The sequence below is a fragment of the Pseudomonas sp. TWRC1-2 genome, from assembly GCF_049896685.1.
Taxonomy (GTDB): Bacteria; Pseudomonadota; Gammaproteobacteria; order Pseudomonadales; family Pseudomonadaceae; genus Aquipseudomonas.
This window is the reverse complement of the sequence record NZ_JAFCUU010000004.1, coordinates 561,226-606,289: the sequence shown is the minus strand read 5'-3', so window position 1 is coordinate 606,289 and position 45,064 is coordinate 561,226. Positions and strand designations below refer to the sequence as shown.

40 protein-coding genes (1 of these 40 cut by a window edge) are annotated in these 45,064 nt (G+C 60.9%); 22 read left to right on the top strand and 18 right to left on the bottom strand.

Features of this window, described 5'->3' with window-relative positions; genetic code table 11:
• Positions 1-232: 232 nt before the first annotated feature.
• The 3 genes from ACP7B3_RS15415 to ACP7B3_RS15405 form a co-directional block, all read right to left on the bottom strand.
• Positions 233-1,708, bottom strand: coding sequence for an inorganic phosphate transporter (locus tag ACP7B3_RS15415; RefSeq protein WP_200623568.1), 1,476 nt, complete (start codon positions 1,706-1,708; stop codon positions 233-235).
• Positions 1,709-2,030: 322 nt separating this feature from the next.
• The gene (locus ACP7B3_RS15410) at positions 2,031-2,231 is read right to left on the bottom strand and encodes a hypothetical protein (RefSeq protein ID WP_057701255.1); all 201 of its coding nucleotides are present in this window, start codon (positions 2,229-2,231) and stop codon (positions 2,031-2,033) included.
• A 292-nt stretch (positions 2,232-2,523) separates the two neighbouring features.
• A complete protein-coding gene (locus ACP7B3_RS15405; protein WP_404487265.1) occupies positions 2,524-2,811 on the bottom strand; it encodes a hypothetical protein in 288 nt (95 codons plus the stop codon).
• Here ACP7B3_RS15405 and pcaR point away from each other — a divergent pair.
• From pcaR to pcaC, 11 genes are all read left to right on the top strand, one after another.
• Complete coding sequence (gene pcaR / locus ACP7B3_RS15400) at positions 2,800-3,642, top strand: pca regulon transcriptional regulator PcaR (protein ID WP_145162733.1); 843 nt, start codon at positions 2,800-2,802, stop codon at positions 3,640-3,642. The genes ACP7B3_RS15405 and pcaR overlap by 12 nt on opposite strands.
• 145 nt (positions 3,643-3,787) lie before the next feature.
• The gene (locus tag ACP7B3_RS15395; protein WP_426179504.1) at positions 3,788-5,128 is read left to right on the top strand and encodes an MFS transporter; all 1,341 of its coding nucleotides are present in this window, start codon (positions 3,788-3,790) and stop codon (positions 5,126-5,128) included.
• 300 nt (positions 5,129-5,428) lie between these two features.
• Positions 5,429-6,286 carry a CoA transferase subunit A gene (locus tag ACP7B3_RS15390; protein ID WP_145162739.1) on the top strand — a complete coding sequence of 286 codons (858 nt, stop codon included), beginning with the start codon at positions 5,429-5,431 and terminating at the stop codon, positions 6,284-6,286.
• Positions 6,283-7,065, top strand: a complete 783-nt coding sequence (locus ACP7B3_RS15385; RefSeq protein ID WP_242194199.1) for a CoA-transferase subunit beta — start codon at positions 6,283-6,285, stop codon at positions 7,063-7,065. The genes ACP7B3_RS15390 and ACP7B3_RS15385 overlap by 4 nt, the downstream gene beginning before the upstream one ends.
• Positions 7,062-8,264, top strand: coding sequence for a 3-oxoadipyl-CoA thiolase (gene pcaF, locus ACP7B3_RS15380; RefSeq protein WP_242195045.1), 1,203 nt, complete (start codon positions 7,062-7,064; stop codon positions 8,262-8,264). Before ACP7B3_RS15385 ends, pcaF begins: the two co-directional genes overlap by 4 nt.
• 17 nt (positions 8,265-8,281) lie before the next feature.
• On the top strand, positions 8,282-8,986 hold the full coding sequence (gene pcaH / locus ACP7B3_RS15375; RefSeq protein WP_145162748.1) for a protocatechuate 3,4-dioxygenase subunit beta: 705 nt from the start codon (positions 8,282-8,284) through the stop codon (positions 8,984-8,986).
• 1 nt (position 8,987) lies between these two features.
• Positions 8,988-9,554 (top strand): protocatechuate 3,4-dioxygenase subunit alpha, encoded by a 567-nt coding sequence (gene pcaG / locus ACP7B3_RS15370; protein WP_145162751.1) that lies wholly within the window; start codon positions 8,988-8,990, stop codon positions 9,552-9,554.
• A 185-nt stretch (positions 9,555-9,739) separates the two neighbouring features.
• Positions 9,740-11,035 carry an MFS family transporter gene (locus tag ACP7B3_RS15365; RefSeq protein WP_145162753.1) on the top strand — a complete coding sequence of 432 codons (1,296 nt, stop codon included), beginning with the start codon at positions 9,740-9,742 and terminating at the stop codon, positions 11,033-11,035.
• Between the two features lie 9 nt (positions 11,036-11,044).
• Positions 11,045-12,409 carry a 3-carboxy-cis,cis-muconate cycloisomerase gene (locus ACP7B3_RS15360; protein WP_426179501.1) on the top strand — a complete coding sequence of 455 codons (1,365 nt, stop codon included), beginning with the start codon at positions 11,045-11,047 and terminating at the stop codon, positions 12,407-12,409.
• Between the two features lie 10 nt (positions 12,410-12,419).
• Positions 12,420-13,211 carry a 3-oxoadipate enol-lactonase gene (pcaD, locus tag ACP7B3_RS15355; RefSeq protein WP_426179499.1) on the top strand — a complete coding sequence of 264 codons (792 nt, stop codon included), beginning with the start codon at positions 12,420-12,422 and terminating at the stop codon, positions 13,209-13,211.
• Between the two features lie 72 nt (positions 13,212-13,283).
• Positions 13,284-13,679, top strand: coding sequence for a 4-carboxymuconolactone decarboxylase (gene pcaC, locus ACP7B3_RS15350; protein ID WP_242194196.1), 396 nt, complete (start codon positions 13,284-13,286; stop codon positions 13,677-13,679).
• Between the two features lie 114 nt (positions 13,680-13,793).
• On the opposite strand, the gene ACP7B3_RS15345 is transcribed toward pcaC, so the two are convergent.
• The 7 genes from ACP7B3_RS15345 to ACP7B3_RS15315 form a co-directional block, all read right to left on the bottom strand.
• The gene (locus ACP7B3_RS15345; RefSeq protein ID WP_242194194.1) at positions 13,794-14,678 is read right to left on the bottom strand and encodes a polysaccharide deacetylase family protein; all 885 of its coding nucleotides are present in this window, start codon (positions 14,676-14,678) and stop codon (positions 13,794-13,796) included.
• Positions 14,679-15,012: 334 nt separating this feature from the next.
• On the bottom strand, positions 15,013-16,263 hold the full coding sequence (locus ACP7B3_RS15340) for an OprD family porin (RefSeq protein WP_242194192.1): 1,251 nt from the start codon (positions 16,261-16,263) through the stop codon (positions 15,013-15,015).
• A gap of 152 nt (positions 16,264-16,415) precedes the next feature.
• Positions 16,416-18,035, bottom strand: coding sequence for a J domain-containing protein (locus ACP7B3_RS15335; RefSeq protein ID WP_426179496.1), 1,620 nt, complete (start codon positions 18,033-18,035; stop codon positions 16,416-16,418).
• Between the two features lie 11 nt (positions 18,036-18,046).
• Complete coding sequence (locus ACP7B3_RS15330; RefSeq protein WP_242194187.1) at positions 18,047-19,744, bottom strand: molecular chaperone HscC; 1,698 nt, start codon at positions 19,742-19,744, stop codon at positions 18,047-18,049.
• A gap of 314 nt (positions 19,745-20,058) precedes the next feature.
• Positions 20,059-21,516: an AdeC/AdeK/OprM family multidrug efflux complex outer membrane factor gene (adeC, locus tag ACP7B3_RS15325; protein ID WP_426179494.1), complete on the bottom strand. Its 1,458-nt coding sequence runs from the start codon at positions 21,514-21,516 to the stop codon at positions 20,059-20,061.
• Positions 21,513-24,677: an efflux RND transporter permease subunit gene (locus ACP7B3_RS15320; RefSeq protein ID WP_262209278.1), complete on the bottom strand. Its 3,165-nt coding sequence runs from the start codon at positions 24,675-24,677 to the stop codon at positions 21,513-21,515. The genes adeC and ACP7B3_RS15320 overlap by 4 nt, the downstream gene beginning before the upstream one ends.
• A 3-nt stretch (positions 24,678-24,680) precedes the next feature.
• Positions 24,681-25,829, bottom strand: a complete 1,149-nt coding sequence (locus ACP7B3_RS15315) for an efflux RND transporter periplasmic adaptor subunit (RefSeq protein WP_119738874.1) — start codon at positions 25,827-25,829, stop codon at positions 24,681-24,683.
• Positions 25,830-26,115: 286 nt separating this feature from the next.
• On the opposite strand from ACP7B3_RS15315, the gene ACP7B3_RS15310 reads away from it, so the two are divergent.
• Positions 26,116-26,748 carry a TetR family transcriptional regulator gene (locus tag ACP7B3_RS15310; protein WP_426179492.1) on the top strand — a complete coding sequence of 211 codons (633 nt, stop codon included), beginning with the start codon at positions 26,116-26,118 and terminating at the stop codon, positions 26,746-26,748.
• A gap of 385 nt (positions 26,749-27,133) precedes the next feature.
• On the opposite strand, the gene ACP7B3_RS15305 is transcribed toward ACP7B3_RS15310, so the two are convergent.
• The 3 genes from ACP7B3_RS15305 to ACP7B3_RS15295 are packed head-to-tail and all read right to left on the bottom strand — an operon-like array spanning position 27,134 to position 29,728.
• Entirely contained in the window at positions 27,134-28,189 is a 1,056-nt protein-coding gene (locus ACP7B3_RS15305; RefSeq protein ID WP_145162774.1) for an alkene reductase, read from the bottom strand.
• Positions 28,190-28,220: 31 nt separating this feature from the next.
• Positions 28,221-29,387 carry an MFS transporter gene (locus tag ACP7B3_RS15300; protein ID WP_262209281.1) on the bottom strand — a complete coding sequence of 389 codons (1,167 nt, stop codon included), beginning with the start codon at positions 29,385-29,387 and terminating at the stop codon, positions 28,221-28,223.
• 14 nt (positions 29,388-29,401) lie between these two features.
• A complete protein-coding gene (locus ACP7B3_RS15295) occupies positions 29,402-29,728 on the bottom strand; it encodes an ArsR/SmtB family transcription factor (protein WP_145162776.1) in 327 nt (108 codons plus the stop codon).
• Between the two features lie 154 nt (positions 29,729-29,882).
• On the opposite strand from ACP7B3_RS15295, the gene ACP7B3_RS15290 reads away from it, so the two are divergent.
• Positions 29,883-30,467: an ACP phosphodiesterase gene (locus ACP7B3_RS15290; RefSeq protein ID WP_426179489.1), complete on the top strand. Its 585-nt coding sequence runs from the start codon at positions 29,883-29,885 to the stop codon at positions 30,465-30,467.
• Positions 30,468-30,575: 108 nt separating this feature from the next.
• Here ACP7B3_RS15290 and ACP7B3_RS15285 read toward each other — a convergent pair whose 3' ends face one another.
• Positions 30,576-31,367 (bottom strand): lysophospholipid acyltransferase family protein, encoded by a 792-nt coding sequence (locus tag ACP7B3_RS15285; RefSeq protein ID WP_426179487.1) that lies wholly within the window; start codon positions 31,365-31,367, stop codon positions 30,576-30,578.
• A complete protein-coding gene (gene olsB, locus ACP7B3_RS15280) occupies positions 31,367-32,122 on the bottom strand; it encodes an L-ornithine N(alpha)-acyltransferase (RefSeq protein ID WP_119738887.1) in 756 nt (251 codons plus the stop codon). The genes ACP7B3_RS15285 and olsB overlap by 1 nt, the downstream gene beginning before the upstream one ends.
• Before the next feature lie 185 nt (positions 32,123-32,307).
• Here olsB and ACP7B3_RS15275 point away from each other — a divergent pair, with 185 nt between their 5' ends.
• Together ACP7B3_RS15275 and ACP7B3_RS15270 are read left to right on the top strand one after the other, a co-directional pair.
• Positions 32,308-33,381 (top strand): serine hydrolase domain-containing protein, encoded by a 1,074-nt coding sequence (locus tag ACP7B3_RS15275; RefSeq protein ID WP_426179485.1) that lies wholly within the window; start codon positions 32,308-32,310, stop codon positions 33,379-33,381.
• A complete protein-coding gene (locus tag ACP7B3_RS15270; RefSeq protein WP_177016196.1) occupies positions 33,378-33,692 on the top strand; it encodes an amidase in 315 nt (104 codons plus the stop codon). The genes ACP7B3_RS15275 and ACP7B3_RS15270 overlap by 4 nt, the downstream gene beginning before the upstream one ends.
• Before the next feature lie 310 nt (positions 33,693-34,002).
• Here ACP7B3_RS15270 and ACP7B3_RS15265 read toward each other — a convergent pair whose 3' ends face one another.
• Positions 34,003-34,296 carry a DUF3077 domain-containing protein gene (locus ACP7B3_RS15265; RefSeq protein WP_145162787.1) on the bottom strand — a complete coding sequence of 98 codons (294 nt, stop codon included), beginning with the start codon at positions 34,294-34,296 and terminating at the stop codon, positions 34,003-34,005.
• Between the two features lie 448 nt (positions 34,297-34,744).
• On the opposite strand from ACP7B3_RS15265, the gene ACP7B3_RS15260 reads away from it, so the two are divergent.
• Positions 34,745-35,071 carry a Cki family colicin immunity protein gene (locus ACP7B3_RS15260; RefSeq protein ID WP_426179482.1) on the top strand — a complete coding sequence of 109 codons (327 nt, stop codon included), beginning with the start codon at positions 34,745-34,747 and terminating at the stop codon, positions 35,069-35,071.
• A gap of 11 nt (positions 35,072-35,082) precedes the next feature.
• Here ACP7B3_RS15260 and ACP7B3_RS15255 read toward each other — a convergent pair whose 3' ends face one another.
• Complete coding sequence (locus ACP7B3_RS15255; protein WP_426179480.1) at positions 35,083-36,264, bottom strand: colicin-like pore-forming protein; 1,182 nt, start codon at positions 36,262-36,264, stop codon at positions 35,083-35,085.
• 710 nt (positions 36,265-36,974) lie between these two features.
• Between ACP7B3_RS15255 and ACP7B3_RS15250 the strand changes: the two genes are divergently transcribed.
• From ACP7B3_RS15250 to ACP7B3_RS15225, 6 genes are all read left to right on the top strand, one after another.
• Positions 36,975-38,150 (top strand): M20 aminoacylase family protein, encoded by a 1,176-nt coding sequence (locus ACP7B3_RS15250; protein ID WP_404487273.1) that lies wholly within the window; start codon positions 36,975-36,977, stop codon positions 38,148-38,150.
• 59 nt (positions 38,151-38,209) lie between these two features.
• Positions 38,210-39,520 carry a citrate-proton symporter gene (locus tag ACP7B3_RS15245; protein ID WP_426179478.1) on the top strand — a complete coding sequence of 437 codons (1,311 nt, stop codon included), beginning with the start codon at positions 38,210-38,212 and terminating at the stop codon, positions 39,518-39,520.
• Complete coding sequence (locus tag ACP7B3_RS15240) at positions 39,517-40,959, top strand: amidase (protein ID WP_426179476.1); 1,443 nt, start codon at positions 39,517-39,519, stop codon at positions 40,957-40,959. The genes ACP7B3_RS15245 and ACP7B3_RS15240 overlap by 4 nt, the downstream gene beginning before the upstream one ends.
• Positions 40,960-41,023: 64 nt before the next feature.
• Positions 41,024-41,794, top strand: coding sequence for an IclR family transcriptional regulator (locus tag ACP7B3_RS15235; protein WP_145162799.1), 771 nt, complete (start codon positions 41,024-41,026; stop codon positions 41,792-41,794).
• Positions 41,795-41,970: 176 nt separating this feature from the next.
• Positions 41,971-42,552 (top strand): YceI family protein, encoded by a 582-nt coding sequence (locus ACP7B3_RS15230; protein WP_242194161.1) that lies wholly within the window; start codon positions 41,971-41,973, stop codon positions 42,550-42,552.
• Position 42,553: 1 nt separating this feature from the next.
• On the top strand, positions 42,554-43,711 hold the full coding sequence (locus tag ACP7B3_RS15225) for a phospholipase D-like domain-containing protein (RefSeq protein ID WP_426179473.1): 1,158 nt from the start codon (positions 42,554-42,556) through the stop codon (positions 43,709-43,711).
• Positions 43,712-43,732: 21 nt separating this feature from the next.
• Here the strand turns inward: ACP7B3_RS15225 and ACP7B3_RS15220 are convergent, their stop codons facing one another.
• Positions 43,733-45,064, bottom strand: the 3' end of a protein-coding gene (locus tag ACP7B3_RS15220) for a S8 family serine peptidase (RefSeq protein WP_426179471.1). It continues 1,710 nt past the right edge of the window; the window shows 1,332 of its 3,042 coding nt (coding positions 1,711-3,042); its start codon lies beyond the right edge, outside the window — the gene reads right to left on this strand; the stop codon is at positions 43,733-43,735.

Below are 45,064 nucleotides of genomic sequence, written 5' to 3'. Positions count from 1 at the left end.
CTCCAAAGCCTGCGTGAGGGCACACCGAAGCGTGAGCGAGGTGCCGAGTGGTGGGGCAAGAGCCTTTTGGTTACTTTTGGGCTCTTTTCAAAAGTGACCCGCCGTAAGGGCGGAACCCATTGCAGCCATCACCGCAGCAACGGATATACACACTAAACCCCAGCCCAAAAAAAAGGCGCGACCCCCATCAGAGATCGCGCCTTCTTTATATCAGCCGCAGCCTAGCAGCCTATCAACTACCCAACGCCTTGGACGCCAACCAGAACAACCCGGCCGACAAACCCACCGTCGCCGGCAAGGTCAACACCCAAGCCATCAGAATGGTCTTCACCGTACCACCCTGCAGGCCGCTTTTATTGGCGACCATGGTCCCGGCAACACCGGACGACAACACGTGAGTAGTCGAAACCGGCAGGCTAAAGATGTTGGCCAGGCCAATCATGCTCGCCGTGGTGATCTGCGCCGACATGCCCTGGGCATACGTCATGCCCTGCTTGCCGATCTTCTCACCGATGGTCAGCACCACACGCTTCCAACCCACCATAGTGCCCAGGCCCAAGGCCAGTGCCACCGCCAGGATCACCCAGAACGGCGCGTACTCGGTCGTGGCCGTCAGGTCTTTACGCAGCTTGTCCAGGTCGGACTTCTCACGCGCATCCAGGCCCGGCAGCTTGCCGACTTTCTTCGCGGTGTCGTCCAGGCACAGCAGGTAGCGGCGCACTTCGATACGGTGCTCGGAGGTCAGCGAGTGGTAGTCCGAGACACCCTTCAAGGTGTCCATCAGCGCGCTGATGGTGGGCTCGGTCTGCTGCGGGTTGCACTGGAACTTGCCCGGCAGGTCATCCTTCACACTTTTGCCCAACGCCAGGAACTCGCCGAGGGTGGCGTTGTTACGCTGGTAGAACTGGCTCAAGTGCACGGTGGCGTCACGGGTGCGCTCGATCTGGTAGGTGGTGCTGCCCAGGTCGAGTACGAACTGCGCCGGTACGATACCGATCAGCACCAGCATGATCAGGCCGATACCTTTCTGACCATCGTTGGAGCCGTGTACGAAGCTTACGGCCATCGCGGAAATCACCAGCACCAGGCGGTTCCAGAACGGCGGGTGTTTCTTGTCGTCAAGCTTGCGGCGCTGGTCCGGGGTCTTGTGCATCTTCGACAGCGGGCGCCACCATTTCAGGCCGAGCAGCACCAGGGCTGCGACCAGGAAACCGGCCATCGGCGAGAACACCAGAGACGCGCCGATATCGATCGCTTTCTGCCAGTTCACACCGTCAGCCAGCGGGATATCGTTGATCAGGGCATTGGCCAGGCCGACACCCAGGATCGAGCCGATCAGGGTGTGGGAACTGGAGGCCGGAATACCGAAGTACCAGGTGCCCAGGTTCCAGGTGATCGCCGCTGCCAGCAAGGAGAAGACCATAGCCAGACCATGGCCGGTGTTCACATTGATCAGCAACTCCACCGGCAGCAAATGCACGATGGCGTACGCGACACCGACACCACCGAGCAACACGCCGAGGAAGTTGAACACCCCGGAGAAGAACACGGCCAGGTGCGGCGGCATGGCTTTGGTATAGATGACTGTGGCCACCGCGTTAGCGGTGTCATGAAAGCCATTGATGAACTCGAAGGCGAGGACAAAGGCCAGGGCGAGCAACAGGCTCACTAGAACCCACGCATCCAGTCCGCTGAATAAATCGATCATGAAGGTTTTCTGACCCGGTCGTAAGGGGGCGCGATTATGCCAGAAAACCTCAGTAATCGATGCACTAGCTGCTCATCGGTAACAATCTTCATTGAAAAAAAACCGGGCAGAGGTGCGCATCCCAGGGTTTTCGGGGCTTTGGCAAGTCTTTGATTTATAAAGCTGGGGGGCGAAAACGCGGGTTTTTTTGACCGAATTGTCACATTTGAAACATTTGTACGAAATTTCGTTCAAGGCTGTAGGAGCCTGATTAAATCAGGTTGCCCGCCGCTGGCAATGCGCCAGCGGCGGTGGCAAAACCTTGAAGCTCAAATCCAAGTGCTTATGGCTCTTCGGTTTTGAGTTCCTGTTCAATCTTTTGGATTTCCTGGGCAAATGCCTGATCGAGCAAACTGGCTCGTTTGCGCCAGGGCTTGCGCTCGGGCTCAGGCTGGGCGGCGTAAGTGGTGATTTCCCCGCCGTAAACGTCCTTGTAACGTTGCTCCTGGCGCTCAAGTTCCGCGCGCAGTTCGTCTTTCGTCACAGTGTTACCTAAATGAGTTGAGTGTATTGAATGTGCAGCGCCGCGCTTGAAAGTCGTCCTCGGGCTGTTTCAAGTTGAACAGGCGAACTGTTCAAGTTTGAAAGAAGCACAAGGGGCAAACGTTTAAGCGGATACGTGTGACCGGCGATGCTCGAACGCTGCAAAGCCTGGCGAGCTCCAATCCCGATTATTATTACCGGGCCGACCTCTGCACAGGTTGCATTATAGCGACGTATTTGAATAACACTATCGTCGTGAAGTTAAAAAGCGTCAACGTTGCGTGAGGGTTTTGTTACATACAGGTGTCAGTCTTTTCGAAAAAAACGTGTCGACCTTCTGCACTTTTATAAATGGCGGATGGTTGCTCAAACTTAAGCGATCCCTTCGGCACATCCGTGAAGTGTGCTGGTTCGTTGAGCGCCATTGCGCGGCCGGAAAATTGCGATAATCGCATGATCGTCCGATAATCGCCCAAAGTTACTGACCCCGCCTTGTGCATTCTGGCCAGCGCGGCTTGTAATAGCGGCCAACCCTCCCAGCGGTTGAAAATAAGAGAAAGGACCCTGAAATGAACGATCAATTGCGCAACTCCTTCGCGTCAGTGGCGCCGCCGATCGTGGCGTCCCCGGCCAAGCGCATCCAGGCGTTTACCGGTGATCCGGACTTCATGACTTCCCTGGCCCGTGGCCTGGCCGTGGTGCAAGCCTTCCAGGAGCGCAAGCGCCACCTGACCATCGCCCAGATCAGCCACCGCACCGAAATCCCCCGCGCCGCCGTGCGCCGTTGCCTGCACACGTTGATCAAGCTCGGCTACGCCACCACCGACGGGCGTACCTATTCACTGTTGCCCAAAGTCCTGACCCTGGGGCACGCCTATTTATCCTCTACGCCGCTGGCAGTGTCGGCCCAGCCTTATCTCGATCGCATGAGCGAGCAACTGCATGAAGCCTGCAACATGGCGACGCTGGAGGGCGACGACATCCTTTATATCGCCCGTTCCGCCACCACCCAGCGCCTGATTTCCGTGGACTTGTCGGTGGGCGGGCGCTTGCCGGCCTATTGCACGTCCATGGGCCGCATCCTGCTCGCGGCACTCGACGATGCTTCGCTGCAGGACTACCTCGACCACGCCGACCTGCAAACCAAGACCAGCCGCACCTTGACCACGCCCGACGCCTTGTTCGAATGCCTGCAGCAAGTACGCCAGCAGGGCTGGTGCATTGTCGACCAGGAGTTGGAGCAGGGCCTGCGTTCCATCGCCGTGCCGGTGTACGACGCGTCCGGCCAAGTGCTGGCCGCGCTCAACGTGAGTACCCACGCCGGTCGGGTCAGCCGCAGCGAGCTGGAGCAGCGTTTCCTCCCCAGCATGCTCAGCGCCAGCCGTGAGCTGAGTGCGCAACTGTTTGCCTAAGTGTTCGATGACCGCACAGATCCCGGCTTGATCAATTGACGGTGTTTCCCCTGGCTTATTAATGTGCGGCAGCGCTGTCAGCGCCGCCCAATAATAATGACGACCTCAGGTCGTTCGCCCGCCCATCGGTGTGGAAATAACAATAATGAATCAGCCCTCTGTCGGTACTAACCTGGACGTGCATTCCTTTATCAATGCCCAGCCGTTGTCACGCTATCAATGGCGCGTGGTGATCCTGTGCTTCCTGATTGTCTTCCTCGACGGGCTCGACACCGCCGCCATGGGCTTTATCGCGCCCGCACTCTCGCAGGACTGGGGCATCGACCGCGCCAGCCTCGGCCCGGTAATGAGCGCCGCGCTGATCGGCATGGTGTTCGGCGCGCTGGGCTCCGGCCCTTTGGCCGACCGCTTCGGGCGCAAAGTGGTGTTGGTGAGTGCGGTGCTGGTGTTTGGCGCGTTCAGCCTGGCCTCGGCCTACAGCACAAACGTTGATCAGTTGCTGGTGTTGCGTTTCCTCACCGGGTTGGGCCTGGGCGCGGGGATGCCGAATGCCACCACGCTGCTCTCCGAGTACACGCCCGAGCGTCACAAGTCGTTGCTGGTCACCAGCATGTTCTGTGGGTTCAACCTGGGCATGGCCGGTGGCGGATTTATCTCGGCCAAGTTGATTCCAGCGTTCGGCTGGCACAGCTTGCTGATGATTGGCGGCATCCTGCCGTTGATCCTGGCGGTGGTGCTGTTGCTGTGGTTGCCGGAATCGGCGCGCTACCTCGTGGTGCGCAATCGCGGCACCGACAAGGTGCGCAAAACCTTGTCACCCATCGAGCCCAACCTCGTCGCCCACGCCACCAGCTTCAGCGTGCCCGAACAAAAAACCGTCAAGGCGCGCAACGTGTTCGCGGTGATCTTCTCTGGCACTTACAGCGCCGGCACCTTGTTGCTGTGGCTCACCTACTTTATGGGCCTGGTGATCGTGTACCTGCTGACCAGTTGGCTGCCGACCCTGATGCGCGACAGCGGCGCCAGCATGGAACAGGCGGCGTTTATCGGCGCGCTCTTCCAGTTTGGTGGCGTGTTGAGTGCGGTCGGCGTGGGCTGGGCGATGGACCGGTTCAATCCGCACAAGGTCATCGGCACTTTCTACCTGCTGGCCGGGGTGTTCGCCTACGCGGTGGGGCAGAGCCTGGGCAATATCACGTTGCTGGCCACCTTGGTGCTGGTTGCCGGGATGTGCGTCAACGGTGCGCAATCGGCGATGCCGTCACTGGCCGCACGCTTCTACCCGACCCAAGGCCGCGCTACCGGCGTGTCGTGGATGCTCGGCATCGGCCGCTTCGGCGCGATCCTCGGTGCGTGGATGGGCGCAACCTTGCTGGGGTTGGGCTGGAACTTCGAGCAGGTGCTGACGGCGCTGGTGATTCCGGCGGCATTGGCCACGGCGGCCGTGCTGATCAAGGGCATGGTCAGCCATGCGGACGCGACCTGAGGTCTGACACGATTTTGTAGCAGCCACGAGGCGATGTGGGAGCTGGCTTGCCTGCGATGCAGACGACTCGGTCCAGCAGGCAAATCGAGCTGATGCAATCGCAGGCAAGCCAGCTCCCACATTGACAGTTGGGCAGCTGAACTGGCTGCTTTACACGAAGATTAGCTAGACAACAATCCGTTCGATAATCGAACGCTGAGTCGATTATCGGATTGTTCGACCCCTTTGCCCGGCTTAATCTTCAGGCACTTGGGCGCCACCTCAGCGCCTTTTTCGATCAACACCGGGAGCCCGAACCCCATGGCTGAAATCCTTGCGCTGCGCGACGCGGTGAAGCAATTCGTGAATGACGGCGATACCGTCGCACTGGAAGGCTTCACCCACCTGATCCCTACGGCAGCAGGTCATGAAATCATTCGTCAGGGCAAGAAAGACCTGACGCTGGTGCGTATGACGCCTGACTTGATCTACGACCAGTTGATCGGTGCTGGCTGCGTCCGCAAGTTGATTTTCTCCTGGGGCGGCAACCCCGGCGTAGGCTCCCTGCATCGCCTGCGCGACGCGGTCGAGAAGCAATGGCCGCAACCGCTGGAGATCGAAGAACACAGCCACGCCGACCTGGCCAATGCCTACGTCGCCGGTGCATCCGGCCTGCCGTTTGCGGTGCTGCGCGCCTACGCCGGTTCTGACTTGCCCAAGGTCAACCCGCTGATCAAAACCGTGACCTGCCCGTTCACCGGCGAAGTGCTGGCGGCGGTGCCGTCGGTTCGCCCGGACGTCACCGTGATCCATGCACAGAAGGCTGACCGCAAGGGCAACGTGTTGCTCTGGGGCATTCTCGGTGTGCAGAAAGAAGCGGCCCTGGCGGCTAAGCGCTGCATCGTCACCGTCGAAGAGATCGTGGACGACCTGAATGCACCGATGAACAGCTGCGTGCTGCCGACCTGGGCGCTGACAGCGGTGTGTCACGTACCGGGTGGCGCGCATCCGTCCTACGCCCACGGCTACAACGAGCGTGATAACCGCTTCTATCAGGCGTGGGACCCGATCGCTCGCGACCGTGGGACCTTTACCGCCTGGATCGACGAATACATCCACGGCACTGCCGACTTCCGTGAATTCCAGGCCAAGCTGGCCGCCGCGCAGGAGGCCAAGTGATGGCTTACTCGACCAACGAAATGATGACCGTCGCCGCCGCGCGTCGCCTCAAGAACGGCTCGGTGTGCTTCGTCGGCATCGGCTTGCCTTCCAAGGCTGCCAACCTGGCGCGCCTGACCTCGTCGCCCGACGTGGTGCTGATCTACGAGTCGGGCCCGATTGGCGCCAAGCCCAGCGTCTTGCCGCTGTCCATCGGCGACGGCGAACTGGCTGAAACCGCTGACACCGTGGTGCCGACCGGCGAGATTTTCCGCTACTGGCTGCAAGGCGGGCGCATCGACGTCGGTTTTCTCGGCGCGGCCCAGGTCGACCGATTCGGCAATATCAACACCACCGTGGTCGGCGATTACCACCAGCCCAAAGTGCGCCTGCCGGGTGCTGGTGGCGCGCCGGAGATTGCCGGCTCGGCCAAGAGCGTGCTGATCATCCTCAAGCAGTCGGCGCGGTCGTTTGTCGACAAGCTGGACTTCATCACCTCCGTCGGCCACGGCGAAGGCGGCGATTCACGCAAACGCCTGGGTCTGCCAGGCGCCGGCCCTGTAGGGATTATTACCGACCTGTGCATCATGGAGCCGGAAGAGGGCAGCCATGAATTTGTGGTCACCGCGCTGCACCCCGGCGTCACCCGCGAACAAGTGGTCGCGGCCACCGGTTGGGCGATTCGGTTTGCCGATCAGGTGAGCACCACCGACGCACCGACGGACATCGAACTGAAGGCCCTGCGTGATCTCGAAGCCCGCACTGCCGCCGCCCATGGCCAAGCGCCAGGAGAAGCCTGATGCGTGACGTGTTTATCTGTGATGCCATTCGCACGCCCATCGGCCGCTTTGGCGGTGGTTTGTCCACGGTGCGTGCCGATGACTTGGCGGCCTTGCCGATCAAGGCGCTGATCGAGCGCAACCCTCAGGTTGAGTGGGCGGCGGTGGATGAAGTGTTCCTCGGTTGTGCCAACCAGGCCGGCGAGGACAATCGCAACGTCGCGCGCATGGCCCTGCTGTTGGCGGGCCTGCCGGAGAGCATTCCCGGCGTGACCCTCAACCGTTTGTGCGCCTCGGGCATGGACGCGATTGGCACGGCATTCCGTGCCATCGCCAGCGGCGAAATGGAGCTGGCGATTGCCGGCGGCGTTGAGTCGATGTCCCGTGCACCCTTCGTGATGGGCAAGGCTGATGCGGCGTTTTCACGCAACATGAAGCTTGAAGACACCACCATCGGCTGGCGTTTTATCAACCCGTTGATGAAGGCCCAGTACGGTGTGGACGCGATGCCGCAGACCGCCGATAACGTCGCCGACGACTACAACGTGTCCCGCGCCGATCAGGACGCTTTTGCCCTGCGCAGCCAGCAACGTACCGCCGCTGCACAAGCCGCCGGGTTTTTCGCTGAAGAAATCGTGCCGGTGCGCGTCGCGCATAAAAAGGGCGAGACCGTGGTCGAGCAGGATGAGCATCCACGGGACACAACCCTGGAAGCCCTGGCCAAACTCAAGCCAGTCAATGGCCCGGACAAGACCGTCACCGCCGGCAACGCCTCGGGTGTGAATGACGGTGCAGCGGCGCTGATTCTGGCCTCGGCCGAGGCCGTGAAAAAACATGGCCTCACCGCCCGCGCCCGTGTGTTGGGCATGGCCAGTGCCGGTGTCGCACCGCGTGTGATGGGCATCGGCCCAGTGCCGGCGGTGCGCAAACTGGTGGAGCGCCTGGGCCTTGCGGTCACCGACTTTGATGTCATCGAGCTCAACGAAGCCTTCGCCAGCCAAGGCCTGGCGGTGTTGCGTGAGTTGGGCATCGCCGACGACGCCCCGCAGGTGAACCCGAACGGCGGCGCCATCGCCCTCGGCCACCCGCTGGGCATGAGCGGCGCGCGGTTGGTGTTGACGGCGTTGCACCAGTTGGAAAAAACCGGCGGCCGCAAAGGCCTGGCCACTATGTGTGTGGGCGTCGGCCAAGGTTTGGCCCTGGCGATTGAACGCGTTTAATAAGAGAGGATGGCTCCATGAGTGACAAGCCCGGATACCGGCGCCCGCAAGCGGGCACTCAACCCGATTACCTGCACCCGGCCTACCAGTCGACGAACTTGCGTTCGCCGTCTCAGCCGTTGGTGTTTCTGCCGCATTCCTTGTCAGAGATCACAGGCCCCAGCATCGGCGCCGAACGCGTCAATGAGAAGGACAACGACCTGACTGCCCAGCACGAGGGTGAACCTCAGGGCGAGCGCATCATCATTCATGGCCGCGTGCTGGATGAAAACGGCCTGCCGGTGCCGGGCATTCTGGTGGAGATCTGGCAAGCCAACGCCGCCGGTCGCTACAACCACAAGCGCGACCTGCATGACGCGCCACTGGACCCGAACTTCACCGGCACCGGCCGCACCGTCACCGACGCGGATGGCTGGTACCAGTTCCAGACCATCAAGCCCGGCGCCTACCCGTGGGGCAACCACCACAACGCGTGGCGCCCGGCGCATATCCACTTTTCGCTGTTTGGCCCCAGCGTGCTGACGCGGCTGGTCACGCAGATGTACTTCCCCGGCGACCCATTGCTGGAGTACGACCCGATCTACAACTGCGTGCCGGACACCTCGGCCAAGCAGCGCTTGATCGCCAGCTTCGACCTGGAAAAAACCATTCCTTCCTATGCCCTCGGCTACCGCTGGGACATCGTCCTGCGCGGCCGCGACGCCACGCCGATGGAGAAATGAGATGAGCCTTTACGCAACCACGTCCCACACCGTCGGGCCGTATTACCACATTGGCCTGACCTGGCTGAACCGCGAAGACCTGACCGTGCCGGCCACCCTTGGCGAACGCGTGGCGATCAGCGGGCAAGTGGTGGACGGCAACGGTGATGTCGTCAACGACGCCATGCTTGAAGTCTGGCAAGCCAATGCTGCGGGCAAATACGATCACCCGGAAGATGACCAGGCCAAAGCCGTCGATCCCAACTTCGAAGGCTTTGGCCGAGTGCCGGTGGATGCCGAAGGGCGTTTTCGCTTTACCACGATCAAGCCGGGCAGCGTGCCAGGGCTTGCGGGTACGACCCAGGCGCCGCACCTGGTGGTGCTGGTGTTTGCGCGTGGGCTGGTGAAGCACTTGCTGACAAGGATTTATTTTGACGGTGAAGCGTTGAATGGCGATGACCCGTTGCTGGCGTGTGTGCCGGCTGAGCGTCGCGGCACCTTGATTGCCAAAGCGGATGCGGGCGGCGTGCATCAGTGGAATGTGATTTTGCAGGGCACAGATAAGGAAACGGTGTTCTTCGATTACTGAGGTGGCTTAAAACCTGTCGCAGGCAAGCCTGCTCCCACATTTAAAGGTGTCCCAATCAAAATGTGCGAGCGGGCTTGCCCGCGATGAGACCCTTCGAGGCGACAAGTATCCAAAAGTCTGCTTGCGGAACATGGTTGTTGCAAAGTATGTCTAGGCTATAACCGTTCCCACTGAGTGAAAAACACATGACAACAAAAACGATTCACTACACCGGAGAAGAACGCAGCAAGCGGATTTTTGCAATTGTCGGGGCCTCGTCCGGCAACCTTGTCGAATGGTTCGACTTCTACGTTTATGCCTTCTGCGCCATCTATTTTGCCCCGGCATTTTTTCCGTCGGAGAGCCCCACCGTACAACTGCTCAGCACCGCCGGCGTGTTCGCTGCCGGCTTCTTGATGCGCCCTATTGGCAGCTGGGTGTTCGGCAGTCTGGCCGACAAGCACGGCCGCAAGAATTCGATGATGATCGCGGTGCTGATGATGTGCGCCGGCTCGCTGGTTATTGCGTTTTTGCCGACCTACAAGGACATCGGCATCTGGGCGCCGATCCTGTTGTTGGTGGCGCGCCTGTTTCAAGGCTTATCGGTGGGCGGCGAGTACGGCACCACCGCCACCTACATGAGTGAGGTCGCCCTCAAGGGCCAGCGCGGGTTCTTTGCCTCGTTCCAGTACGTGACCTTGATCGGCGGGCAATTGCTCGCGGTACTGGTGGTGGTGATCCTGCAGCAATTTCTCAGCGAAGATGAACTGCGCGCCTGGGGCTGGCGGATTCCATTTGTGGTCGGTGCCGTCGCGGCGGTCATCTCCTTACTGCTGCGCCGTACCTTGAAAGAGACGACCACCAAGGAAATGCGCGAACACAAGGACGCCGGCAGCATCACCGCGCTGCTGCGCAATCACACCGCGGCCTTTATCACGGTGCTGGGTTACACCGCCGGCGGCTCGCTGATTTTCTACACGTTCACCACGTACATGCAGAAGTACCTGGTGAACACGGCCGGGATGCATGCCAAGACCGCCAGTTACATCATGACCGGCGCGCTGTTCCTCTACATGTGCATGCAGCCGTTGTTCGGGATGCTGGCGGACAAGATCGGCCGCCGCAATTCCATGCTGTGGTTCGGCGCCTTGGGCACGCTGTGCACCGTGCCGATCCTGCTGACCTTGAAAACCGTCAGCAGTCCGTTCCTGGCCTTTGTGCTGATCACCCTGGCCCTGGCGATTGTCAGCTTCTATACCTCCATCAGCGGCCTGGTCAAAGCCGAAATGTTCCCGCCCCAGGTACGTGCATTGGGCGTGGGCCTGGCGTACGCGGTGGCCAACGCGATTTTCGGCGGCTCGGCTGAAGTGGTCGCGCTGGGCCTGAAATCCATGGGCATGGAGAACGGCTTCTATTGGTACGTCACCGTGATGATGGCGATTGCTTTCCTGTTCAGCCTGCGCCTGCCCAAGCAGGCGGCGTATCTGCACCACGATCTGTAAGGAAGAGTTATGACACTGCGCACGAGCAATCAACTGTTCGACGCCTACTTCAGCGCTGACAGCATGGCCGATGTGTTCTGCGACCAGGGGCGTTTGCAGGGCATGCTGGACTTTGAAGCCGCGCTGGCCCGCGCCGAGGCCCAGGTCGGCTTGATTCCCCAGGCCGCCGTCGCGCCGATTGCCCAGGCGTGTCTGGCGTCTTTGTACGACGTGGATGCGCTCGGCGTGGCGATTGCCACGGCGGGCAATTCGGCGATTCCGTTGGTGAAAGCGCTGGGCAAGTTGATCGCCAGTGAAGACGCCGGCGCCGAACGTTATGTGCATCTGGGCGCGACCAGCCAGGATGTGATGGACACCGGCCTGGTCCTGCAACTGCGGCGCGCGCTGGCGTTGATCGACGCTGACCTGGTGCAATTGGGGGAGACGCTTGCCGTGCAGGCCCAGCGTTATGCGCGCGTGCCATTGGCCGGGCGCACCTGGTTGCAGCATGCGACACCGGTGACCCTGGGCATGAAAATCGCCGGTTGGCTGGGGGCGGTGACGCGCAGTCGTCAGCGTCTTGCCGAGCTCAAACCGCGCCTGCTGGTGCTGCAGTTTGGCGGCGCGTCCGGAACGCTGGCGGCGCTGGGTGAGCAGGCAATGCCGGTGGCCGAAGCCCTGGCTGCGCAGTTGCAATTGAATTTACCCGAGCAACCCTGGCACACCCACCGTGACCGGCTGGTGGAGTTCGCCAGTGTGCTCGGCCTGATCGCCGGCAGCCTGGGCAAAATGGGGCGTGATATCAGCCTGTTGATGCAGACCGAAGCGGCGGAAGTGTTCGAGCCCTCGGCGCCCGGCAAAGGTGGTTCATCGACCATGCCGCACAAGCGCAACCCGGTGGGCGCCGCCGTACTGATCAGCACGGCGACCCGCGTGCCGGGCCTGGTGGCGACGATGTTGAGCGCCATGCCTCAGGAACATGAGCGCAGCCTTGGCCTGTGGCATGCCGAATGGGAAACCCTGCCGGACATTTGCCGGTTGGTGTCCGGCGCATTGCAGCAGGCGCTGCTGGTGGCCGACGGGCTGGAGGTCGACCCTGAGCGCATGGCGCGCAACCTTGAGTTGACTCAGGGCCTGGTGCTGGCCGAAGCCGTCAGCAGCGTGCTTGCCCAGCGCCTGGGCCGGGAAACCGCGCACCATCTGTTGGAGCAATGCTGCAAACGCGCCGTTGCCGACGGGCGCCATCTGCGTGCAGTGCTGGCCGACGAACCGCAGGTCACCGCCGAGTTGTCAGCCGCTGAACTGGACCGCCTGCTCGACCCGGCCCACTACCTTGGGCAGGCGCACACGTGGGTCACCCGCGCGGTGGCCGATCATTTTGCCTTGACCGCGTAAGGAGACCGCTGTGCCATTTGTACAACTCGCCGAGGGCGAACTGCATTACCAACTGGACGGCCCGCTCGACGCGCCGGTGCTGGTGCTGTCCAACTCCCTGGGCACCGACCTGCATATGTGGGACATCCAGATCCCGGCCTTCACCGAGCATTTTCGCGTGGTGCGTTTCGACACCCGTGGCCACGGCAAGTCCTTGGTCACCGAGGGGCCGTACAGCATTGAGCAATTGGGCCACGACGTGATCGCGCTGTTGGATGCGCTGCAGATCCAGCGTGCGCATTTTTGCGGGCTGTCCATGGGCGGCCTGATCGGTCAGTGGCTGGGCATCCATGCCTGTGACCGTCTGCAGCGGCTGGTGGTGTGTAACACCGCGGCCAGGATCGGCACGCCGGATATATGGAACCCGCGTATCGAGATGGTCTTGCGCGATGGCCCGGCCGCCATGGTGGCACTGCGTGATGCGTCTATCGCCCGCTGGTTCACCGCCGATTTCGCCGCCGCCAACCCGCACCAGGCCAGGCAGATTACCGACATGCTCGCCGCTACGTCGCCCGAGGGTTACGCCGCCAATTGCGCCGCCGTGCGCGATGCGGATTTTCGCGAGCAACTGGCATCGATCAAGGTGCCGACCCTGGTGATTGCCGGGACCGAGGACGCAGTGACACCGCCGGCCGGCAGCCACTTTATCCAGAACCACGTGAAGGGCGCCGAGTACGCCGAGTTCTATGCGGCCCATCTGTCCAACGTCCAGGCCGGGGCTGATTTCAGTCACCGGGTGCTGAGGTTCTTGCTGGCTGAATAAACCGTGTGACGAGCGCGCTTGCCACCACCACCGGTGATCGAGCCGAGATCCAATTGAACCAGGAGCTTTTTTGTGGACGAGAAACACCGTTACGCCGCCGGCCTGCAAGTGCGCCGCGAAGTACTGGGCGACGCACATGTCGACCGCAGCCTGAATGCCCTGACCGAATTCAACAGCGAGTTCCAGGAAATGATCACCCGCCACGCCTGGGGTGATATCTGGACCCGCCCCGGTCTGCCGCGGCACACCCGCAGCCTGATCACCATCGCCATGCTGATCGGCATGAACCGCAGTGAAGAACTGAAACTGCACCTGCGCGCCGCTGCCAGCAACGGCGTGACCCGCGCCGAGATCAAGGAAGTGCTGATGCAAAGCGCGATCTATTGTGGGATTCCGGCGGCGAATGCGACCTTCCACCTCGCCGAGTCGGTATGGGATGAGCTCGGCGTGGAGTCGCGCCAGGACTGAACTGAAACACGGTCAAAAAGGTGGGAGCGGGCTTGCCCGCGAATGCGGTGGATCAGTTAAAGATAAATTGACTGACCCACCGCATTCGCGAGCAAGCCCGCTCCCACATGGGTTTCAGTGGGAATCCGCATCCCATACCCAGTTCCACACCCCCGGCAGGTGTACCACTTCATTCACATCCTTGACCGTGCGCGCCAGCGCCGCGCGTTCCAGCACGGCGCGGTCGGTGTAGAACGGCTCGGCCGCAGTCTTCATGCCGTTGATCCGAGCGCTGTCCATCAGGATCTGCAAGTACTCCTGCAGGTGCCGCGCGGTGTAGCGGTTGATGTCATGGAAGGTCACCACCACCGGTATCACGCCGTCCACTGTCGGTAACTCGCCCAGCGCGATGCGCTCGCGCACCACCGACAGCTGCCGATACAAATTCGCCCGGCGCCGTGGGCTGCCGTTGAAGCCCCAGATCTTGCCGTCATTGGCACTCAGGTCGGTCAGCAATACGTGCATGCCGTGGCGCTGGTAGGCGGCGAAAGTGCGCTTGTCGTAGTTCCAGAAGGGCGGGCGTACCAGCGCGGGTGAGGCGCCGGTGATGGCGGCGATATCGGCCGCGCCCTGGCTGAGGGTGCTTTCAAGCTCGGCGTCGCTCAACCAGCGGTGGTTGGTGTGAAACCCGGTGGCGGTGTGGAAGGCCAGCACGTGACCCGCCGCGTATTCACGCAGCATGGTCTTGCGGCCCCGCGGGCTGCCGCCTGAGCGGGAGGCTTCGGTCTGCAGGAAGAACACCGCCTTGATACCCGGCAATACCGGGTTATTCGCCAGGTCAGCCACCACCGAGCGGCTCGGGTTGTTGTAGCCCGAGGCGCTGGGGCCGTCATCAAAGGTCAGCAGGAAACGGATCGGCGCCTGGGCTTGCAGGCGTTGTTCGGTCTGCGGCGTCAGCGCGATAGGCGCGCCGATGCAGCCGGTGAGCAGAATCGACAGAATGACAATCAGGTATTTCATGGCGGCCTGGGTTCAGAGCTGGTCATCAGTGTCGTTGAGTCCCTGTGCCGGGTGATGGGCGCGTGCACGATACAGCATGAGCGCGGCTGTCATCAGCGGTAAATCGTGCCGCCTGTCTTGAAGGGGCGGGCTGGCTTCACGCGTAAGGGGTTCGGGGCGTCGCCGCCATTGCCTTGTGCATGACCCACGCGGCTGCCAAGACGGATATGGTCATTGCCGTGCGCGCGTGAGTTTTGAGGTATTGGCGGGGAACGTTCCCGCTCCCATTCAGGCAACTTGCTAGAAAACAGCCGCAACCAATCAAGGCGCGGCTGCCATTCGCACTGACGGACGCCTACAGCAGGCTGATCGGGTAACTGACGATCAAGCGGTTCTCGTCGAACTCATTGTTGCTGTAGTCGCGGCGCATGCTGGAGTTGCGCCAACGCACGTTCAAATCCTTGAGGGCGCCGCTTTGCACGGTGTAGCCCAGTTCGCTCTCACGGCCCCACTCCTTGCCGTCGGTGATGGCCCCGGTGTGCACGTTGCTGCCGCTGATATAGCGGTTCATCAGGGTCAGGCCCGGGAGGCCGAGGACGACAAAGTTGAAATCGTGGCGCACCTGCCAGGATTTTTCCTGGGCGTTGTCGTAGCTGGCGTTGTAGCTGTCGTTGGCCAGGGTGCCGCCGCTGGTACCGTTGACGCGCATCCACGCGCTGTTGCCGGTGAGTTTTTGCAGGCCGACGTAGAAGGTGTTGCCACCGTAACGCGCAGAAAACAGGCCGGACCAGGTCTTGTTGTCCAGCTCTCCCGCGCGGGCGCTGCCGTCATCCTTGCCGTAGAAGAACCCGAGGTTGGCGCCCAGGGTCCAGTCACCCACGGGCTGGCTGTGGATCAGGTTGACGTACTGCTGGCGGTAGATGTCCTTGAGCTGGGCATTCCATATGCCGATCTGGGTGCGTTTGTCGTTGAACGCATATTCGCCGCCCTGGAAGTTGAAACGGTCGGAGGTGAAGGCGGTTTTACCGGACATCGACATGTCCGTCATGCTGCTGTCATCGCGCGGGCTGTTGGCGCGGAACTGACCGCCGTAGAGCGTGAGGCCGTCGATTTCCTTGGAGGTGATCTGCCCGCCGCGCAGGGTTTGCGGCAGGGAGCGGCCGTCGTCGGCGCGCAGGATCGGCAGCACCGGCATCCACTCGCCGACCTTCAGTTCGGTCTTGGAAAGCCGCGCCTTGAACGCCACTCCCAGGCGTCCGAAGTTATCGGCCGGGCGGCCGTCGTGGTCCAGCGGCAACAGCTGGGTGCCACCGGTGCCGCGCCCGCCATCAAGCTTTTGTGAGTACAGCCCCAGCACATCCATACCCAAACCCAGCGTGCCCTGGGTGAAGCCGGAACGGGCGTCGAGAATGAAACTTTGCGTCCATTCCTGCGCGCCGCCCTGGGCTTTGGTCGGGTTGGTGTAATTGCGGTTGAAGAAGAAATTGCGCAGGTTGAGGTTGGCGCTGGCGTCTTCGAGAAAGCCGTGCTCTTCGGCGACGACAGGGAGTGCAAGACTGGCGACAGCGGTCGCCAGCCACAGCTGGCGCGGTTGGAAAATGCTCATGGTGTTGGACCTGTTGTTATTGGGGTTATGCAGGTGCCGGCCATGGTGCTTGGCGGTGTGGACGTGATGAAAGTGGGGCAGGGCGGGTTGTGGGCGATGATCGAACGCAAGTTGGCGGGCATGCCTGCATCGGCTGCCCGCCCTTGGGAAAGTTACAGTCGAGATTCAACCAGGCGGGTCAACGGAAAGGCAGGCAGGTACAGCTGGAACGCGAGCGTCAGTACCACCATGACCACCAGAAACACCAGTTGCCAGGGGCTCCAGTAACTCCAATGCAGGCCGCTGATCCACGGCCATTTGGCATTGAAGGATTCGTCGACCGTGCCCATGCGCCGGTGGCTGAACAAGTGGATCAGGATCATGCCCAAGTAAGTCACTATGCCCATCACGCCGAGCAAAAAGCCGAACATCACCAGCATCCCCACTTGCGGAATACCGTGGCGCAGGACCAACCAGTATTGGCGTGGGTTGAAGCGTTGGGGCAACAGCCTCTCGCTCAGCCATAGGTCGGCAACGAGGAATCGCGAGGTGATGGCGGCCCAGCCCTGAGTGAGGCGTATGGCGACGACGGTCGGCAGGAAGGTCATCAACATGAAGATGAAGAGTTCGAGCGGCACCGGGCCTTTTTTCAGGTGAATGGAGGCCACGCACGTGGCAATGGCCAGCCCGCCCCACACCCTGCCCCAGGTTTGTCCGGAGACCGGGCGCGGCAAAAATTTTCGCCAAAAAAATACATCGGGTTGCGGCAGGCGCTCCAGTAACGACGGATAGCGCCAGGCAAACTTTTGCGACAGTTGCTGGCACGCGTTCCACTGATCATCACCAAACTGGGACACCAAACGGAGCTGTTCGGCAGTCGGCATCCGCGTCAGCAGCAAGCGTGCGGGCAAGGTGTCGGGTGCGTTGCGCGGGCCGTTGTGGGCTTTTTCCAACAGGGTGTCGTAGAAACTCTCCTGTTCGCAGCGTTCAACCAGGCCCCGCCACATCCACTCGGGCTCGGGGTGCAGGCCTTTCTGGTCATCCCAGCCAAAGACCTGGCAGACGCGCTCAAACAACGGCACGCTCCACGTGGTGTCGTGGAGCAATTGCAGGACGATGCGCTGCCATTGTTGTTGCAGGTCGAACACGCGCAGCCAGGGTTGCTGGTTGTAGGCTTTAAGCAGGTTGACGAACTCGCGCTCGGCCTTTTGCTCCAGCTGTTCCTGCAGCGCCTGGCGATACGCCTGCAGCAGCTCGCCGCTTAGCGCCTCATGTTGCCAGGGGCTCATCGCCACACGTTGCCAAGGCGTCAGCCATTCCAAGTGCTGCACCGCCCAGGCGGCAATTGCCGCACGCTCACCGGGGGCATCGAAACAGTGGCGCAGCAGAGCTGCCTGGAACGCATCGGCGCAGAGTTGATGCTGGGCCTGTTCCCAGCGCTCGTCGAGGGTGTGAGCGCCCAGCCCGTTGATCAGCGCTTGCGCGCGCGTCTGCTCGGGCGGCAGGTCGAACAGGGCAGGGCTGACGAGGCGAGTATCGTCAAATTGCGCGTATTCATGCGGGTTGCCGTCGGCCAGTTCGGCCACTGGCGCGTCGATGACTTCGACCTCTTCGTCCTCATGCTCGGCCCGCCAGCGCGCGATATGCAGCGCTTGTTCGTAAGCCTCACGCAGGCGCTGGAAACCCTGGGCGTCGTCGTCCGGGCGGCAGCTTTTGAGCAGCCGCGCGTAAGCACGCTTGATGGTGCGCTCGTCGGCATCGTCCGCCAGTTGCAACACTGTCCAACAGTCCATGTCGTTCTCTCTCAGCGCCAGAACCCGTTGTCGAGTTGCTCAAGTTGGCGGGTAAGTTCGCTGCGGGCCTCACGGATGCGGCGTTCGTCCTGGGTGTCGAGCACTTGCTGGAACTGCGCGGCCCAGTGCCCGAGTTGTTCGCGCAACTCGCCGAGGTTTTCCTGGTAGAGCCGTTCGAGACGGGCGGTCAACACGGTGTTGACCTGCTGGTCGCGCGGGTGAATCTTCAACAGCGCCAGGGCTTGCAGGCGTTGCTGGATCTCCTGCGGGCTAAGCACGCCGGGGTTGTTCTCGATCACCAGTGAATGCTGCTCGCCGGTCAGCGGAATGTTCACCTGGGCTTCGAGCAAGCCGTTGTTGTCGTAGGTGAAGCGCACGTCCAGCGAGACCTCGCCGGCCTTGCGCTTGGGCACGGGAATTTCCAACTGGCCCAGTTCGATGTTGTCTTTCACCAGACGGCTTTCGCCTTGGTAGATTTTCAACAGCACGCGGGTCTGGTCGTCGTGGAGGGTGACCACACTCTTAACCCGGCTGACCGGCACGCTGCTGTTGCGCTCGATCAGCGGCAGGTAATGCCCGCTTTCGATATGGCCGCCATATTGGTTCGAGGTTTCGATGCCCAGGGTGTACGGGCAGACGTCGGTCAGCACGATCTCTTCCAGCGCTGCCGAACGGGCCTTGAGCGCAGCCTGAATCGCCGCGCCGTGGGCGACCACCTGGTCTGGATCGAGGCTGATGGACGGGAAGCGCCCGAACAAGCCAGCGGCCAGTTTGCGCACCAGCGGCATGCGCGTGGTGCCGCCGACCAGCAGGATTTCATCCAGATCGCCGACCCGAATCCGCGCATCGCGCAGGGCGCGCTCAATCGGCGCGCGCAGGCGCTCCAGCAAGGGTGTGTAGAGCTTGGCGAGTTCAGCCTGGGTGAGGGTTGTGGCCCATTGCTGGCCGTCAACGCGCAGGGCGAACTCGGCGCTGTCGTCCTGGCCCAAGGCTTTGCGCACCCGCTCGGCTTCGCGGCGCAGGGCTTGCAGCACCGTGCTGGTGGGCGGGAAGCCCTGGGCATTGCGCTGGCTGTCGACGAAGTGTTCGAGCAATAAGGTGTCGAAATCTTCGCCGCCCAGGAAGTTGTCGCCGGCGCTGGCGCGCACTTCCATCACGCCGTCGAACAGCTCGATGATCGACACGTCAAAAGTGCCGCCGCCGAGGTCGAACACCAGGAACGAGGTTTCCTTGTCACGCTGGTGCAGGCCGTAAGCCAGGGCAGCGGCGGTGGGTTCGTTGATGAGTTTTTCAACGTTGAGCCCGGCCAGTTCACCGGCGATGCGCGTGGCCTTGCGTTGGCCGTCGCTGAAGTAGGCGGGCACGCTGATCACGGCTTCGGTGACGGTCTGGCCGTAGGTGCGCTCGATGTCTTCTTTCAGGCTTTTGAGCACCAGCGCCGAGAGTTCTTCGGGGCGGAACGAGCGGTCGCCCAGGCGCACTTCGGTGGCACTGCCCATGTAGCGCTTGAACAGCGAGGTGGTCAGGTGCGGGTGGGTGTGCAGGCGTTCCTTGGCGGCTTGGCCCACCAGGATGCGGCCTTGGTCATCCAGGCCGACCACACTCGGGGTCAGCAACTGGCCAAGGGCATTGGGCACCATTTCGGTAGCGTCACCGCGCCAGACGGCGGCCAGGCTGTTGGTTGTGCCCAGGTCGATTCCTACGATCATTACGACAAGCTCCCTTTGTGGTCTGTAAGAATCTGTAACCAATTTTACCCTGAAAGGTTCCGCAGAAAGCAAGGCAAGCCCGTTTCCTGTAGTGAGCGGGCGGGTTGTGGCGAGCGGGCTTGCCCCGCGTTGGGTGGCGAAGCCGCCCCAATTCAGGCGCCGCGCAGTGCCCGGTGGAAATTGGGCGACTGGTTCGGGGCCGCTTCGCGCCCCAACGCGGGGCAAGCCCGCTCGCCACGAGGAGAGGAGGGTTATCACCAGGCATAAAAAAACCGCTTCCGGTGAGGGAAGCGGTTTTATCTACAACAGCACGATTAGAACAACTTCAGTGCCGGTGCTTCTTCTTTCACAGGCTCGTTCTTCGCGGTCTGCTCGTTCCAGCCACCACCGAGGGCCTTGTACAGGTTGACCTCGCTGTTGAGCTGCGCCAGACGGTCGGTGATCAGCGATTGCTGGGCACTGAACAGCTGGCGCTGGGCGTCGAGGAACGTCAGGTTGCTGTCGACACCAATGCGGTAGCGACGCTCGGCCAGGCGGTAGTAATCCTGGTTGGCCGCGACGAAGCCACGCTGGGCGTCCAGTTGCTGCTTGTAAGTCGCACGCGCGGCGAGGCCGTCGGAGACTTCCTGGAAGCCGGTCTGGATGGCCTTCTCGTAGTTGGCCACGTTGATCTCTTTCTGGATCTTCGAGTAGTCCAGGCTTGCGCGCAGGCTACCGGCGTTGAAGATCGGGATGTTGATCTGCGGCGCAAATGACCAGGTGCCCGAACCGCCCTTGAACAGGCCGCCCAGGGTTGGGCTGGCAGTACCGGCACTGGCGGTGAGGCTGATGCTCGGGAAGAACGCTGCACGCGCCGCGCCGATGTTGGCGTTGGCGGCCTTGAGGTTGTACTCGGCCTGCACAATGTCGGGACGACGTTGCAGCAGGTCCGATGGCAACCCGGCTGGCACTTCGCTGAGCAGGTCATCCGATAGCGGCCTGCTGGCGATATTGGCCGGCAAACCGGTGCCGAGCAGCAGGGTCAGGCTGTTTTCGTCCTGGGCCACCTGGCGTGTATAGCGCGCCAGTTGCACACGCGCGTTTTCCACCGAGGTGCGCGCCTGGCTGAGGTCGAGGGCCGAGGCCACGCCGACTTCGTTGCTGCGCGAGGTCAGCTTGTAGCTCTGCTCGAATGCACCGAGGGTGTCCTGGGTCAGCTTGAGCAGTTCCTTGTCGGCCTGCCAGGTCAGGTAGGCGTTGGCCACACTGGCCACCAGGCTGATCTGGGTGCTGCGCCGCGCTTCTTCAGTGGCGAAGTACTTTTGCAGTGCTTCTTCGCTGAGGCTGCGCACGCGGCCGAACAGGTCCAGCTCATAGGAACTGATCCCCAGGCCCGCCGAGTACTGGCTGGTGATGCCCGCTTCGCCGGTCTGCGACAGCTTGGCCGGCGTACGCGTGCGGCTGCCGCTGCCAGTGGCCGAGATGGCCGGGAACAGGTCGGCACGCTGGATCTGGTACTGCGCCGCATAGGCGTCGATGTTCAGGGCCGCGACACGCAGGTCACGGTTGTTGACCAGCGCGGTCTGGATCAGCTGCTGCAGGGCAGGGTCATGGAAAAACTGCTTCCAGCCTTGCTCGGCAGCGGCCTGGCCCGGCGCCTGGGCCGACGAATACGCCGGCCCCTGCGGGTACTGCGCTGCCACCGGCGCTTCGGGGCGCTGGTAGTCAGGTATCAGCGAGCAGCCACTGAGCACGAATGCCGTGACGGCTAGGGAAAGTAGCGACTTGCTCATTGGCCAGCCTCTTTAGGAGTTTCAGTAGTGTCCGTCTTTTTGTTGCGCTCGCCAGCAGACGACACGGTTGCAAAGAACAGTGGCACCCAGAAGATCGCCAGGACGGTGGCGGTGATCATACCGCCAATTACGCCGGTACCGATCGCGTGCTGGCTGCCTGAGCCGGCACCGGTGGAAATCGCCAGGGGCAGTACGCCGAGCATGAACGCCATGGACGTCATGATGATCGGCCGCAGACGCATGCGAGAGGCTTCGATGGCCGACTCGACAATACCTTTGCCCTGCTCGTGAAGCTCTTTGGCGAACTCCACGATCAGGATGGCGTTTTTCGCCGCCAGGCCCACCGTCACCAACAGGCCTACCTGGAAGAACACGTCGTTGGACAGCCCGCGCATGCTGGTGGCGATCAACGCACCGATCACACCCAGCGGCACCACCAGAATCACCGCAATCGGGATCGACCAGCTTTCGTACAGCGCTGCCAGACAGAGGAACACCACCAGCAGCGACAGGGCGTACAGCGCAGGTGCCTGGGAGCCGGACAGGCGTTCTTCATACGACAGGCCGGTCCACGCATAACCGACACCCGCCGGCAGGTCCTTGGCAATGCGCTCGACTTCTGTCATCGCATCGCCGGTACTGTAGCCAGGCGCCGGAGTACCGAGGATTTCCATCGCGGCTACACCGTTGTAGCGCGAGAGCTTCGGCGAACCGTAGATCCACTTGCCCGACGAGATGGCCGACATTGGCACCATCTTCCCGGAGGTGCTGCGCACGAACCATTTATCCAGGTCTTCCGGGGACATCCGGCTGAAAGCATCGCCCTGCACATACACTTTCTTCACGCGACCACGGTCGATGAAGTCGTTGACGTAGCTGCCACCCAGGGCGATGGCCAAGGTCTGCTGAATGTCTGACAGGCTGATGCCCAGTGCGCTGGCCTTCTCGTCGTCGACGCTGAGCTCGTACTGCGGTTCATCGTTCACGCCGTTGGGACGCACACCTGCCAGGATCTTGCTTTGTGCCGCTGCACCCAGGAACTGGTTGCGCGCAGCCATCAGCTTGTCGTGACCGACGCCGCCCTGGTCTTGCAGGAATACGTCGAAACCGGTGGCGTTACCCAACTCCAGAACCGAAGGCGGCACGATGGCATACACCATGGCGTCCTTGAACGTCTGAGAGAAGTAAGTCTGGGCGCGCTTGGCAATTTCGAATACCGAGTTGGATGCGTCGCGCTCCTCCCATGACTTGAGCATCACGAAGGCCAGGCCAGAGCTTTGGCCACGGCCCGCAAAGTTGAAGCCGTTTACGGTAAACACCGATTTTACGCCTTTGCCTTCGCCTGGCTCGCCTTCCTTGTCGTTCAGCAGGTAGGCACGCATGTCGTCAATGACGGTTTGCGTGCGCTCCGCCGAAGAACCGACCGGCGTCTGTACCTGAGCGAAGATCACGCCCTGGTCTTCATCGGGCAGGAACGCGGCGGGGATGCGCATGAACAGCCAGATCATGCCGGCCAGGATCAGCGCATAGACCAGGAACGCCGGAATCTTGTGCTTGATCATGTTGCCGACGCCGCGTTCGTAGCTCAGTACGCCACGGTCGAACGTGCGGTTGAACCAGCCGAAGAAACCGCGCTTGGGTTGGCCGTGCTTTTCCGGGTCGATCGGCTTGAGCATGGTTGCGCACAAGGCCGGGGTGAAGATCAGGGCAACCAGTACCGACAACGCCATCGCCGAAACAATGGTGATGGAGAACTGTTTGTAGATCACACCGGTGGAACCGCCGAAGAATGCCATCGGCAGCAGTACTGCGGACAACACCAGGGCAATACCCACCAGGGCGCCCTGGATCTGGCCCATGGACTTGACCGTCGCCTCTTTAGGCGACAAGTGCTCCTCGGCCATCACTCGTTCGACGTTTTCCACCACCACGATGGCATCGTCCACCAGCAAGCCGATGGCCAGGATCATGCCGAACATGGTCAGGGTGTTGATGGTGAAACCGAACGCAGCGAGGATCCCGAAGGTACCCAGCAATACCACCGGTACGGTCATGGTGGTGATGATGGTGGCGCGGAAGTTCTGCAGGAACAGGAACATCACCAGGAACACCAGCACGATCGCTTCGACCAGGGTGTCAACCACACCGGAGATCGATTCGGTCACCACCGGGGTAGTGTCATACGGCACCACCGCCTTCATGCCTGGCGGGAAGAACGGTTCCAGGGACGCCACGGTGGCGCGGATAGCCTTGCCGGTGTCCAGAGCGTTAGCACCGGCCGCCAGCTTGATCGCCATGCCGGATGCCGGTTTGCCGTTGAACTGTGCCGCGATGCTGTAGTTCTGACCGCCCAGCTCGATACGGGCGACATCCTTCAGGCGTACCTGTGAGCCGTCGGTATTGACCTTCATCAGGATATTGCCGAACTGCTCTGCAGACTGCAGGCGGGTCTTGCCGATGATGGTTGCGTTCAACTGGGTGCCGGGCACGGCAGGCAAGCCGCCGAGTTGGCCGGTAGCCACCTGCACGTTCTGTGCGGAGATCGCGGTGCTGACATCCACTGGCGTGAGCTGATAGTTGTTCAACTTGGCCGGGTCGAGCCAGATGCGCATGGCGTACTGCGAGCCGAACACCTGGAAGTCACCTACACCGGCGGTCCGCGAAATCGGGTCCTGGATGTTGGACACGATGTAGTTGGACAGGTCGTCCTTGGTCATGCTGCCGTCTTCCGACACCAGACCGATTACCATCAGGAAGTTCTTCACCGACTTGGTTACGCGGATACCCTGCTGCTGCACTTCTTGCGGCAGCAGTGGGGTCGCCAGGTTCAGCTTGTTCTGCACCTGAACCTGGGCGATATCCGGGTTGGTACCCTGGTTGAACGTCACGGTGATGGTCATGCTGCCGTCGGAGTTACTGTCCGAGGAAACATAACGCAGGTTGTCGATACCGTTGAGCTGTTGCTCGATCACCTGCACCACGGTGTCCTGCACGGTTTGTGCGGACGCGCCTGGGTAGGTCACCTGGATGTCGATGGCGGTCGGCGCAATGGCCGGGTATTGGTTGATGGGCAACTTCAGGATCGACAGTGCCCCGACCAGCATGATCACCAGGGCAATTACCCAGGCGAAAATGGGACGGTCGATAAAAAATTTCGACATGGATTACTCCCCTTTACCAGCATCGGCAGCAGGCGCTGCGGCAGTGCCGGCGGGTTTGGCGTTGTCTGCGTCCTTGACCTTGACTTCGATGCCCGGCTTGATGAATTGCAGGCCTTCGGTGATCACGCGGTCACCGGCGTCGAGGCCTTTTTCCACCAGCCAGTAGGCGCCGGCAGTACGGTTGGCGACCAGCTGACGTTGCTCGACCTTGTTGTCCTTGTTCACGATCAGCGCAGTCGGGATGCCCTTGAGGTCACGGGTCACGCCTTGCTGCGGGGCCAGTATGGCCTTGCTGTTCACACCGGCTTGCAGCTGGGCGTGGACGAACATGCCCGGCAGCAGGGTGTGATCAGGGTTCGGGAACACGGCGCGCAGGGTCACGGAACCGGTGGTCTGGTCGACCGACACTTCAGAGAATTCCAGCTTGCCGTCCTGGCCATAGGCGCTGCCATCTTCCAGGGTCAGCTTGACCTTGGCGGCATTTTCGCCGGCTTTTTCCAGCTGGCCGCTTTCCAGGTCACGGCGCAGTTTCAGCATTTCAGCCGAAGACTGCGTGACGTCGACATAGATCGGGTCCAGTTGCTGGATGACGGCCATGGCATCGGCCTGGCCATTGCTGACCAGTGCGCCTTCGGTGACCGAAGAACGGCCAATACGCCCGGAGATCGGCGCGAACACTTTGGTGTAGCGCACGTTGATCTGGGCGGTTTGAACGTTTGCTTCGGCAGTCATGCGGTTAGCGACGGCAGTGTCGTATTCCTGACGGCTGACGGCTTGCTCATCGACCAACTGCTTGTAGCGGTCGGTGATGGACTTGGTCTGGGTCAGGCTGGCTTGTGCGCTTTTCAGGGTCGCGTCATACACCGATGGGTCGATCTGGTAGAGCTGTTGCCCTTCCTTCACGTCGGCGCCTTCCTTGAACAGGCGCTTGAGAATGATGCCGTTGACCTGAGGCCGAACTTCCGCAATGCGGAAGGCGGTGGTGCGCCCCGGCAATTCGGAGGTCAGGGTAAAGGCTTGCGGTTGAATGGTGACCACGCCGACCTGAGGGGTTTGAGCGGGCGGAGCCGCTTCTTCCTTTTTACATCCGCTGAGCAGCGATGCCAGGGCGACGGCAGTGACCAGAGCGGTAACAGCTGGCTTAAGTTGCATGAAGATCCTCGGGTCAGGCGCGCAGAATGCGCACAAGAAGTGTGGAAGGGTAAAAAACAAGCTGTGAGTAGATAAGTAGCTTGCTACGCAATATACTTACGTTCATGGTTGTTTGTAAACTCTTGACAGGCTTCGCGGAATGCTGACAAAGCAGGTCCAAAAGCCTCGATTTTAGTACGTTCGGCGCCCATGACGGTGTCGTCCCACAATTATTTAGATGATCGTTACCGCCTATTAAAGCTGCGTTACCGATAGTCCCAAGTGTTCTGATTGAGGTTTTACTGCCATGGTTCGTCGCACCAAAGAGGAAGCTCAGGAAACGCGCAGCCAGATTCTCGAAGCCGCCGAACAGGCCTTTTATGAGCGCGGCGTTGCGCGCACTACGCTGGCGGATATCGCGGCGCTGGCCGGTGTGACGCGCGGTGCCATCTACTGGCATTTCAGCAACAAGTCCGATTTGCTCCAGGCACTGCTGGACACGCTGCACGAGCCCCTGGACGAACTGGCCCGGGCGAGTGAAAGCGAAGATGAAGTCGATCCGCTTGGCTGTATGCGCAAGCTGTTGATTCATTTGTTTCATCAGGTGGCCCTGGACCCGAAAACCCGGCGCATTAATGAGATTTTGTTTCATAAGTGCGAGTTCACCGATGAAATGTGTGACATGCGCCGCCAGCGCCAGACCCATAGCCTGGAATGCAATCTGCGTATCGGCCTGACATTGCGTAATGCGGTCAATCGCGGGCAGCTTCCGGAAAATCTCGACACCACCCGTGGTGCGGTGTGCATTCATGCCTACATCAATGGGCTGATTGGCCAATGGCTTCTGGTGCCCGACAGCTTTCAGTTGCATCAAGAGGCCGAGCGCTGGGTTGATGCAGGGCTGGACATGCTGCGCCTGAGCCCCAGCCTGCGCAATTAAGACAAAATGCGTAATTGCGTCCAGTTGTGTCAACAGCAAAGACGAGCGACAGTCGATCGTCCTTGCGCCTGAAAGGTGGGGTGACTTTATATACGGGCTGGCGGCCGGTTGATAGGTAGCCGCCTAAGTATTTTGTAGCAATATTGTTGCAAGCCTGTGAAGGAATGTTTCTAAAGCTGGCGCAAATCAACATGTTGGGGCGGCTTGGGTGGGAACCGGGCTTGCCCGCGATGCAGACACCTCGGTACGCCAGAGGCACCGCAGCGATGCTATCGCAGGCAAGCCAGCTCCCATACAAGCCAGCTGCCACATTCAATCTCCGGTATTCCTGCGCGCAGTAAAAAGCCCCGGTTCCTGCGAACCGGGGCTTTTGCGTTTCAGACGATCAAAGCGCCAGGGTTGGGTAGTCGATGTAGCCGACCGGGCCCTTGGCGTAGAAGGTTTCCGGGTGCGCTTCGTTCAGCGGCGCGTCGGCCTTCAGGCGAGCCGGCAGGTCCGGGTTGGCAATAAACGGTACGCCAAAGGCCACCGCGTCTGCCTTGCCCGAGGCCAGCCAGGCATTGGCGCTGTCCTTGGTGAAGCGTTCGTTGGCAATGTACGGGCCACCGAAGGCTTTTTTCAGCTGTGGACCGAGGCTGTCGCCGGCTTCTTTTTCACGCGAGCAGATGAACGCGATGCCACGCTTGCCCAGTTCGCTGGCGACGTAGGTGAAGGTTTCGGCCAGGTTGTCGTCGCCCATGTCATGGGAGTCGGCACGCGGCGCCAGATGCACACCCACGCGGCCGGCGCCCCAGACGTCGATGGCGGCGTCGGTCACTTCCAGCAGCAGGCGCGCACGGTTTTCCAGGGAACCGCCGTAGTTGTCGGTGCGCTTGTTGGTGCTGCTTTGCAGGAACTGGTCGAGCAGGTAACCGTTGGCGCCGTGGATTTCCACGCCGTCAAAGCCTGCGGCCTTGGCGTTTTCGGCGCCGACGCGGTAAGCGTCAACGATATCGGCGATTTCAGCGGTTTCCAGCGCACGAGGCGTCGGGTAGTCGGCCAGCGGACGCACCAGGCTCACGTGGCCCTTAGGCTGGATCGCGCTGGGTGCCACCGGGGTTTCGCCGTTCAGGTACGACTCGTGGGAGATGCGGCCGACGTGCCACAGTTGCAGGAAGATCTTGCCGCCCGCGCCGTGCACGGCCTTGGTCACATTGGCCCAGCCGCGTACCTGGTCGTTGGACCAGATGCCCGGAGTGTCCGGGTAGCCCACGCCCAGCGGCGTCACGGAGGTAGCTTCGCTGAGGATCAGCCCGGCGGACGCGCGTTGCACGTAGTACTCGGCCATCAGCGCGTTGGGTACGCGGCCTTCATCGGCACGGCAGCGGGTCAGCGGCGCCATGATGATGCGGTTGGACAATTGCAGGTCGCCCAGTTTGATCGGATCGAAAATAGTCGTCATGGGATAACACCCTTCTGTTTAAGTGGATTGATCAGTTGGTCGCAGGGGCCAGGTCGGCATCGCCGCTCTGACGGAAAGTAATCAGGGTCACCAGCAGGGCCAGAATCGCCAGGGCCGCAGCCGCCAATGGCACGCTGGTCAGGCCGAAACCATGGGCAATCACACTGCCGCCGACCCAGGCGCCGAGGGCATTGCCGATGTTGAAGGCGCCGATATTCAGGGTGGACACCAAATTCGGTGCGGCCTTGCCGAAGGTCACCACGTTGATCTGCAGCGCCGGTACGGCGGCGAACGAGGCGGTGGCCCACAGGAACAGGGTGATTTCAGTCGGGATCACCGCGACGCTGGTCCAGGTCAGCACCGTGGACACCACCGCCATGCTGATGAACACACCGATCAAGGTGGCCGCCAGGCGTTTGTCCGCCAGCTTGCCACCGATGATGTTGCCCACGGTGAGGCCCAGGCCGATCAGCAGCAGGGTCCAGGTCACGCCTTTGGGTGACACGCCGGTGACGTCGCCCAGCAGCGGCGCGACGTAGGTGAAGAGGGTGAACATGGAGGCGGCGAACAGCGCGGTCATGGTCAGCGACAACCAGATGCCGGCACCTTTGAGGGCGGCCAGTTCGGCACGCATGTCGAGTTTTTCTTCGTCACGCTTGGCCGGCAGAAAGCGGATCAGGCCGATCAGCGCCACAACGCCGATTACCGTCACGGCCCAGAAGGTCGAGCGCCAGCCGGCTTCCTGGCCCAGCGCGGTACCCAGCGGCACTCCAAGCACATTGGCCAGGGTCAAGCCGGTAAACATCAAGGCGACCGCGGATGCTCGTTTGTTGGCCGGCACCAGGTTGGCGGCGACCACCGAGCCGATACCAAAGAACGCACCGTGGCACAGCGCGGTGACCACGCGGGCAAACATCAGCACGTTGTAGTCACTGGCCAGGGCGCAGAGCAGGTTGCCGACAATAAAGATGCCCATCAACGCTACGAGGGCGGCCTTGCGTGGCAGCCTGGCGGTGGCCAGCGCCATGAAGGGGGCGCCGATGGCCACGCCCAAGGCGTAGCCGGTGACCAGCCAGCCGGCGCCGGGAATCGACACGCCCAGGTCCGCCGCCACATCGGGCAGCAAGCCCATGATGACGAACTCGGTGGTGCCGATGGCGAAGGCGCTCAGGGCCAGTATGAGTAGCGAGAGGGGCATTTGCGTGTCCTTGGTTACAGCGGTTCGATGATTTCAGCGCTAAGTTCAGTCGTAAGCGCCGTGAGAAAGGCTTGGATCACTTCCTCATTGCGCCTGAAAAAGTGCCACTGCCCGGCCTTCTGGCTGCTGATCAAACCTGCCCGTTGCAAGGTCGCCAGGTGGGCCGACACGGTCGACTGGGACAAGCCGCAGCGCTGGTCGATCTGCCCGGCGCAGATGCCGTATTCGTGGTTGTGCACTTGCTCGGGGAACTGCACTTTCGGGTCTTTCAGCCAGGTGAGGATGTCTCGTCGTACTGGGTGCGCCAGGGCTTTTATTATTTCGTCGAGGTCGATGGACATGGCAGATGCTCGTTTTCGTAAAACGTTATATCGCGATTAGGCGAACTTTAAATCGTTACATCCCGATACACCAATATGCTTTTGGTCTTAAGACCGGCTATTTCGGTATATCGGGTTATAACGATACATGGATGGCAGTGGTAGACTGCGCGCCATGAATTATCTCGCACATCTGCACCTGGGCGGCCAACTTCCTGCGCAATTGCTGGGCAGCCTCTATGGTGACTTCGTCAAAGGCCGCCTGCAGGGCCAGTTCAGCCCGCAAATCGAAGCGGCGATCCAGTTGCATCGCTCCATCGATCGCTTCACCGACAGCCACCCATTGGTAGGCGAGGCGTTGTCACGCTTCAGCCTGACCCGCAAGCGCTACGCCGGGATTGTCCTGGATGTGTTTTTCGATCACTGCCTGGCGCGGGACTGGGCGCTGTATGCCGACCAGCCGCTGGAGCGCTTCACGGCGCAGGTGTACCGCGTGCTGGCGGCCGAGGCGCAGCTGCCGGGACGGCTGGCGCAGATCGCACCCTATATGGCGGCGGATGATTGGTTGGGGTCGTACCGCGAGTTCGCGGTGATGGAACAGGTGTTGCGCGGGATCTCGCGGCGTTTGACCCAGCCCGAGGAATTGAGGCATGCCATGCAGGAGTTGCGGGTGTTGTATGAGCCGCTGAGTGAAGACTTTCGGCTGTTCTACCCCGAGTTGCAGGCGTTTGCACAAGCTTCTCTGACTACTGATATCTAAATGTGGGAGCGGGCTTGCTCGCGAATGCGGTGTATCAGTCAGTACATTTGTTGCTGACAGACCGCATTCGCGAGCAAGCCCGCTCCCACATTTTTGAGAGTGTCCGCTTTAGGCAGCAAACGCCGGCCGAGCCGCCACTTGCTCCGCCTCCGGCAACGGCCCAAACAACGCCTTCTGCACCGCCTGCTGCGCCTGGAACGCCAGCGCCGCGCGTTCCTGCCCGGCACACGCAATCGGCTGCAGCACATGAATCTCCACATCGCCCTGGTCGTTGGCAAACAGGCGCATCAGGTGCGAGAGCAAATCGTCGTCACCAATAAACGGTGCCAGCGGGTCCACTTGCCCATCACGCAGATAACGAATCGCCACCGGTTGCAGCAACACATCCGCATCAATCGCACTGGCCAGCAAGCGCCCGTGGAAAGTGCGCAGGCTGCGCCCGTCCGTGGTGGTGCCTTCGGGGAACATCAGCAACGGGTGCTGTTGCTCCAGATGCCGGGTCATCTGCTTGCGGATTAACTGGCTGTCGCCCGAACCCCGGCGGATAAACAAGCTGCCGGCTTTGGCCGCCAACCAGCCGGCCACCGGCCAGGTGCGCACTTCGGCCTTGGACAGAAAGGACATCGGCGCCACAGCGCCCAGCAGTGGGATATCGGTCCAGGACACGTGATTGCTCACCCACAGCATCGGCGTTTTTGGCAATTCACCGTGCACCGTCACACGAAAGGGCAGGGCGTGGGTCAGCCGCGCCATAAAGAATCGCGACCAGCGCTGGCGCCGCACCATCGAGTTGGCCACGCCCAAACGCTCGAACACGCCAAACACGCTGGCCATGCTCAGCCCCAGCGCCACCACCAGCAGTACCCGGGCGATGCGCCCGTACACGCGCAGGCGGGCCATCACATGGCCGCCTTGAAGTGGCGGGCATAACGTGGGCACAGCTCGTCACGCTTGAGCAGAATGAACACGTCGGCCACCTGGAAGTCTTCATCCCAGCACGGCTCGCCGCAGATCTTCGCACCCAAACGCATATAAGCCTTGAGCAGTGGCGGCATCTCCGCGATCACGTTGGACGGCAGGTCCAGCGCCGGCAGTGGCTTTTTCGGCTCGGCGCGCAGGTGTTCGTTGCACAGGTAGCGTTCGCGCAGGCGCTGCATGATCGCGTGGGCCTGGATGCCGCCGTCGTGCATCGGGATGCTCGCGCAGCCCATCAAGTAGCTGTAGCCGCCCTGGTTCAAGACTTCCGCCAACTCGCCCCACAACACGGCAATGGTGCCGCCGTTGCGGTAGGCCGGGTCGACGCAGGTGCGACCGATTTCCAGGATCGGGCCTTGCAGATGCAGCAGGCCATGCAGGCTGAATTCTTCTTCGCTGTAGAACCGGCCCAGGGTGCTGGCGGCCTGGTGATCGAGCAAACGGGTGGTGGCGACCAATCGACCGCTGTTCAAATCCCGCACGCCGATGTGGCTGCAGTGAACATCATAGTCATCCATGTCCAGACCCAGTTCCGCGCCTTTCAGCTTGGCGTTGAACTCGCCGCTGAACACGTTGAACCGCAGGGCCTGGGCTTCCTGCAAAGCCTTGGCGCCAATTAGGCGTTCGGCTTGCAGGCGGCGTTCATTGCCGGTGTCGCTGATGCGGGCGATCTGAGTCATGGCGAATCTCCGAGTGCCAGCCACATTTCGGCCGGTCGACTTGTTTGTCCAAACTCAGGCTATGTAGGCTCGGTGTCAGCTCCATGAAGTTATGGTGACGCTTGGATGACAGCCGTTGATGTCGCCAATCTGTCATGCGCCTCGGCTAGGCTCGCGGGCTTGAATGCCCCCTTGAGTTCGCGTCCATGGTCCGAGGCTTGTTGTGCGTTGCCCTGCTGTTTGTCACCGTTGCCGCCCGCGCCGACACCTGGCCTGACAAGGACTGGGCCCATGGCACAGCGCTCGCCGGCCCCGCTGTCGATGCTCTGACTGCCTATGCGTTCCCAACCCGTGACGACGCCACCCGCCAAGGCATTCGCACCGACGCGCTGCTGGTGATCCGCGACGGCGAGATCATCTATGAACGCTACGCCGCACCCACTACCGCGAGCACGCCGCACCTGACCTGGTCGATCAGCAAAAGCCTGATGGCCACCGTGCTCGGCGTGGCCTATGGCGAAAATCGCTTCAAACTCACCGACCCCGCCGCACGCTTCTACCCGCCGATGAAGCAGCACCCCAAAGTGACGATGGCCGACCTGCTGCACTGGGCCTCGGGCCTGGATTGGCAGGAAGATTACGAATACGCCCCGCTGAAATCTTCGGTGGTGGCGATGCTCTACACCCGTGGCCGCGCCGACATGGCTGAGTTCGCCGCCGACACCGAGGCCGCAGCGGCACCGGGCCAAGCCTTCCGTTACTCCAGCGGCGACAGCAACATCCTCTCCGCCACCCTCAAAGGCATGCTCGGCCACAAGGCCTATATGAGTTACCCGTGGGACGCGCTGTTCAAGCCGCTGGGCATTCACGACGCCACCTGGGAAACCGATGCCGACGAAACCTTTGTTGCCTCGTCCTATGCCTACCTCACCGCCCGCGATTTGGCGCGCGTCGGCCTGTTGATGGCGCGCGACGGTCGCTGGGGTGAGCAGCAGTTGCTGCCCAAAGAATGGGTCGCCTTCAATCGCCAACCCTTCGACAAGTACAAACCCGGCCAGGACGAAGCCGTGCCCGGCGGGCAATGGTGGCTCAACCAGGGCGCCCCAAGACCCTGGCCCGACGCGCCTGCCGACACCTTCGCCGCCCTCGGCCACTGGGGCCAGGCGCTGTACGTGCTGCCCGATGAACACCTGGTGATCGTGCGTTACGGCGATGACCGCGACGGCGCGTACCGCCACAACGAATTGCTCAAACGCGTGCTTGCGGCGGTGCAACCATGATTCGTCGTCATCCGTTTATCAGCGTTTTTCTGCTGCTGTTACTCGCCCTGCTGGGTTGGGTGTGGCACGAGCGCGTCAACCTGCAAGCCTTCCCCGACATCATCGCGGCGTACACGGCCAAGGAGTACTGCTCGTGCCGGTACGTGGAGAACAATCCCGCCGACTATTGCCTGGGTTATGTGAAGCAATACGTGCCGACCAGTGCATTCAGCGACAACCCGGAGCGCAGTGAAGTGACGGCGAGCGGGTTGGGACGCACGCATACGGCGCGCTGGCTAGGCGACCGTCAAGGCTGCCGCCTCAACCCCTGACACACCCAGGATTTTCTGTGGGAGCTGGCTTGCCTGCGATGCAGGCACCTCGGCACATCAGGCATAACCAGTTGATGCCTTCGCAGGCAAGCCAGCTCCCACATTTGACCGAGTACACGCGTCTACCTGATGTACTGAGCTCAAAATGTGGGAGCGGGCTTGCTCGCGAATACGGTGGGCCAGTTATATATAAGCCGACTGACACACCGCCATCGGGAGCTAGCCCCCTCCCACATTGGATTTGCGCTGATCATTGGAAATGAGAGAAGTCCAAGCCGGCGCCCGATGCACTGCACCGGGCGCGAACGACTTACTGCGGGGTTTGATTACCAGGCTGCATAGCCAGCAGCAAGTCATCAATGATGGCCTTACCCATTTCCCCCAGATAATGCGAGGCGAATGCAAACTTCTCCGCCTTGGGATCCATGGCCGCTTCAAGGGAGAGCATTTTTGCGTAATAGAGCACGTGGGATGCGTGTTCGAGGGCTTCTACGAGTGGAACCCCGGCGTTGACGCGGAACACTTTCAAATGGCTTTTGTTTTCTCCGCAATCTGCGAAGGTGGCGGCGCCGATGGTTTCGGCTGAGGGTATTTCGTACGGCATAAGCTTGCTCCTTTGGGGCAACCAAAAAGAGCTTCTTTTCTCGGGATTCCACGCCCGGTCGCTGATGAGCAGCTACAGGAAGGAGACTAACGCGATGGCTTATGGGCCGCAATCCTCGAAGCCGGTAGGATCTATCTGATTGAAACGAAGGCCATTGAATCCATGGCCTCATTACGCAGCCCTCCAGTGTTTAAAAGCAACTTTATGTTGCATGATTTCGCCCCTTTGTTCGGTTGAGCATGCAGGCTATAGAGCGCGCAGTACATGACTCTACGGTGTTTGGGTAGGGTTGCTTTCAGTACAAAAAACGCGCATGTCCAAGTGTTGCAGAGGGAGTAGATGCCTGCGTTATATAGTAATCTGACGACGGTCAGAGGGCTTTTAAGGTCAGCTACAGGTATGAAGGACGGATTTGACGCTCGCACATGCTGGGGAAAGGTTGATAGATATGGATAGGAATTATTTTTTAAAAAATTTGGCCATTGGTTTGGTTATGTTTTTCATCTGTGCGTTTATTTCCAGGGGCGACGATAACGCTGAGGTTGTTTTTATAGTTGCAGGCGCAAATGCACTGTTGTTTCCCTTTGCAAAGCGTGCAGTAGAAAGTGTAGTGTTTCGTTATACTCGCAAGGATTTTTGGAGTTCGGGGCCAGTATTGACTGGAGCTGCAAATGGTGGTTATACACTCGTGTATGGGTTTTATTTTGCACTTGCTATTCCCATTGGCTTGCTCTTTTTAATAAGTTTATACGTTAAAAGAAAGGCCGCCACGTAGGCGGCCCAATATTACAGTTCCATAATGAAATTATTCAGACTTTCGACGCGTGCGTCATTAATCAATACACCGGTTGCAGCGATCAGCAAAGCAAATGCCAGTATGCCTAGCGGAGTGACTGCGATGAATCCAAACATAGCGCTAACCAATGCTGTTGCTGAAATGCCAAGAGCAATAGCTTCGACCTTTACAAAAAATGGCTTCCAATTATCTGACTTGCTAGCTTTTTTAAATTCAATATAAGCATCTTTAAAGTCTATCGCGTGCCCAGCATATCCAAAACCTTTGCTGAATTTAGCTGACGCCTTACCGATAGCTTCAAAGTCCATTGAATCGATGTATTTTGCTGCCGCGGCTCTGTCCTTGGCGCTGAATTTTTTATCCAGAGCATCTTTGTACTTATCGAAAGCATTAAAAGCTTCATCCGCACTACGGATCTTTTTCCCTTTAGCGCTTTCTGCCAACTCAACTGCGAGCACTGATGATTTTTCGCCGAATTTTCTCGCCACCTCGCCATTAAATGCGATGGTAAATTTTATGGCGTCGTCTATGTTAGCAAATTTTGTAGCCGCTTCTGCGTTAATGCGTGCTTCTTCAATTTGCGCTCTCGACCACGCTTTTTGTTTATTTGCCAGTTCAGCTACATCATTAAGTCGTTTGATTTCATAAGCTGCTTTAAGCGATTTTTGCCAATCCTCAAAGCTTTTTTTGGAATCGGCGAGACGGTAGGCCAATCGCGCGGCGGCCACCGTAATAAACGCATTGATAGGCTGATCGAAAAAATTACGTTTATAAAAGCTGTTGGCCACTGATTGAAGTGAAATAGTCTCCAGAGCTGTTTGTGAAATAATCGTGTCCATAGACCCGATTTCACTCCACAGGTTAGCGATACGGTCGTCTACTTTCATATCACTGGTGCGCTTGTCTTCTTCGATTTTTTTCTGAAGTTCCTCCGGTATCAATTGACGTTTCGCTGCGTAATCAGCTTCTTGAGCGGCGACCGCGTTATTGATAGGTACTTTATAGTTTTCACTGACCTCTTTGCGAGCATTCGCCGCGACTTTTCTTCCTATCGTGCTGTTACTAAAATCATCACCGTAGCCACCGCCGCTCACTGGGCCGGTGCCGAAGACTGTTGGCTCATAAGCTCTGATTTCGGTCAGGCCGAGTTGGATTGTAATACGATCGCTCATAGCAACGTTCCCTTTTTGATATTAATTGGCATGACGTGTTGTTGCTTGAGGACCGTGTCTGTTGGCCGGCGGTTAGGAGTCGGCGAATTGTTTAGTGGGGCGCCTGACCTATCAGGGCTACTCATCGCCATCACTGTGTTAGGGTGTTTTGAAGTGGTCATAATTTATATCCTTATATTAGACTCGATGTTTGTTTGTCTTTCTGTTTGGGGCGTTCCTTGCTTTTTGGTGTGATGGGTTTTTGTGGTTTGTATTGCGCTTGGGGAACTGCTGGGAAAGCATGTGGTAAAAAACTGTATGTATTTTCGGGCTTTCAAACAATAAACATTATGCGCAAATCTATGTCTTGTTACATAAGTGGCTTTTGTCGTTATGGCCGCTGTTTTTTGATTGGACGCAGACGTCGGAGGGCGCAAGGAGATGGGATAACTACGCAGTTTTGAGCAGACTTCAGATAAGGAGTATCGCGCGCTGGCCAAGGCAATTTACTACCGTAACGGGTTGAGCTTTACGGCTTCCTGGCTGTCGTCGGCTTTTGGGGTCGCTTCGCACCCCAGCGCAAGCAAGCTTGCTCGCCACAAGGTTATTAGGTGTCCGCCTCAGGTTCCACCCAGTGGAACCACCTTTGATTGTCCTCCCGCCCACATCGCGGTTAGCTGACGATGTGTCGCAAACAAGAACGGGAACACCCGCCTGTGAGGAGAATCACCATGCGCCCACACCAGCACATTCTGGATTGGCTCAGCGACGTCGCCAGCGACTTGCACGCCGTGCGTCAAGACATCCACGCCCATCCCGAACTCGGTTTTGAAGAAAACCGCACCTCAGCGCTCGTCGCGCAATCCTTGAAAAATTGGGGGTATGACGTGCACACCGGCATCGGCAAAACCGGTGTGGTCGGCGTGCTGCGCAATGGCAGCAGCTCACGTACGTTGGGCATTCGCGCCGACATGGACGCCTTGCCCATCATCGAAAATACCGGCGCGGCCTACACCAGCCAGCACGCCGGGTGCATGCACGCCTGTGGGCATGACGGCCACACCACCATGCTGCTCGGCGCCGCACGTTACCTGGCGGCGACGCGGCAATTCGACGGCACCTTGAACCTGATTTTCCAACCCGCTGAAGAAGGCCAGGGCGGCGCCGAGGCGATGCTGGCCGATGGTTTGCTCGAGCGTTTCCCCTGTGACGGCTTGTTCGGGATGCACAATATGCCGGGCTTGCCGGCTGGGCATTTGGGCTTGCGGGTCGGCCCGATGATGGCTTCGCAGGACTTGCTCACCGTGACCCTCGAAGGCGTCGGCGGCCACGGGTCCATGCCGCATTTGACGGTGGACCCGTTGGTTGCGGCGGCGAGTATGGTCATGGCCTTGCAGACTGTGGTGTCGCGCAACATCGACACCCAGGAAGCCGCCGTGGTCACGGTCGGCGCGCTGCAAGCAGGGCAGGCTGCCAACGTGATTCCTCAACAAGCTCTGTTGCGCCTGAGCCTGCGCGCGTTGAACCCCAAGGTGCGCGAGCAGATGCTGGAACGCGTCAACGCAATCATCCAAACCCAAGCCGCCAGCTTCGGCTGCACGGTGCAGATCGAACACCGCCCGGCCTACCCGGTGCTGGTCAACCATGCCGAAGAAACCGAGTTCGCCCGCCAGGTCGGCGTCGCCTTGCTCGGCGCCGATGCGGTGGACAGCAATACGCGCACGCTGATGGGCAGCGAGGACTTCGCCTGGATGCTGCAGCGCTGCCCCGGCAGTTACCTGTTTATCGGCAACGGCGTGTCGCGGCCGATGGTGCATAACCCCGCCTATGATTTCAACGACGACATCCTGCTGACCGGCGCCGCCTACTGGGGCGCGCTGGCCGAGAGCTGGCTCAAGCCTGCCTGACGACCTCCTTTTTTCTGCCGCTGGCCCCTTTCCCTTATCGGTTGAATGGAGTGTTCCTCATGCAGATTTCAAAACCCGGTGTTTCGCGCACCCGCCAGGTGGTGGCGGCCGTGATCGGCAATGCGCTGGAATGGTATGACTTCATCGTTTACGGCTTTCTGGCCAGCATCATCGCCCGGCAGTTTTTCCCCTCGGAGGACGAGTACGCCTCGCTGTTGATGGCCTTGGCCACCTTCGGCGTGGGCTTTTTCATGCGCCCGGTGGGCGGCATCCTGCTGGGCATCTACTCCGACCGCAAAGGCCGCAAGGCGGCGATGCAGCTGATTATCCGGCTGATGACGGTGTCCATCGCACTGATCGCCTTTGCGCCCAATTACGCCGCCATCGGCATGGGCGCGCCGTTGCTGATCGTGGTGGCGCGCATGCTTCAAGGCTTTGCCACCGGCGGTGAGTACGCGAGTGCCACGGCGTTTCTGGTGGAAAGTGCACCGGCCCATCGCAAAGGTTTGTATGGCTCCTGGCAGTTGGTGGGGCAATGCCTGGCAGTGTTTGGTGGTGCGGCGATGGTCGCGCTGGCCACGCATTTCTTTTCCCCCGAAACCCTCGACCTGTGGGGCTGGCGTGTGCCGTTCGTATTGGGTTTGCTGATCGGTCCGGTGGGGCTGTGGATTCGGCGGCACATGGAAGACCCGGAAGAATTTATCCAGGCACGCAAGCAGGCCACGGGTCCGGCGCCGAGTTTGATGGACGTGCTGCGTGAGCATCGACGCAGCATCCTGGTGTCGATGGGCTTGGCTTGCGGCGCGACGGTGTCGTTTTACGTGGTGCTGGTGAATATGCCGACCTTCGCCCACAAAAGCCTCGGCCTGCCGCTGGACCAAGTGCTGATGGTGCAGATGTTTGCGGTGGCGCTGATGACCGTGGTGATTCCGCTGTCCGGCCTGCTCTCGGATCGCCTCGGGCGGCGGCCGGTGTTGATGGCTTTTACCCTGGCCTTCTTCGTGATGGTCTACCCGTTGTATGTGTGGGTGGCCGCCGCGCCATCGATTGAGCGTTTGCTGGTGATGCAAGTGCTGCTCTGCACGGCCATCGGCGGTTTCTTTGGCCCGGCGCCGACGGCTTTGGCCGAGCAGTTCCCTATCGAGGTGCGCTCGACCGGCGTGTCAGTGGCCTATAACGTGGCGGTGATGGTGTTCGGCGGCTTTGCGCCGTTGATCGTCACCTGGCTGACCAAAGTGTTGGGCACGCCAGTGGCGCCATCGTTTTACGTGTTGTTCGCTTGCGTGCTGACGCTGCTGGGCACTTACTGCATGCAGGAGGCACCGCGGGCAAACAAAGCGCTGCCGTTTTCAAGTGAGGTGAAGCCTTGAGCATCGTTGAGTGGGACGCGACTGAGCTGTCGCGGGCGATTCATGCGCGGCAAGTGTCGTGTGAAGACGTGATGTACGCGTACCTGGCGCAGATCCAGCGCTTTAATCCGCGTGTGAATGCGCTGGTGTCGTTGCGCGACGCCGACGTCTTACTGGCCGAGGCCCGGGCCGGTGATCGCGAACTGGATCAGGGCCAATCGCGCGGCTGGATGCACGGCATGCCCCAGGCGATCAAGGACCTGGCCGCCACCCAGGGCTTGCGCACCACCTTGGGCTCGCCGTTGTTTGCCGAGCATGTGCCCAGCGAAGATGCCATCAGCGTGGCGCGGGTGCGGGCCAGCGGCGCGATCATTATCGGCAAGACCAACGTGCCGGAATTCGGCCTCGGCTCGCAGACCTACAACACCCTGTTCGGCACCACCGGCAATGCGTATGACCCACGCCTGGTGGCGGGCGGCAGCAGTGGCGGGGCGGCGGTGGCCCTGGCGCTGCGCATGCTGCCGGTGGCCGATGGCAGCGACATGATGGGCTCACTGCGCAACCCGGCCGCGTTCAACAATGTGTTTGGCCTGCGCCCGTCGCAAGGGCGCGTGCCGCACGGGCCGATGCCGGAAGTATTCGTGCAGCAACTGGGCACCGAAGGCCCGATGGGCCGCAGTGTGACCGATGTGGCGCGGTTGCTGAGCATCCAGGCCGGTTACGACCCGCGGGTGCCGTTGTCATCCCAAGACGACCCGACAGTGTTCGGCGAACCCTTGCAGCGCGACTTCAAAGGCGCGCGTCTCGGTTGGCTGGGGGATTACAACGGCTACCTGCCAATGGACGACGGCGTGTTGAGCCTGTGCGAATCGGCCCTTGGTGATTTCGTCACGCTGGGGTGTGAAGTAGAACGCTGCCAGCCGGCGTTTTCCCTGGCGCGGCTATGGCGCAGTTGGTTGGTGCACCGCCATTGGCTGGTGCACGGCAATCTCGGCGCGGCCTACGCCAACCCGCAAAAACGTGCGTTGCTCAAACCTGAGGCGCAATGGGAAGTGGAGGGCGGCCTGGGCTTGAGTGCCCAGCAGGTGTACCAGGCGTCGGTGGATCGCAGCGAGTGGTATCGCGCCTTGGCCAAGTTGTTCGAACGTTACGATTTCCTGTTGCTGCCCACCGCTCAGGTGTTCCCTTTCGATGCACAACAGGCGTGGCCGCGCCTCGTTGGCGGGCGCGAAATGGACACGTACCACCGCTGGATGGAGGTGGTGATCGGACCGACACTCGCCGGTCTGCCGAGCATGAGCATCCCGGTGGGTTTCAACCCTGGCGGCTTGCCCATGGGCCTGCAGATCATCGGCCCGGCCCAGGCCGACCGCGCGGTGCTGCAATTGGCATACGCCCATGAACAGTTGACGCAATGGGTGCAGCGCCGGCCACCGGCGTGCCTCGAATCAGGTGATTGACGCGCAACCGGGCCTGTATCTTGCTGTGAAAAATGATCATCCACCGGCAACAAGGAGATCGAACATGGGCAGCCACGCCGAGACAGGCACCGTACGGTCGGTTGAGCGCGCACTGGCAATTGTCGAATTGCTCGGTGAACACCAGGCGTTGGGGTTGGAGGAGCTGCATTATCTGACGCGTTTGCCCAAGGCCACTGTGTCGCGCATGTTGCTGACCCTGCAAGAGCAGGGTTGGGTCTATCGCGGCCTGAGCGATCGCCGTTATCGCCTGCGCGCCCAGCGCTTATTCGGCGACACCCAGCAACGCTTCAAGCGCCAGGTGGTGGAAAGCGCCGCGCCGTGGCTGCTTGAATTGAGCGAACGCACCGGGCTGGTGGTGGATTTATCCTGTTTTGATGGCGAGCGCCTGGAGGTCATGGAAAGCGCGATCCCCAGCGTGCTGCGCAAGTTGTATCCGAACAATTGCCAGATCGTCGGCCAGCACGCCAGCCTGTTTCACTCGGCGATGGGCAAGGCCTGCCTGACGCAGCTGCCCGCCGAAGAGGTGCAACGCCTGGCGGGCCGCGATCACGTGGCGGCCGATGAGCAGTTGCACACCTGCGAGCAAACCCAGCACCAGGGGTTTGGCCAGCGCACCGAAGGTTATTGGGAATACCCGGTGCGCCTGCCATTTCTGATTCGCGCAGTAGCCTTGCCGGTGCAGGCCAATGGGCGGCTGGTCGGTAGCATGGCGTTGCACTGGCCAATGCATCAGGCGCCGGTGGAGCGCGTGTTGAACTTGCATATGGCCAGCCTTGAAGCGACGGTGCGCGACGTGCAGCGGGCGCTGGCCTGACAGTCACCGCTGAACAAAAATGTGGGAGCTGGCTTGCCTGCGAAAGCGGTGTGTCAGTCAGCGGATTCATTCACTGATTCACCGCAATCGCAGGCGAGCCAGCTCCCACATTAGATTTGCGCCGCTTGTGATATTGCGCTTAAGGTTCGCCCAGGTTTTTTGCCTCATGAGTCTTTATGTTCAACGTCAAACCCCTGGCCTTCGCGCTGCTGACCTGTGCCGCCATGCCCGCCCACGCCGACTGGTACCTGGATAACGAATCCTCACGCCTGTCGTTCGTCACCACCAAGAACACCGAAATTGCAGAAGTGCATCGCTTTCTGGTGCTGCACGGCAAGGTCGACAGCCAGGGCGCGGCCCAGTTGGAAGTGGAGGTGGAGTCGATCAACAGCGGCATCCCGCTGCGCGATGAGCGCATGCGCAATGACCTGTTCGACATCAAGACCTTCCCCGAAGCGCTGATCAGTGCGCAGATCAACCTGCAACCCATCAACGATCTGGCCCCCGGCGCGCAGCTGGAATTGCGCCTGCCGTTGAGTGTGACGTTGCACGGCAAGACCCAAACCTACAGCGCCGAACTGCTGGCCACGCGCCTGGATGACCGACGCTTTCAAGTGGTGACCCTGGAGCCGGTGGTGTTGCATGCCGAAGACTTTGACCTGGCGCCGGGCGTGGCGACCTTGCGCAAAGCGGCGGGGCTCAAGTCGATCAGTTTGTCGGTGCCGGTGGGTGCGGTGCTGATTTTTACGGCGCGCTGACGTGAGCGGCGCAGTCTTCCCATGGCGCAGCGCCAACCGTTTCGAGTTGCTGATCGACGGCCCGCGTTTCTTTCCGCAGATGCTGGCGGGCATTGCCCGCGCTGAGCGGCAAGTCGAGTTGGAGTTGTACCTGGTGGAAGCCGGCGCCTGCGCCGACGCCATGGTGCAGGCGCTGGTGCTCGCCGCCGAGCGCGGCGTGCGGGTGCGCTGCCTGTTTGATGATTACGGCAGCCTGGCGTTTACCCTGGGTTTGCGTAAGCGCCTGACCGACGCGGGCGTGGAGCTGCGGTTCTACAATCGCCTGAGCTGGCGGCGCTGGATGCGCAATCTGTACCGCGACCACCGCAAGCTGTTGCTGATTGACCAGAGCGTTGCCGTGATCGGCGGCACCGGCGTGACCGATGAATTCTGGACGCCAGGGCATGACACGGCCGAATGGCATGAAGTGATGGTGCAAATCAGCGGCCCGCTGGTGCTGGACTGGCAAGCGCTGTTCGAGCGGCAATGGCACGCCAATGCCGCTCGCCGTGAATGGAAGCCCGCTACCCATTTTGGTTTGCCGCGCCTGCCCAAGGTGCCGGCCACCGGGCCAGGCCTGGGGCGCGTTGCCTATGCCGACGCGCGTCAGCACCGCGATATCCTGCAGTCGCTGATCCGCGCCTTGAACAGCGGCCAGCAAAGAATCTGGCTGGCCACGCCGTATTTTCTGCCGACCTGGAGCGTGCGCCGTGCCTTGCGACGCGCGGCGGGGCGTGGGGTGGATGTGCGTTTGCTGCTCACCGGCCCGCGCACCGATCACCCGTCGGTGCGCTATGCCGGGCACCGTTATTACCCGCGTTTGTTGCGTGCCGGCGTGCAGATTTTCGAATACCAGCCGTGCTTTCTGCACCTGAAAATGGTGCTGGTGGACGATTGGGTGAGCATCGGCTCGTGCAATTTCGACCACTGGAATTTGCGCTTCAACCTGGAAGCCAACCTGGAAGCGCTGGACCCGCAATTGACGCTGGCCGTGGCCGGCAGTTTCGAACGCGATTTTGCCAAGAGCCAGGCCGTGAGCCTGGAGGCGTGGAAGTCGCGGCCGTTGTGGCGGCGGGTCAAGCAGCGGGTGTGGGGCTGGATTGATCGGTTGGTGGTGAACCTGTTGGATCGGCGGGGGTAGGGCGCCCCCGCCCTTTGCTGACTAAAACTGCAACCTGTACTGCGCCGTAAGGCTTTGGTCGCGCGTGCGCTCACCGCGCTGTTGGCTGAAGCCCAAGTCCAACGTGCTGTCGCGGCTCAGGTGCGCGGTGGCGCCCAGTTCCAGGCGGGTGCTGAGGCGATCCAACGGCGCGCCGCTGACGCTCATCACGCGGCCGCCGTCCCAGGCGGCCTGAGTGGTTGGTTGCAGGTCGCCGCTTGCATGGGTATAGGCCAGGCCGCCACGCAGGCTCAGCCATGACGGGCCGATCTGCGCCTTGCCCAGGTCGAGGTTGACCCGCACACCGCCGGTGGTCAGGTTGACGTTTTCCTTCGAGCGTTTGCCCTTCAGTGCAGCCATGCCGCCGCGCTCTTTGAAGCCTTCGCTGCGCTGTTGCACGTTGGCCAGTTGCAGATACGGCTGCCAGTCCCAGAAGGCATGGCTGAACCTATAGTTGGCCTCGGCAAACGCCTGCACGGTGCGGCTGGCGTATGTGGCGGTCAGGCGGTTGTCGACGCCGGGGAAGCTGACGCGGCGTGTTGTCTCGATCTCATGTTGCGCATAGGCGATGCCGCCATACACGCCGAACGCGTCCCATGTGTGGCCGGCATGCAGGGCCAATTGGTAGGTGTCGACGCTGGCTTTGCCACGCGAACCGGCCCTCACCTCCGTGCGGCCGCTGCCGGCAACCACGCCCACGCGAGTGCCTTGCTCCAGCGTGTGGTCGAACCCCAACAGCAGGCCCGTGCCGTTGTGGTGAGTGCGCGTGGTGTTGCTGTTGCCTGCGAGTTGGCCGGATTGACGCGGCAGTTGCACCCAGACGCCCTGGTTCTTGGCGTCGAGTGCGGCGTCGCGGCTGTCTTGCGCCAGGCGCTGACGGTCGAGTGCGGCCTGGCGCACGACACGGCTGTTTTCAATCAGCACCGCTTGGGTGCTGGCATGCAGTTCGCCGCTCAATTGGTCCAGGGCTGCAGGTGCCTGCTCGGGAAACAGCGCGGTCAGGCGTTGCAGCAGCGGCGAGGGTTGGGTTTCAGCATCCGCAGCATTGGCGACGGCGCGTTGGTTGGCAGTCTGCGCAGCTGATGCCAGTGACTGACCGCGGCCAAACTCCACCAGCAAGTGATTGCCTTGCTTGACCTGGGAAACGCTGAGGAAAGGCGAGAACTCGCGGCGGTCTACCGAGGTAAATTCGCCATTCAACGCACCTTGGGCTTGAAGGATGCTGTAACGCTGGCCCAGGTAATAGTGGTTGGGTTGCGCACTCAGGTACAACGAGCCGCCGTTGATGGACGCCTGATTTTGGACCTGCAATGTGGCCTGGGCCGTTTGGCTGGT

What these genes read in the sequence shown, in the direction of transcription:
- ACP7B3_RS15415 (WP_200623568.1), bottom strand. Translation starts at nt 1,708, where the DNA reads ATGATCGATTTATTCAGCGGACTGGATGCGTGGGTTCTAGTGAGCCTG.
- pcaR (WP_145162733.1), top strand. Translation starts at nt 2,800, where the DNA reads ATGAACGATCAATTGCGCAACTCCTTCGCGTCAGTGGCGCCGCCGATC.
- ACP7B3_RS15395 (WP_426179504.1), top strand. Translation starts at nt 3,788, where the DNA reads ATGAATCAGCCCTCTGTCGGTACTAACCTGGACGTGCATTCCTTTATC.
- ACP7B3_RS15390 (WP_145162739.1), top strand. Translation starts at nt 5,429, where the DNA reads ATGGCTGAAATCCTTGCGCTGCGCGACGCGGTGAAGCAATTCGTGAAT.
- pcaH (WP_145162748.1), top strand. Translation starts at nt 8,282, where the DNA reads ATGAGTGACAAGCCCGGATACCGGCGCCCGCAAGCGGGCACTCAACCC.
- pcaG (WP_145162751.1), top strand. Translation starts at nt 8,988, where the DNA reads ATGAGCCTTTACGCAACCACGTCCCACACCGTCGGGCCGTATTACCAC.
- ACP7B3_RS15365 (WP_145162753.1), top strand. Translation starts at nt 9,740, where the DNA reads ATGACAACAAAAACGATTCACTACACCGGAGAAGAACGCAGCAAGCGG.
- ACP7B3_RS15360 (WP_426179501.1), top strand. Translation starts at nt 11,045, where the DNA reads ATGACACTGCGCACGAGCAATCAACTGTTCGACGCCTACTTCAGCGCT.
- ACP7B3_RS15345 (WP_242194194.1), bottom strand. Translation starts at nt 14,678, where the DNA reads ATGAAATACCTGATTGTCATTCTGTCGATTCTGCTCACCGGCTGCATC.
- ACP7B3_RS15340 (WP_242194192.1), bottom strand. Translation starts at nt 16,263, where the DNA reads ATGAGCATTTTCCAACCGCGCCAGCTGTGGCTGGCGACCGCTGTCGCC.
- ACP7B3_RS15335 (WP_426179496.1), bottom strand. Translation starts at nt 18,035, where the DNA reads ATGGACTGTTGGACAGTGTTGCAACTGGCGGACGATGCCGACGAGCGC.
- ACP7B3_RS15330 (WP_242194187.1), bottom strand. Translation starts at nt 19,744, where the DNA reads ATGATCGTAGGAATCGACCTGGGCACAACCAACAGCCTGGCCGCCGTC.
- adeC (WP_426179494.1), bottom strand. Translation starts at nt 21,516, where the DNA reads ATGAGCAAGTCGCTACTTTCCCTAGCCGTCACGGCATTCGTGCTCAGT.
- ACP7B3_RS15320 (WP_262209278.1), bottom strand. Translation starts at nt 24,677, where the DNA reads ATGTCGAAATTTTTTATCGACCGTCCCATTTTCGCCTGGGTAATTGCC.
- ACP7B3_RS15315 (WP_119738874.1), bottom strand. Translation starts at nt 25,829, where the DNA reads ATGCAACTTAAGCCAGCTGTTACCGCTCTGGTCACTGCCGTCGCCCTG.
- ACP7B3_RS15310 (WP_426179492.1), top strand. Translation starts at nt 26,116, where the DNA reads ATGGTTCGTCGCACCAAAGAGGAAGCTCAGGAAACGCGCAGCCAGATT.
- ACP7B3_RS15305 (WP_145162774.1), bottom strand. Translation starts at nt 28,189, where the DNA reads ATGACGACTATTTTCGATCCGATCAAACTGGGCGACCTGCAATTGTCC.
- ACP7B3_RS15300 (WP_262209281.1), bottom strand. Translation starts at nt 29,387, where the DNA reads ATGCCCCTCTCGCTACTCATACTGGCCCTGAGCGCCTTCGCCATCGGC.
- ACP7B3_RS15295 (WP_145162776.1), bottom strand. Translation starts at nt 29,728, where the DNA reads ATGTCCATCGACCTCGACGAAATAATAAAAGCCCTGGCGCACCCAGTA.
- ACP7B3_RS15290 (WP_426179489.1), top strand. Translation starts at nt 29,883, where the DNA reads ATGAATTATCTCGCACATCTGCACCTGGGCGGCCAACTTCCTGCGCAA.
- ACP7B3_RS15285 (WP_426179487.1), bottom strand. Translation starts at nt 31,367, where the DNA reads ATGGCCCGCCTGCGCGTGTACGGGCGCATCGCCCGGGTACTGCTGGTG.
- olsB (WP_119738887.1), bottom strand. Translation starts at nt 32,122, where the DNA reads ATGACTCAGATCGCCCGCATCAGCGACACCGGCAATGAACGCCGCCTG.
- ACP7B3_RS15275 (WP_426179485.1), top strand. Translation starts at nt 32,308, where the DNA reads ATGGTCCGAGGCTTGTTGTGCGTTGCCCTGCTGTTTGTCACCGTTGCC.
- ACP7B3_RS15270 (WP_177016196.1), top strand. Translation starts at nt 33,378, where the DNA reads ATGATTCGTCGTCATCCGTTTATCAGCGTTTTTCTGCTGCTGTTACTC.
- ACP7B3_RS15265 (WP_145162787.1), bottom strand. Translation starts at nt 34,296, where the DNA reads ATGCCGTACGAAATACCCTCAGCCGAAACCATCGGCGCCGCCACCTTC.
- ACP7B3_RS15260 (WP_426179482.1), top strand. Translation starts at nt 34,745, where the DNA reads ATGGATAGGAATTATTTTTTAAAAAATTTGGCCATTGGTTTGGTTATG.
- ACP7B3_RS15255 (WP_426179480.1), bottom strand. Translation starts at nt 36,264, where the DNA reads ATGAGCGATCGTATTACAATCCAACTCGGCCTGACCGAAATCAGAGCT.
- ACP7B3_RS15250 (WP_404487273.1), top strand. Translation starts at nt 36,975, where the DNA reads ATGCGCCCACACCAGCACATTCTGGATTGGCTCAGCGACGTCGCCAGC.
- ACP7B3_RS15245 (WP_426179478.1), top strand. Translation starts at nt 38,210, where the DNA reads ATGCAGATTTCAAAACCCGGTGTTTCGCGCACCCGCCAGGTGGTGGCG.
- ACP7B3_RS15235 (WP_145162799.1), top strand. Translation starts at nt 41,024, where the DNA reads ATGGGCAGCCACGCCGAGACAGGCACCGTACGGTCGGTTGAGCGCGCA.
- ACP7B3_RS15230 (WP_242194161.1), top strand. Translation starts at nt 41,971, where the DNA reads ATGTTCAACGTCAAACCCCTGGCCTTCGCGCTGCTGACCTGTGCCGCC.